General features: G+C 74.3%; 57 protein-coding genes, 1 tRNA gene and 1 pseudogene (1 of these 59 only partly in view). 33 read left to right on the forward strand and 26 right to left on the reverse strand.

Annotated features, from left to right (window positions below):
• The first annotated feature begins 552 nt into the window (after nt 1-552).
• The 4 genes from ACFYYN_RS38250 to ACFYYN_RS38265 all read left to right on the forward strand — a co-directional run bounded on the left by ACFYYN_RS38250 (nt 553) and on the right by ACFYYN_RS38265 (nt 4,200).
• Entirely contained in the window at nt 553-1,407 is an 855-nt protein-coding gene (locus ACFYYN_RS38250; RefSeq protein WP_500549432.1) for a serine hydrolase, read from the forward strand.
• A 68-nt stretch (nt 1,408-1,475) separates the two neighbouring features.
• A complete protein-coding gene (locus tag ACFYYN_RS38255; RefSeq protein WP_500549433.1) occupies nt 1,476-2,123 on the forward strand; it encodes a helix-turn-helix transcriptional regulator in 648 nt (215 codons plus the stop codon).
• Nucleotides 2,120-3,253, forward strand: coding sequence for an aminotransferase class I/II-fold pyridoxal phosphate-dependent enzyme (locus ACFYYN_RS38260; protein ID WP_500549434.1), 1,134 nt, complete (start codon nt 2,120-2,122; stop codon nt 3,251-3,253). The genes ACFYYN_RS38255 and ACFYYN_RS38260 overlap by 4 nt, the downstream gene beginning before the upstream one ends.
• A complete protein-coding gene (locus ACFYYN_RS38265) occupies nt 3,250-4,200 on the forward strand; it encodes an ornithine cyclodeaminase family protein (protein ID WP_500549435.1) in 951 nt (316 codons plus the stop codon). The genes ACFYYN_RS38260 and ACFYYN_RS38265 overlap by 4 nt, the downstream gene beginning before the upstream one ends.
• A 34-nt stretch (nt 4,201-4,234) precedes the next feature.
• Here the strand turns inward: ACFYYN_RS38265 and ACFYYN_RS38270 are convergent, their stop codons facing one another.
• Both ACFYYN_RS38270 and ACFYYN_RS38275 read right to left on the reverse strand, forming a co-directional pair.
• Nucleotides 4,235-5,089 carry a thioesterase family protein gene (locus tag ACFYYN_RS38270; RefSeq protein ID WP_500549510.1) on the reverse strand — a complete coding sequence of 285 codons (855 nt, stop codon included), beginning with the start codon at nt 5,087-5,089 and terminating at the stop codon, nt 4,235-4,237.
• A gap of 41 nt (nt 5,090-5,130) precedes the next feature.
• A complete protein-coding gene (locus ACFYYN_RS38275) occupies nt 5,131-5,697 on the reverse strand; it encodes an ATP-binding protein (protein WP_500549436.1) in 567 nt (188 codons plus the stop codon).
• Between the two features lie 124 nt (nt 5,698-5,821).
• Here ACFYYN_RS38275 and ACFYYN_RS38280 point away from each other — a divergent pair, with 124 nt between their 5' ends.
• On the forward strand, nt 5,822-6,469 hold the full coding sequence (locus tag ACFYYN_RS38280) for a TetR/AcrR family transcriptional regulator (protein ID WP_500549437.1): 648 nt from the start codon (nt 5,822-5,824) through the stop codon (nt 6,467-6,469).
• 13 nt (nt 6,470-6,482) lie between these two features.
• Here the strand turns inward: ACFYYN_RS38280 and ACFYYN_RS38285 are convergent, their stop codons facing one another.
• Both ACFYYN_RS38285 and ACFYYN_RS38290 read right to left on the reverse strand, forming a co-directional pair.
• Nucleotides 6,483-8,054 (reverse strand): glycerol-3-phosphate dehydrogenase/oxidase, encoded by a 1,572-nt coding sequence (locus ACFYYN_RS38285; protein WP_500549438.1) that lies wholly within the window; start codon nt 8,052-8,054, stop codon nt 6,483-6,485.
• A 14-nt stretch (nt 8,055-8,068) separates the two neighbouring features.
• Nucleotides 8,069-8,668: a TetR/AcrR family transcriptional regulator gene (locus ACFYYN_RS38290; protein WP_500332287.1), complete on the reverse strand. Its 600-nt coding sequence runs from the start codon at nt 8,666-8,668 to the stop codon at nt 8,069-8,071.
• Between the two features lie 73 nt (nt 8,669-8,741).
• Here ACFYYN_RS38290 and ACFYYN_RS38295 point away from each other — a divergent pair, with 73 nt between their 5' ends.
• From ACFYYN_RS38295 to ACFYYN_RS38320, 6 genes are all read left to right on the forward strand, one after another.
• On the forward strand, nt 8,742-10,334 hold the full coding sequence (locus ACFYYN_RS38295) for an FAD-binding oxidoreductase (protein ID WP_500549439.1): 1,593 nt from the start codon (nt 8,742-8,744) through the stop codon (nt 10,332-10,334).
• 46 nt (nt 10,335-10,380) lie between these two features.
• The gene (locus ACFYYN_RS38300; RefSeq protein ID WP_500549440.1) at nt 10,381-11,262 is read left to right on the forward strand and encodes a diacylglycerol kinase family protein; all 882 of its coding nucleotides are present in this window, start codon (nt 10,381-10,383) and stop codon (nt 11,260-11,262) included.
• 25 nt (nt 11,263-11,287) lie between these two features.
• Entirely contained in the window at nt 11,288-11,947 is a 660-nt protein-coding gene (locus tag ACFYYN_RS38305) for a class I SAM-dependent methyltransferase (protein ID WP_500549441.1), read from the forward strand.
• Between the two features lie 233 nt (nt 11,948-12,180).
• Nucleotides 12,181-12,972: a MerR family transcriptional regulator gene (locus ACFYYN_RS38310; protein WP_500549442.1), complete on the forward strand. Its 792-nt coding sequence runs from the start codon at nt 12,181-12,183 to the stop codon at nt 12,970-12,972.
• A gap of 234 nt (nt 12,973-13,206) precedes the next feature.
• On the forward strand, nt 13,207-13,965 hold the full coding sequence (locus ACFYYN_RS38315) for a hypothetical protein (RefSeq protein ID WP_500549443.1): 759 nt from the start codon (nt 13,207-13,209) through the stop codon (nt 13,963-13,965).
• 84 nt (nt 13,966-14,049) lie between these two features.
• The gene (locus tag ACFYYN_RS38320) at nt 14,050-15,015 is read left to right on the forward strand and encodes an RNA polymerase sigma factor (RefSeq protein WP_500549444.1); all 966 of its coding nucleotides are present in this window, start codon (nt 14,050-14,052) and stop codon (nt 15,013-15,015) included.
• A 40-nt stretch (nt 15,016-15,055) separates the two neighbouring features.
• Here the strand turns inward: ACFYYN_RS38320 and ACFYYN_RS38325 are convergent, their stop codons facing one another.
• The gene (locus ACFYYN_RS38325) at nt 15,056-15,556 is read right to left on the reverse strand and encodes a lamin tail domain-containing protein (RefSeq protein WP_500549445.1); all 501 of its coding nucleotides are present in this window, start codon (nt 15,554-15,556) and stop codon (nt 15,056-15,058) included.
• Nucleotides 15,557-15,822: 266 nt separating this feature from the next.
• Here ACFYYN_RS38325 and ACFYYN_RS38330 point away from each other — a divergent pair, with 266 nt between their 5' ends.
• Both ACFYYN_RS38330 and ACFYYN_RS38335 read left to right on the forward strand, forming a co-directional pair.
• Nucleotides 15,823-16,329, forward strand: coding sequence for a tetratricopeptide repeat protein (locus ACFYYN_RS38330; RefSeq protein ID WP_499509355.1), 507 nt, complete (start codon nt 15,823-15,825; stop codon nt 16,327-16,329).
• A 374-nt stretch (nt 16,330-16,703) separates the two neighbouring features.
• Nucleotides 16,704-17,456, forward strand: a complete 753-nt coding sequence (locus ACFYYN_RS38335) for an SDR family NAD(P)-dependent oxidoreductase (protein WP_500549446.1) — start codon at nt 16,704-16,706, stop codon at nt 17,454-17,456.
• A 53-nt stretch (nt 17,457-17,509) separates the two neighbouring features.
• Here the strand turns inward: ACFYYN_RS38335 and ACFYYN_RS38340 are convergent, their stop codons facing one another.
• Nucleotides 17,510-18,409 carry a LysR family transcriptional regulator gene (locus ACFYYN_RS38340; RefSeq protein ID WP_500549447.1) on the reverse strand — a complete coding sequence of 300 codons (900 nt, stop codon included), beginning with the start codon at nt 18,407-18,409 and terminating at the stop codon, nt 17,510-17,512.
• A 180-nt stretch (nt 18,410-18,589) separates the two neighbouring features.
• Here ACFYYN_RS38340 and ACFYYN_RS38345 point away from each other — a divergent pair, with 180 nt between their 5' ends.
• On the forward strand, nt 18,590-19,372 hold the full coding sequence (locus ACFYYN_RS38345; RefSeq protein WP_500549448.1) for a maleylpyruvate isomerase N-terminal domain-containing protein: 783 nt from the start codon (nt 18,590-18,592) through the stop codon (nt 19,370-19,372).
• 308 nt (nt 19,373-19,680) lie between these two features.
• Here the strand turns inward: ACFYYN_RS38345 and ACFYYN_RS38350 are convergent, their stop codons facing one another.
• Nucleotides 19,681-20,952, reverse strand: coding sequence for an MFS transporter (locus ACFYYN_RS38350; protein WP_500549449.1), 1,272 nt, complete (start codon nt 20,950-20,952; stop codon nt 19,681-19,683).
• A gap of 113 nt (nt 20,953-21,065) precedes the next feature.
• Between ACFYYN_RS38350 and ACFYYN_RS38355 the strand changes: the two genes are divergently transcribed.
• Nucleotides 21,066-21,971, forward strand: a complete 906-nt coding sequence (locus ACFYYN_RS38355; protein ID WP_500549450.1) for a LysR family transcriptional regulator — start codon at nt 21,066-21,068, stop codon at nt 21,969-21,971.
• On the opposite strand, the gene ACFYYN_RS38360 is transcribed toward ACFYYN_RS38355, so the two are convergent.
• From ACFYYN_RS38360 to ACFYYN_RS38370, 3 genes are all read right to left on the reverse strand, one after another.
• A complete protein-coding gene (locus tag ACFYYN_RS38360; protein ID WP_500332275.1) occupies nt 21,931-22,437 on the reverse strand; it encodes a hypothetical protein in 507 nt (168 codons plus the stop codon). The two genes, ACFYYN_RS38355 and ACFYYN_RS38360, sit on opposite strands and share 41 nt — an antisense overlap.
• A 409-nt stretch (nt 22,438-22,846) precedes the next feature.
• Nucleotides 22,847-23,362 carry a protein-tyrosine phosphatase family protein gene (locus tag ACFYYN_RS38365; RefSeq protein WP_500549451.1) on the reverse strand — a complete coding sequence of 172 codons (516 nt, stop codon included), beginning with the start codon at nt 23,360-23,362 and terminating at the stop codon, nt 22,847-22,849.
• A 161-nt stretch (nt 23,363-23,523) separates the two neighbouring features.
• Complete coding sequence (locus ACFYYN_RS38370; RefSeq protein ID WP_500549452.1) at nt 23,524-25,419, reverse strand: sigma-70 family RNA polymerase sigma factor; 1,896 nt, start codon at nt 25,417-25,419, stop codon at nt 23,524-23,526.
• A gap of 210 nt (nt 25,420-25,629) precedes the next feature.
• Between ACFYYN_RS38370 and ACFYYN_RS38375 the strand changes: the two genes are divergently transcribed.
• From ACFYYN_RS38375 to ACFYYN_RS38400, 6 genes are all read left to right on the forward strand, one after another.
• The gene (locus ACFYYN_RS38375) at nt 25,630-26,646 is read left to right on the forward strand and encodes a thaumatin family protein (RefSeq protein ID WP_500549453.1); all 1,017 of its coding nucleotides are present in this window, start codon (nt 25,630-25,632) and stop codon (nt 26,644-26,646) included.
• A 150-nt stretch (nt 26,647-26,796) separates the two neighbouring features.
• Nucleotides 26,797-27,582 carry an SDR family oxidoreductase gene (locus ACFYYN_RS38380; RefSeq protein WP_500549454.1) on the forward strand — a complete coding sequence of 262 codons (786 nt, stop codon included), beginning with the start codon at nt 26,797-26,799 and terminating at the stop codon, nt 27,580-27,582.
• A 27-nt stretch (nt 27,583-27,609) separates the two neighbouring features.
• A complete protein-coding gene (locus tag ACFYYN_RS38385) occupies nt 27,610-27,969 on the forward strand; it encodes a nuclear transport factor 2 family protein (protein WP_500549455.1) in 360 nt (119 codons plus the stop codon).
• Between the two features lie 99 nt (nt 27,970-28,068).
• Nucleotides 28,069-28,563 (forward strand): winged helix-turn-helix transcriptional regulator, encoded by a 495-nt coding sequence (locus tag ACFYYN_RS38390; protein WP_500549511.1) that lies wholly within the window; start codon nt 28,069-28,071, stop codon nt 28,561-28,563.
• 21 nt (nt 28,564-28,584) lie between these two features.
• A complete protein-coding gene (locus tag ACFYYN_RS38395) occupies nt 28,585-29,688 on the forward strand; it encodes a DNA alkylation repair protein (RefSeq protein ID WP_500549456.1) in 1,104 nt (367 codons plus the stop codon).
• A gap of 25 nt (nt 29,689-29,713) precedes the next feature.
• Entirely contained in the window at nt 29,714-30,373 is a 660-nt protein-coding gene (locus ACFYYN_RS38400; RefSeq protein WP_500549457.1) for a TetR/AcrR family transcriptional regulator, read from the forward strand.
• Here ACFYYN_RS38400 and ACFYYN_RS38405 read toward each other — a convergent pair.
• The 3 genes from ACFYYN_RS38405 to selD all read right to left on the reverse strand — a co-directional run bounded on the left by ACFYYN_RS38405 (nt 30,327) and on the right by selD (nt 33,076).
• Complete coding sequence (locus ACFYYN_RS38405) at nt 30,327-30,941, reverse strand: YcxB family protein (RefSeq protein WP_500549458.1); 615 nt, start codon at nt 30,939-30,941, stop codon at nt 30,327-30,329. The genes ACFYYN_RS38400 and ACFYYN_RS38405 overlap by 47 nt on opposite strands.
• 64 nt (nt 30,942-31,005) lie before the next feature.
• Nucleotides 31,006-31,959: a threonine/serine dehydratase gene (locus ACFYYN_RS38410; protein ID WP_500549459.1), complete on the reverse strand. Its 954-nt coding sequence runs from the start codon at nt 31,957-31,959 to the stop codon at nt 31,006-31,008.
• Between the two features lie 88 nt (nt 31,960-32,047).
• On the reverse strand, nt 32,048-33,076 hold the full coding sequence (gene selD, locus ACFYYN_RS38415) for a selenide, water dikinase SelD (RefSeq protein ID WP_500549460.1): 1,029 nt from the start codon (nt 33,074-33,076) through the stop codon (nt 32,048-32,050).
• A gap of 119 nt (nt 33,077-33,195) precedes the next feature.
• On the opposite strand from selD, the gene ACFYYN_RS38420 reads away from it, so the two are divergent.
• A tRNA-Sec gene (locus ACFYYN_RS38420) sits at nt 33,196-33,289 on the forward strand.
• Nucleotides 33,290-33,310: 21 nt separating this feature from the next.
• Here the strand turns inward: ACFYYN_RS38420 and selB are convergent.
• Nucleotides 33,311-35,113, reverse strand: a complete 1,803-nt coding sequence (selB, locus tag ACFYYN_RS38425; RefSeq protein ID WP_500549461.1) for a selenocysteine-specific translation elongation factor — start codon at nt 35,111-35,113, stop codon at nt 33,311-33,313.
• A gap of 1 nt (nt 35,114) precedes the next feature.
• Nucleotides 35,115-36,461, reverse strand: a complete 1,347-nt coding sequence (selA, locus tag ACFYYN_RS38430) for an L-seryl-tRNA(Sec) selenium transferase (RefSeq protein ID WP_500549462.1) — start codon at nt 36,459-36,461, stop codon at nt 35,115-35,117.
• Between the two features lie 198 nt (nt 36,462-36,659).
• Here selA and ACFYYN_RS38435 point away from each other — a divergent pair, with 198 nt between their 5' ends.
• Complete coding sequence (locus ACFYYN_RS38435) at nt 36,660-37,421, forward strand: MerR family transcriptional regulator (RefSeq protein ID WP_500549463.1); 762 nt, start codon at nt 36,660-36,662, stop codon at nt 37,419-37,421.
• A 321-nt stretch (nt 37,422-37,742) separates the two neighbouring features.
• On the opposite strand, the gene ACFYYN_RS38440 is transcribed toward ACFYYN_RS38435, so the two are convergent.
• The 9 genes and pseudogenes from ACFYYN_RS38440 to ACFYYN_RS38480 all read right to left on the reverse strand — a co-directional run bounded on the left by ACFYYN_RS38440 (nt 37,743) and on the right by ACFYYN_RS38480 (nt 46,546).
• A complete protein-coding gene (locus ACFYYN_RS38440) occupies nt 37,743-37,874 on the reverse strand; it encodes a hypothetical protein (protein ID WP_500549464.1) in 132 nt (43 codons plus the stop codon).
• Nucleotides 37,875-37,980: 106 nt separating this feature from the next.
• Nucleotides 37,981-39,000, reverse strand: coding sequence for an NrfD/PsrC family molybdoenzyme membrane anchor subunit (gene nrfD, locus ACFYYN_RS38445; protein ID WP_500549465.1), 1,020 nt, complete (start codon nt 38,998-39,000; stop codon nt 37,981-37,983).
• Nucleotides 38,997-40,016, reverse strand: coding sequence for a 4Fe-4S dicluster domain-containing protein (locus ACFYYN_RS38450; protein WP_500331816.1), 1,020 nt, complete (start codon nt 40,014-40,016; stop codon nt 38,997-38,999). The genes nrfD and ACFYYN_RS38450 overlap by 4 nt, the downstream gene beginning before the upstream one ends.
• Nucleotides 40,013-43,306: a formate dehydrogenase gene (gene fdh, locus ACFYYN_RS38455; protein ID WP_500549466.1), complete on the reverse strand. Its 3,294-nt coding sequence runs from the start codon at nt 43,304-43,306 to the stop codon at nt 40,013-40,015. The genes ACFYYN_RS38450 and fdh overlap by 4 nt, the downstream gene beginning before the upstream one ends.
• A gap of 94 nt (nt 43,307-43,400) precedes the next feature.
• Nucleotides 43,401-44,570 carry a cysteine desulfurase family protein gene (locus ACFYYN_RS38460; protein ID WP_500549467.1) on the reverse strand — a complete coding sequence of 390 codons (1,170 nt, stop codon included), beginning with the start codon at nt 44,568-44,570 and terminating at the stop codon, nt 43,401-43,403.
• Nucleotides 44,571-44,599: 29 nt separating this feature from the next.
• Nucleotides 44,600-45,130 carry an SDR family NAD(P)-dependent oxidoreductase gene (locus tag ACFYYN_RS38465; protein WP_500549468.1) on the reverse strand — a complete coding sequence of 177 codons (531 nt, stop codon included), beginning with the start codon at nt 45,128-45,130 and terminating at the stop codon, nt 44,600-44,602.
• Nucleotides 45,131-45,234: 104 nt separating this feature from the next.
• A pseudogene (locus ACFYYN_RS38470) lies at nt 45,235-45,378 on the reverse strand (hypothetical protein); the annotation flags it as partial.
• Between the two features lie 117 nt (nt 45,379-45,495).
• Complete coding sequence (locus ACFYYN_RS38475; protein WP_500549469.1) at nt 45,496-46,167, reverse strand: SDR family NAD(P)-dependent oxidoreductase; 672 nt, start codon at nt 46,165-46,167, stop codon at nt 45,496-45,498.
• Between the two features lies 1 nt (nt 46,168).
• Nucleotides 46,169-46,546 carry a DUF2255 family protein gene (locus ACFYYN_RS38480; RefSeq protein WP_500549470.1) on the reverse strand — a complete coding sequence of 126 codons (378 nt, stop codon included), beginning with the start codon at nt 46,544-46,546 and terminating at the stop codon, nt 46,169-46,171.
• A 203-nt stretch (nt 46,547-46,749) separates the two neighbouring features.
• Between ACFYYN_RS38480 and ACFYYN_RS38485 the strand changes: the two genes are divergently transcribed.
• The 7 genes from ACFYYN_RS38485 to ACFYYN_RS38515 all read left to right on the forward strand — a co-directional run bounded on the left by ACFYYN_RS38485 (nt 46,750) and on the right by ACFYYN_RS38515 (nt 50,495).
• A complete protein-coding gene (locus tag ACFYYN_RS38485; protein WP_500549471.1) occupies nt 46,750-47,844 on the forward strand; it encodes a PP2C family protein-serine/threonine phosphatase in 1,095 nt (364 codons plus the stop codon).
• 31 nt (nt 47,845-47,875) lie between these two features.
• A complete protein-coding gene (locus ACFYYN_RS38490; RefSeq protein ID WP_500549472.1) occupies nt 47,876-48,079 on the forward strand; it encodes a hypothetical protein in 204 nt (67 codons plus the stop codon).
• Nucleotides 48,080-48,258: 179 nt separating this feature from the next.
• Nucleotides 48,259-48,618, forward strand: coding sequence for a DUF6204 family protein (locus tag ACFYYN_RS38495; RefSeq protein WP_500549473.1), 360 nt, complete (start codon nt 48,259-48,261; stop codon nt 48,616-48,618).
• 72 nt (nt 48,619-48,690) lie between these two features.
• On the forward strand, nt 48,691-48,900 hold the full coding sequence (locus ACFYYN_RS38500; RefSeq protein ID WP_018557908.1) for an HTH domain-containing protein: 210 nt from the start codon (nt 48,691-48,693) through the stop codon (nt 48,898-48,900).
• 2 nt (nt 48,901-48,902) lie between these two features.
• On the forward strand, nt 48,903-49,475 hold the full coding sequence (locus ACFYYN_RS38505; RefSeq protein WP_500549474.1) for a Clp protease N-terminal domain-containing protein: 573 nt from the start codon (nt 48,903-48,905) through the stop codon (nt 49,473-49,475).
• Nucleotides 49,476-49,581: 106 nt separating this feature from the next.
• On the forward strand, nt 49,582-50,109 hold the full coding sequence (locus ACFYYN_RS38510; protein ID WP_500549475.1) for a GNAT family N-acetyltransferase: 528 nt from the start codon (nt 49,582-49,584) through the stop codon (nt 50,107-50,109).
• A 113-nt stretch (nt 50,110-50,222) separates the two neighbouring features.
• Nucleotides 50,223-50,495 (forward strand): UBP-type zinc finger domain-containing protein, encoded by a 273-nt coding sequence (locus ACFYYN_RS38515; RefSeq protein WP_500331797.1) that lies wholly within the window; start codon nt 50,223-50,225, stop codon nt 50,493-50,495.
• A gap of 15 nt (nt 50,496-50,510) precedes the next feature.
• Here the strand turns inward: ACFYYN_RS38515 and ACFYYN_RS38520 are convergent, their stop codons facing one another.
• The gene (locus ACFYYN_RS38520; RefSeq protein WP_500549476.1) at nt 50,511-52,088 is read right to left on the reverse strand and encodes a Na+/H+ antiporter; all 1,578 of its coding nucleotides are present in this window, start codon (nt 52,086-52,088) and stop codon (nt 50,511-50,513) included.
• A 119-nt stretch (nt 52,089-52,207) separates the two neighbouring features.
• Here ACFYYN_RS38520 and ACFYYN_RS38525 point away from each other — a divergent pair, with 119 nt between their 5' ends.
• From ACFYYN_RS38525 to ACFYYN_RS38535, 3 genes are read left to right on the forward strand one after another with little or no spacing between them, the layout of a single operon-like run.
• Nucleotides 52,208-52,531: a hypothetical protein gene (locus tag ACFYYN_RS38525; protein ID WP_500549477.1), complete on the forward strand. Its 324-nt coding sequence runs from the start codon at nt 52,208-52,210 to the stop codon at nt 52,529-52,531.
• A 45-nt stretch (nt 52,532-52,576) separates the two neighbouring features.
• Nucleotides 52,577-53,119, forward strand: a complete 543-nt coding sequence (locus ACFYYN_RS38530) for a hypothetical protein (RefSeq protein WP_500549478.1) — start codon at nt 52,577-52,579, stop codon at nt 53,117-53,119.
• 44 nt (nt 53,120-53,163) lie between these two features.
• Entirely contained in the window at nt 53,164-53,700 is a 537-nt protein-coding gene (locus ACFYYN_RS38535; protein ID WP_500549479.1) for a hypothetical protein, read from the forward strand.
• Between the two features lie 30 nt (nt 53,701-53,730).
• Here ACFYYN_RS38535 and ACFYYN_RS38540 read toward each other — a convergent pair whose 3' ends face one another.
• Nucleotides 53,731-54,246, reverse strand: partial view of a phosphotransferase family protein gene (locus ACFYYN_RS38540; protein ID WP_500549480.1) — the 3' portion only. It continues 312 nt past the right edge of the window; only the last 516 of its 828 coding nucleotides appear in the window; the start codon falls outside the window, past its right edge; it ends in the stop codon at nt 53,731-53,733.

Genomic DNA, 54,246 nt, shown 5'->3' on the forward strand with positions numbered 1-54,246 from the left:
GGATACCCGCCGGTGGCCACCCAGGTCACCGTCGGCAACGACGCCACGGCCGGCCACCAGGACGGCTTCGACGTCGAACTCAACCACCCCGAGGGATGACGTGGTCGTCCCTCTGTGCGGACGGGCTGCGACCTTCATCACATTCAGGTCATATCGGTATGGTTCGGGCGGTGCTGCGAGGCCCGATGCGGGAACGCCCCCAGGAGGCCGTCCGCGACCAGAGTGGCGGTCGCCCTCCCGGGTGGCGGCAACGGCCTGCAGCGGTCGCCTCCGCCTGGCCGGCCGGCTGACAACGGCGCGTCGCGTCACCGCACTTGGGGCATCGGGCACGCCAGGACCGCGGCGCGGAACGGCGTCACGTCACGGCCGCGCGACGGTCCCCGAGGGCTTCCCCGTGAACCGTCCGGCCACCCGGGGGCGTGGCCGCGAAGCGCCCGCCGAGGTCCTCGCCGCCCCGGCCGGACGTAGCCGACGTCACATCCCGTCCTGCCCAACCGTCCGCCCACACTGGGCAGTCAGCCCGGCCGGCAGCAACCCGATGGACGGAGTGACATGGGTCATACCCGAATATTCCGGCGCGCCCTGGCCGCCGCGGTCCTCGCAGGCGTGGCGGTCCCCGTGGCGGCAGGAGCCGCGACGGCGGAGGCCGCCGCCGCGACGCCCCAGGTGAGCTGCAGCTCGGCGGCGCCCGGACTGGCCGCGAAACTGCAGCGGGACATCACGTCGGCGCTGGACGGCGGCACCGCCCGTACGGCCGTGTCCGTGCACGACCGCGCGACCGGCACGTCGTGCACCCTCCGCGCGGACCAGCACTTCGACTCCGCCAGCACGGTCAAGGTCATCGTCCTGGCGACCCTGCTGCGGGACGTGCAGCAGCACCACCGCCACCTCACCTCCCGTGAGGCCGGGCTCGCCACCGCCATGATCACGAAGTCGGACAACGACGCCACGACCGCGCTGTGGAAGCAGCTCGGCGTCGCCAAGGTCAACGACTTCCTGTCCGCCGCCGGGATGAGCCACACGGTGCCGGGCGGCGCCGGGGCCTGGGGTCTCACCCAGATCACCGCCGGGGACGAGCAGAAGCTGATGGACCTGCTCACGGCACCGAACGCCGTGCTCGGCGACAACGCGCGCGCCTACGCCCTCAAGCTGATGAACGAGGTCGTCCCCTCCCAGCGCTGGGGCACCCCCGCGGGCGCCCCGGACTCCGCGGTCATCCACGTCAAGAACGGCTGGCTCTCCCGCGCCATCCACGGTTGGCGGGTGCACAGCCTGGGCGCCTTCACCGGCGGTGGGCACGACTACAGCATCACCGTCCTCACCGACGGCGACGCGACGATGGCCTCCGGCATCGCCACCGTCGAGGGCGTCTCCCGTGCGATCCACGGGGACCTCGGCGCGGCCTAGGAAGCCCCCGCCGCGTCCCTCCGCGCAGGGACTGGACTGAATGTCCAGCCTGGACGTAAAGTCCAGCCATGGAGAAGGCGCGACTCGACGAGAGTGACCCCCGGGTACGGCAGTGGGCCCCGGTCTGCCAGGCCGCGGCCCTGCTGCTGAGCCCGTACGCCGAGGTGGTCCTGCACGACGTGGCCGACGACCGCGTGCTGGGCATCTGGAACCCCATGTCGCGGCGTACCGCCGGCGACCCCTCGCTGCTGGGCGAGCTGGAGCGGCTGGACCCGTCGGCGCACGACGTGTACGGCCCGTACGAGAAGCTGCTCGCCGACGGGCGCCGGCTCTCGTCCGTCAGCGCGGTCCTGCGGGACGGCGACGGCCGGCCCTCCGCGGTGCTGTGCGTCAACCTCGACCGGACCCCGCTGGAGCAGGCGGCCTCGGTGCTCTCCGCCTTCGCCGCGCCCACCGTGCCGCACCCCGAGCCGCTCTTCGAGCAGGACTGGACCGAGCACGTGCAGCGGACCGTCGGCACCTACACCCGTGACCGGGGCTGCCCGGTGGACCGCCTCGGCCGCGAGGACCGCCTCGCGATCCTCGAGGAGCTCGACCGGGCCGGGGTGTTCACGATGCGCCGCGCCGTGCCCGTCGTGGCCGGCGCCCTGCAGGCGTCCCGCTCCACCGTCTACGCCCTGCTCGCCGACCTCAAAGCGCAGAGGAAGCGCCCGTGAGCCGACTTCCCGACTTCCGGCTGGAAACGTACTTCTCCCGCTGGGAGTTCACCGTCCGTCATCACTTGACCGCCTCGGACGCGCAGACCATGACCCTCCCCGAACTGCTGGAACTCGCCGACGCCGAGGACCGGCACGCCTGGGAGACGCTCTCGCTCGGCTACACCCGGACCTTCGGCGACCCCGGGTTGCGCGAGGCGATCGCCGCAACGTACGAACGGGCGGGCGCCGACGACGTGATCTGCTTCGCAGGCGCGGAGGAGGCGCTCTACCTCGCGATGCAGGTGCTCCTCGGCCCCGGCGACCACGCCGTCGTCGTCACCCCCAACTACCAGGCCGCGGAGACCGTGCCGCTCTCCCTGTGCGAGGTGACGGGCGTGCCGCTCGACCCCGAGCGGGACTGGGCCCTGGACGTGGACCGGGTGGCCGCGGCGCTCCGCCCCACCACCCGCGTCGTGTCCGTCAACTTCCCCAACAACCCGACCGGCAAGGTCATCGACGCCGCCGACTTCGCGCGCCTGGCCGAGCTCTGCGACGAACGCGGCATCCACCTGTTCAGCGACGAGGTCTACCGCGGCCTCGAACGCGACCCGGCCCGCACCCTGTCCCAGGCCGCCGACCTGTCGGAACGGGCGCTGTCGCTGAACGTCACGTCCAAGTCGCTCGGCCTGCCCGGGCTGCGGATCGGCTGGATCGCCTGCCGGGACCGGGAGTTGCGCTCGCGCCTGGAGCGGGCCAAGCACTACACCACGATCTGCAACGCCGCGCCCAGCGAGGTGCTCGCCCGGATCGCCCTCAAGGCCCGCGACCGGATCCTGGACCGCAACCGCGCCCTGATCGCCGCCAACCTCCCGCTCTTCGACGCCTTCTTCGCCGAGTTCGACGACCTGTTCAGCTGGCGCGCCCCGGACGGCGGCTGCGTCGCCTACCCCCGCTACCTCGGCGCCGACGGCGTGGAACGCTTCTGCACCGAACTCGTCGAGCAGGCCGGGGTCCTGCTGCTGCCCGCGAGCATCTACCGCTCCGAGCTCACCGATACGCCCGCCGACCGCTTCCGCGTCGGCGTCGGGCGCCGCGACCCGGCCCCCGGACTCGACGCCCTCGCCGGCTGGCTGCGAGCGCGCCGATGACCGTCCCCGTCCTGGGCCCCGAGGAGATCGAGGCCGCCGCGCGGCCCGCGCTGGTGCTGGACGCGGTCCGTGCCGCGCTGATCGCCCACGCGGCCGGCCGCACCACCGTGCCGCCGCCCACCCATCTGACGTTCCCCGCCGCGGACGGCGACTGCCACGTGAAGACGGGCTGGATCGACGGGTCCGACGACTTCACCGTGAAGATCGCCTCCGGCTTCTACCGCAACCCGGAGCGCGGCGAACCCGTCAACCACGGCCTGGTCTGCGTCATCAGCGCCCACACCGGCCGGGTCCGCGCCGTCCTCGACGACGGCGGACGCCTCACGGCCTGGCGCACGGCAGCCGCCGGAGCCCTCGCCGGCCACGCCCTGGCCCGCCCCGAAGCCCGCAGCGTGGGGGTGTTCGGCACCGGCGAGCAGGCCCGGCTGCAGGTGCGGTGGCTGGCGATGCTGCGCCCCGTCGGCCGGGTCCTCGTCCACGGCCGTGACGGGGGCCGGGCGGCCGCCCTCTGCGAGCACCTGGCCGCCCACGGGCTGAGCGCCGGCCCCGCCTCCGCCGCGGAGGCCGCGGGCGCCGACATCGTCGTCACCGCCACGCCCGCCACCTCCCCGGTGCTGGACGCCGGCGCGGTCCGCCCCGGCGCGCACGTCACCGCCGTCGGCGCGGACATGCCGCACAAGAACGAGCTGCCGCCCACGCTCTTCGCCCGTGCCGCCGTCATCGCCACGGACGACCACGAACAGTGCCTCCACCACGGCGACCTCGCGCACGCCGTCCGAGCGGGCGCGGTCCCGCACGACGCCGACGTCCCTCTCGGGGCCCTGCTCCGCACCCCACCTGACCGCAGGGACCGCACCGACGCCACCGTGACGATCGCCGACCTCACAGGCGTCGGGGCCCTCGACGCCGCCGTCGCCTCGGCGGTGGTCCGGGAGCTCCTCGGCTGACGTCCCGTCGGAGGACCGCTTCCCCGGGGCGGGGTCAGGCCGAGGCGCCGCGACGCGGGGCGACGAACAGGCTCTGCACGCTGCGGCCGATGGGGCCCTGTTCGTCGTGGAGGGAGGCCTCGGCCATGCCCACGCCGTACGGGTCGACGGTGGTGCGGGCATCGAGGCAGACCCACTCGCCGGCGGGGTGGCGGTGGAGGTGGACGGTGAGGTCGGGGTTGACGAAGAGGTGCTCGGAGAAGTCCAGCACGTTGCTCACGCCGTTGCCGGAGTCCGCCGCGACCAGGACACGGTCCAGGGGAGCGGTCTTCTCGCCCGCGACGAGCGGGACGCGCATCCGCAGCCAGCAGGTGGCGGGGCCGCGGTCGAGGAAGGAACCGGCGGCGAAGCGGGTCTCCATGGCCGTGTGGTAGCCGGTGTCCCACGGCACGGGGAAGAACGGCTCGGGGCGGGCCTGCGCGGGTCCGGGAACGGCGGGTCCGGGAACGGCGGGTTCCGCGGCGGCGCCGGGATCCGTGGTGGGGCCCGCGGCAGGGACGGTGCCGGGCGCGGTGCGGATGCGCAGGGCCCGCGCCCGCATGATCTCCGCGCCCCCGTCGGGCGACAGGGAGGCCTCGACCAGTTCCACGCTGCGCCCCTCGCGCAGCACGCGGGTGGTCACGGTGAGCGGGGCGAGCGGCACCGGGCTGTGGATCTCGAAGGTGATCCGGACAAGGCGCATGTCCTCGCGGGCGCCCGGACGCGTCTGCACCGCGCGGCCGAGCAGGGCCGCGGGCGGCCCGGCGTGCTGGCTCGCGGCGTCCCAGGGGCCGCGCGTGTACCCGGTCGGGACGAAGCGCTCGTCCGCCACCCGCTCGAAGAAGGCCTCGACATCACTGTGGTCCGGCATGCTCACCGCTGCTCTCCCGCCCGCTGACGACGCAGTAGAGGCTACTGGTGGGTAAGTCCGGTGTCACGGCGCTGGTGGGAGGGGGCTTCGCGGGCGTCCTTCCAGGCGGCGCCCAGCGACAGTTCGAACCACGTCGTCTTGCCGGTCGCCGTCAGCTCCGAGCCCCAGGCGTCGCTGAGCAGGTCCAGGATCTCCATGCCGCGCCCGCCCTCCGCGTCGGTGTCGGCGACGCGCCGGACCGCGGCCCGGGAGCTGATGTCCTCGACCTCGCACCGCAGGTGCGCCTGCGCGACGCGCAGGTTCATCCGCACCGGACCGCGCGCGTGCCGCAGGGCGTTGGTGACCAGTTCGCTGACCAGGAGCTCCACCGTGTCGGCCAGGTCGCCGAGGCCCCATGCGCCGGCCTGCGCCGTGGCCAGCCCGCGGGCACGGCCCACCGAGGTCAGCTCGTGCTCCAGCGGCCAGGAGGCGTCCCGGGTGGTGGCGCGTCCGGCCGGAGCGTGCAGGGGGCGCACCGGTTCCAGGGTGCGTGACCACAGCCTGAGCTGCCGGGCGAGCCAGGACGCCTGGGTGCGCGTCCCGTCCGTGCCGATGGCCTGGGCGGCCATGGTGATCATTCCCTTCCGCTGCCGGGGGTGCCAGGCGCGAGAGCCTTTCCTGTAGCACCCGCTACATCTACCAAATATACATGTAGCGGGTGCTACGGTAAAGAAGCATCCAAAAGCTATCAATATGGACTCCTGGGAGGATGTCATGCCGCGACGGGCCGATGCCGGCAAGCGGCGGGAACTCCTGGACCGCGTACGGGAGTACGTGGTCGCGCACGGCCTGGCGGACCTGTCCCTGCGGCCGATGGCCAAGGCGCTGGGCACCAGCGACCGGATGCTCCTCTACTACTTCGGCAGCAAGGAACGCCTGGTCGCCGAGGCCCTCGCCCTGGACGCGAGCCGTCCGGTCCTGCGCTTCCGCGAGGTCCTCGCGGTGGCCGGCACGCCACGGGACGCGGAGGGGATGCGCCGCCTGGCGGAGGCGTTGTGGCAGGAGATCCGCAGCCCCGAGCGCCGTGCGCTGCTGCCGCTGTACTTCGAACTGATGGCAGGCACCGTGCTGAGACCCGATCGCTACGGCCCCCACATGCGCGGACTGCTCACCGAGTGGACCGGGCTCCTCATCCCCGTCTTCGAAGGCGTGGGCATGGCGCGGGCGCGTGCGCGCATCGAGGCATCCGTCCTGGTGGACGCCGTCTTCGGGCTCCTGCTCGCCTCCCTGATGGAGGAGGACGAGGAGCGAGCGGACCCCGCGTTCCGTACGCTCCTGGACCGCCTCGAAGCCGGCTGGCGTGCCCCGGACCGCGCCCAGGGGGCCGCCGCCGTCCCGTGACCCCGGGCGGGGTTCACGCCCCGGCCAGTGCCTCCTCCGCCGCCTGCAGCGCCGTCTCGCGGTCGGCCGGGACGAGGCCCACGCGGGTGCGCCGGTCGAGGAGGTCGCCGGTGTCGAGCGCCCCCTCGTGGCGTACGGCCCACACCAACTCCGCGCGCGTGACGGGGTGACCGGGCACGACCGGCTCCCGCAGGGCGGGATCGGCGGCCCCGAGGGCGTGCACGGCGGGGGCCTCGGTTCCGTAGCGCTGCACCAGGCGGCGCGGGGCCTGCAGGCCGGTGAGCACGTGCGGCGCTGCGGCGCCCACGAGCGGCAGCGACGTGGTGCGGCAGGGGGCGGCGCCGAGCCCGCGGGCCGTGACGGCGGCGTCGACCGCGTCCTGGGCCATGCGGCGGTAGGTCGTCAGCTTGCCGCCGACGACGGTCACCACGCCCTCGGCGGAGGTGAGCACCGCGTGCTTGCGCGAGATGTCGGCGGTACGGCCCGAGCCGTCGGCGGAGGTGTCGAGCAGCGGGCGCAGTCCGGCGAACGCCCCCACCACGTCGTCGCGGTGGACGGGGACGTCGAGCGCCGTGCCGAGCACGTCGAGCAGGAAGCCGATGTCCGTCTCGGGCACCTCCGGCACGTCGGGGACGGCTCCGCCGACCGGCTCGTCGGTGAGCCCCACGTACACCCGGCCGTCGCTCTGCGGCAGGACGAGCACGAACCGGTTGGACTCCCCGGGGATCGGTATGTGCAGGCCCGCGGGCAGGCCGCCGAGGCCCTCCGAGCGCAGCACCAGGTGAGTGCCCCGGGACGGACGCAGCCGTACGCCGTCGACCAGGCCGCCCGCCCACACGCCGGAGGCGTTGACCACCGCACGGGCCCGGATCGTGTGCTCCTCGCCGGTCAGCTCGTCGCGTACGACGGCGCCCGAGCCGTTGAGCGAGACCGCGCGCACCCGCGTGAGGACACGCGCCCCGTGCGCCGCGGCGGTCCGGGCGATCGCGGTCACCAGGCGGGCGTCGTCGGCGAGTTGGCCGTCCCAGGACAGCAGGCCGCCGCGCAGCCCCGCGGTGCGCAGGGCGGGGGCGAGGTGCCGGGTCTCCACCGCGGACAGCCGGCGCGGCGCCGGGAGAGTGGCCCGCGCCGTCCGCGCCGACAGGCGCAGCGCGTCGCCGGCCCGGAAACCGGACCAGGCCAGTGCGGCCTGCCCGCGCGAGACCAGCGGGGTCAGCGGCAGCACGAAGGGCTGGGCGCGGACGAGGTGGGGGGCGGTGCGCTCCATCAGCACGCCGCGTTCCACCGCGCTCTCGTACGCGACGTCCAACTGGCCGGAAGCCAGGTAGCGCAGGCCGCCGTGGATCAGCTTGGAGCTCCACCGGGAGGTGCCGAAGGCCAGGTCGTGGGCGTCGATCGCGGCGACCGACAGCCCGCGGGACGCCGCGTCGAGGGCCGCGCCCGCGCCGGTGGCGCCGAGGCCGACGACCAGGACGTCCACCTGCTCGCCGGCGGCCAGTTCCGCCAGCTCGCGGGCGCGCCGCGCGGCGCTGAGCGAGGACGCGGGGGAGGGGGCCGGGCTGCTCATGGAACTCATGGGGCTCATGGAACTCATGGAACTCATGGGGCGAGGGTCCTCTCCAGGATGTCCCGCAACTCCCCGAGGAAGGCCGCGGAGGTCAGGTCGGGGTCGTCCTCGTCGGTCATGGTGCGCAACGAGAGCGTGAACGACTGGACGACCAGCAGCACGGAACGGGCCTGCCGGGTGACGTGACCGGCGCGGACCGAGCCGTCGGCGTGGCCCTCCTCCAGGGCGCCGGCGATCCGTTCCAGCAGTGCGTCCTGGCTGGCGCCGCGGCGGTCCAGCACATAGGGGAGGAGCAGTTCGGGGTCGACGTCGAGGATCTTGACGAACAGCGGGTGGCGGCGGAAAGCGCGCACCCCCGCCACCAGTCCCTCGACCATGTACGTCCGGATGCTCGTGCCCTCGTGCCGCTCGGGCATCGCGTCCACCGCGACCGAGACCCACTCACGGGTCATCAGGTCGCCGACGAGCGTGCGCACGTCGGGCCACCGCCGGTAGAGCGTCATGCGGGACACGCCGGCCCGGCGGGCCACGTCGGTCAGGGTCGTGCGGCGGACGCCGACGGCCAGGACGCAGTCGCGGACCGCGTCGAGCACCGGGTCGCTGTCCGAGCTGTTGTGACGAATAGGCGCCATGTGTCACAGTGTAACGCCCCTGTGGGGGACGCAGGAGACGGCACCCCCAGAAACGACCGGTGAGGACGAGCCCGTGGACATGTTGTGGAGCGGCTGGGGCGACCCGGCCAAAGCGGCCCCGCTGCCCGACACCGTGATCGGCCTGCTGCGCGATCTGCTGGGCGTGAAACCCCGCGGCGCGGAACCCGCCGCCCTGGAGGACGTCGCCGTACCCGGGTCCCCCCTCACCGACGAGGCCCGGCAGGACCTCGCCGACTGCGTGGGCGACCCGGCCCACGTGCGCACGGACGCCGAGACCCGGATCCGCCACACGCGCGGCAAGTCCACCCCCGACCTGCTGCGCATCCGCGGCGGCGACGTCGACGACACCCCGGCGGCCGTCGTGCTGCCCGCCGGCCACGACGAGGTCCTGGCCGTCCTCGCCGTCTGCGCCGAACACGGCCTCGCCGTCGTCCCCTTCGGCGGCGGCACCTCCGTCGTCGGGGGCCTCGCCCCGCAGGGGCGGCGCCCCTTCGTCGCCCTGGACCTGCGCCGCATGAACCGTCTGCTGTCGCTGGACCCCGTCTCGCGGACAGCGATCCTGCAGCCGGGGCTGCGCGCCCCCGACGCCGAGGCGCTCCTGGCCGAACAGGGCTTCACCCTGGGCCACTTCCCCCAGTCCTACGAGTGGGCCACCATCGGCGGATTCGCCGCCGCCCGCTCCAGCGGCCAGGCCTCCGCGGGCTACGGCCGCTTCGACGAGATGGTGCTGGGTCTGACCGTCGCCACCCCGCAGGGCACCCTCGACGCCGGCCGCGCCCCCCGCTCCGCGGCCGGCCCCGACCTGCGCCAGCTGATCCTCGGCTCCGAGGGCGCGCTGGGCGTCATCACCTCCGTGACGGTGCGGATACGCCCGCTTCCCCAGGTCAAGGTCTACGAGGGCTGGCGCTTCGCCTCCTTCGCCGAGGGCGCCGCGGCCCTGCGCCGGCTCGCCCAGGACGGCCCCCGCCCCACGGTGCTGCGCCTGTCCGACGAGACCGAGACGATGGTCGGCCTCGCCCAGCCCGACGCGATCGGCTCGGACGGGGCCGCGTCCGCGGGCTGCACGGCGATCGCCGGTTACGAGGGCACCGCGGAGGACACCGCCCTGCGCCGGGAGCAGGCCGCGGCCGTACTGCGCGAGTGCGGCGGCGCGTACCTGGGCGAGGAGCCCGGCGAGCGCTGGGCCCACGGCCGGTACTCCGCCCCCTACCTGCGGGACTCGCTGCTCGACGCGGGCGCCTTCGCCGAGACCCTGGAGACCGCCACCTTCTGGTCCCGGATCCCCGAGCTGTACGAGTCCGTGCGCGAGGCGCTCACCGCGACGCTGGCCGCGGCCGGCACCCCGCCGCTGGTCATGTGCCATATCTCGCACGTCTACGAGAACGGCGCCTCGCTCTACTTCACGGTCGTCTCGGCGCAGGGCGACGACCCCGTGGCGCACTGGACCCCCGCCAAGGAGGCCGCCAACGAGGCCGTCCTCGCCGCGGGCGGCACCATCACCCACCACCACGGCGTGGGGACCGACCACCGCGACTGGTACGTCCGGGAAGCGGGTCCGCTCGGCATCGAGGCCCTGCGCGCCGTCAAGGACGCGCTCGACCCCGACGGGCTCCTCAACCCCGGCATCCTGCTGCCCACCCGCTGACCCCGCCCCGCCGTCCCGCCGATCCGCCGCCCCCGGAGGCACACCCATGCGACAGTTCACGGCCGTCGTCAACCCCACCGCCGGGGGCTCCACCGGGGCGGCAGCCCTCCTCCCACTGGCGAAGCTGCTGCGGGAGGCGGGCGCGGAGCTGGAGACCGTGTACAGCGACAGCCTCCGGCACGCCCAGGACCTGGCGCGCCGGGCCGGCGAGCGCGGCCGCGTCGTCCTCGCCGTCGGCGGCGACGGCATCGTGGGCGGCATCGGCGGCGCCCTCAGCGGGACCGGCACCGTCCTCGGCCTCGTCCCCGCAGGCCGTGGCAACGACTTCGCGCGCGCCCTCGGCCTGCCCTCCGGGCCCGCCGAACTCGCCCGGATCCTGCTCCGCGACGAGCCGCGCGCCGTCGACACCATCGAGGTCGAGTCGGCGGTCCACGACCGGACCGTCGTCCTCGGCAGCGTCTACGCAGGCGTCGACGCGGTCGCCAACCACCACGCCAACACCGCCCGGCTGCTGCGCGGCCCGGCCTCCTACTACGCCGGCGGGCTGCGCGCGGTGGCCGGCTGGCGTGCCGCCGCCTACCGCGTCACCGTCGACGGAGTCGTCCACGAACGCCGCGGCTACACCGTCGTCGCCGCCAACTCCGGTTACTACGGCTCCGGCCGGGCCATCGCGCCCGGCGCCCGGGTCGACGACGGGCTGCTCGACGTCGTCATGATCCACGACGCGCCGCGCCGCCTCTTCTTCGCGCTGATGAACGAACTCAAGACCGGTGCGCACGTGGAGCGCCCCGAGGTCGAGATCGTGCGCGGCAAGGAGATCCACATCGAGGCCGACCGCGCGGTCCCGTACGGCGCGGACGGCGAGGTGGAGGCCGCCCTCCCGGTCACCGCGCGGATCCGCCCGGGAGCACTCCGCGTGCTGTGCTGATCCCCGCCATGGGTAGGCTCGCCCGGTGCCCGAAGACGCCTACCTCGCCGCGGTCCGGGAGTCGTACGACACCGTCGCCGCCGACTACGCCGCACAGGTCAGCACCCCGGACGGACTCGACCCGCTCTCCCGCGCCATGCTGGCAGCCTTCGCCGAGACCGTGCGCACGGCCGGCCGGGGCCCGCTGGCGGACCTGGGGTGCGGCCCCGGCTACGTGACGGCGCACCTCGCCGGGCTGGGGGTGCCCGCGTACGGGGTCGACCTGTCGCCGCGCATGGTCGAGCTGGCCCGGCGGGCCCACCCGCACCTGCGCTTCACCGTGGGGTCCATGACCGCGCTCGACATCGGCGACGGCGAACTGGGCGGCGTCCTTGCCTACTACTCCACCCACCACACGCCGCCCGAGCTGCTGCCCGTCGTCTTCGCCGAGTTCTGCCGCGTCCTGGCACCCGGCGGCCACCTGATGCTTGCCGGCTGGGTGGGCGAGGACGAGCACCTGCGCCCGGAGCACGCGTACGGCGGCCACCCGGTCTCGTACGGGCTCCACTTGCAGCCGGCCCCGCGGATCGCCGCGCTGCTCGAGGAGGCCGGTCTCACCGTCACGGCACGCCTGGTGCAGGAGCCCGGTGCGGGCGCGAAACGCGCCGTCGCCACGTTCCTCGCGGAGAAACCCGAACGCCCCTGACGGCCGGGCCCCTTCCTGCGTCACCCCGCGGGAGGACCGATGTCCAGTCCGTTCTCGTCCAGGGCGTCGGAAGGCGGCGCGGGTCGACGCTGTGCCACGTCAGCGAGAGCTCGTCCTGCTCGTTGTGGTCGACCTCGGCCTGCTCGCCGGCGAAGTCGACCACCGCGTCATCCTGCCGGAGCCCGCGCGGCGGGCTTGAACCGGCCGTAACGGGAGGTCATAGCGTTGTCGGCGTGATCGGGAACGACGACGACCGGCGTCTGTGGAGCATCGGCGAGGTGGCCCGCGCCACCGGCACGACCATCCGCACGCTGCGCCACTACGACGAGATCGGCCTGCTCGGGGCGAGTGCACGCACCGCCGCCGGACACCGCCGCTACACCGAGCGGGACGTGCGCCGGCTCTACCGGGTGCGAGCACTGCGCGCGCTCGGGCTGCCGCTGGACGAGATCCAGCGCGTCCTCGCGGACAGCGGGGAGGACCTGGGGTCGATGCGCGACCTGCTGAGCGCACAGCTGTCCGCGCTGGAGGCGCACGCCGGGCGGATCCGGCAGCTCACCGCGCAGCTCCGCGGGCTCCTCGGGCGGATCGAGGGGACGTCGATGCCCGATCCCGAAGAGTTCATGACGACCTTGGAGTTGATGTCCGTGTTCGAGACCCACTTCACCGCTGGGCAGCGGGAGCAACTGGCCGCGCGACGGGCCGAGATCGGCCCGGAGGGCGTCGAGGCCGCGAGGACCGAGTGGACCGGGCTCGTGGAGGCGCTGCTGTCGCACGTCGAGGCGGGCACGCCCGCCGACGACCGGGAGGTCAGGGCCCTGGTCGGTCGCTGGGACGCCGTGGGGAGGGGCTTCCACGCCGCGGGTGAGGACGGCGAGGCGACCAGGGCCGCCGCGCGGCGGCTGTGGGACGAGCGCGGGGAGGAACTCGCGCGGAACCTGCCGTGGCCCCCGGACCGGATGCGGGCCCTGCTGCGGTACGTGGAGGAGGTCCGCGAGGCCGACTGGGGCGTGTCTGACAAATAGCGCCGTCCGCCCGGAGGGCGGGGCTCGTGGCGGCTGGTGCGTGCTATCGCAAGGCGGAGGATCGGCCGCGTACTGGACGTACGTGGACGACTCCGACAACGCAGCGTGGGGGCACCCCCGGCCGAAGGCTGGGGGAGCGCCGCGGGGTGGGGGCACCCCCGGCCGAAGGTTGGGGGAGGGCATGTGACGGCACGACCTAGGCTGGAACGTCGGCCGGTTGGGGGAGGGAGACCGATGGACGGGATGTCGCGGGGGCCGGACGGCCCGCTCTCACGCGGTCCGGGCGGGGCGGCGGGAGCGCCGCGGGGACGGCTGCACCGGCCCGGTGATCTCAGCGTCTCCCCGGGACCCGACCGGCACCACTACTGGGCCCTGCTGCCCGCATACGTCCGCGCGCGCATGGCGCACGGGACGGGCACCGTCCTGGAGTGGTGGGCGCACGCGGCGGCCGGCGGCGGGGTCCAGGCCGTGGTGCTCGGCACCGAGGGCCTCGGCGTGGCGGAACCCGGCGACGGCCCGGGCCTCTCGGTGCGCACCCTGCGGCTCGACCCGGACTCCTTCGTCACCCGGCCCTTCCGGAGCGGCCCGGCGACCCCCACGGCACGCGCCGCCGGTCTCGGGGCCGCCGCCTCGCTGCTCTCAAGACGGTCGGCGCCCACGCCTTCCCCCGCGGCAGCCGAGGCCGAGGGCGCCGAACCCGAGCTGACCAGGGAGGCCCGGGACTTCCTCGGCAACCTGCCCCCGGGCGCCCAGCGCTTCCTGCAGCAGCCCTTCCTCGGCGACGACCGGCACGTCACCACCCGGTGGTACTTCTACGAGCAGCCCGTGGCCGGAGGCCTGTCGGAGATGTCCGTCTGGTGCCACCTGGAGGGCCGGCGCACGGTGACCTTCCTCTCCGGAACCCGCCGGCTGCCGCAGGGCGCCGATCCCGCACAGGCCACCTGGTCGGTCGTGTGCCGCCGTGCGGCGGTGCTTCCCCCGGCGGGCCCCTGAGGCCTCCCGTGCGGAGGCGTTTCCGGATGGCCGCGGTGACGCCGTAGCATCCGCTGGAGAGGGACGAACGCCGGAAGGGACGCGATGGGCCTGGACGAATCCGTGGGAGCCCGTGCCGAGGACGTGGCGCTCACCCGGGCCGCGCAGGCGGGTGACGTCACGGCGCTCGGTCTCCTCCTGGAGCGTCACCGGGCCGGCATGCGCGCCGTCGCCCTGAGCGTCCTGGGCCCGGGGCCCGACGTGGACGACGTGCTGCAGGACGCCGCGCTGACGGCGCTGCGCCGCGTGGGCGACGTCCGCGATCCCGCCGCGGTGGGGCCGTGGCTGCGGATGATCGTCCGCAACAACGCCCGCTCCCTGCTGCGCGGCACGGCCCCCACCAGCCCGGTCGACGACCTCGTCCTGCGCGCGGCGGACTCAGGACCCGAGCGGTGGCTGGAGTCCGCCGCGCTGCGGGACTGGATCTGGGAGGCCATCGAGCAGCTCTCCCCGACGCTGCGGCTGCCGCTGGTACTGCGCCACTTCACCACCGGCGTCAGCTCGTACGAACAGATCGCCTCGGCCTGCGGGCTTCCCGTCGGCACCGTCCGCAGCCGGCTCAGCCAGGCCCGGGCCAAGCTCGCCCAGGCACTCGCCGACACCGCGGACGGCGCCCACGACGACAGCGCCCGGCGCACCAGGGCCAGCAGGACCGAGGCCCACGAGACCCTGGCCGCGGCCGAACGCGGCCACTTCGCCGGCTTCCTGCGGGAACGCTGGTCACCCGAGGTCGGCCTGTTCAGCGGGAGGGAGCGGGTGGGGGGCAGGGGCCTGCTGATCCGCGGCATGGACTCCGACCTGACCGCCGGGGTCCGCCAGCGCCTCGTGCACGCCGTCGCCGGGCGCTCGCTGACCGTCTGGGAGATGGACATCGTCAACCCGCCGGACAACCCGGGGCACTGCCCGCCCGCCGTCGCCTGGCTGATGACCCACGACGCCGCGGGCCGGGTCGACGGCCTGCGCCTGCACCACCCCCGCCCCGTGCCCGTACCCGGCGCCGCGGCCGCGTGAGCCGGGGCGGGGCGGGCGTCCGGGGCGGGGTGGCCGCGCCTCAGCTGTGGAAGCGGATGTAGCCGTCGCCGTCCGCGTCGGAGCCGCGCTTGGTGTACGCGTGGACGTCGGAGCGGCTGCCGGAGGGCTTGTAGAGGTAGATCGTGTCGCGGTCGTTGTTCCACATGAAGTTGCAATTGGCGCGGTAGACCACGTTGTCCTTGTCGGAGTCCGTGCCGCGGCCGCCGCGCAGCTTCACGTAGTCGCCGGGCTGGAGGTAGTGGTTCGCCGTGAAGACGAAGCGGTTGCCCGTGGCGTCCTTGACGACGTAGCCCTTGAGGTTGACCGTCGCCGCGGCCGAGTAGTTCTTGATCGTCAGGTACTCCGCGCGGGTGTTGCCGGAGGAGCAGTTGTTGGAGTCCCGTCCGGGCGCGTCGTACTGCGCACCGCGGATCTTGAGGGCGGAGCTGTACTCCGCGGCGTGCGCCTGGACCGGTGTGAGGACGGCGGTCGCACAGGCCGCGGCGAACGCGGCCACGCCGATACGGACGTGCTTGGTCATGGGAATTCCCCCTGTTGGGACGGGGCCGCGCGCTCCGCCCCGCGGGGAGCGCGAACCGTGCGCGCCGCCCCGCCTGCCTGCGCCGGGTATCCGGCCCCCGTCGGCGTCTTGCGAGGTATCAAACCATTCCAGGTGAACCGGAGCGGGGCTTTCCGTGAGGTGGCGTCCGAAGCGAAGCAACCGGTCGACAACGGGCGTATTCCTTCAGGCAGTCGCTGGTGCCGGGGTCGTGCACCGCCGCGGCGCGGGGCTGCCAGGATGTGCGCATGAACGAGAACGATCACGGGCGGGACGAACTGCTGGCCGCCGCGGTGGGGCTGCGCGAGCGCGGGGAGGCGGAGGCGGCGAGGGAGCGGCTGGTCGCCCTCGCGGAGCGGTTCCCGGGGGACGCGGAGGTGGCCTACCAGGCGGCGTGGGCGCACGACGTACTGGGCCTGGAGGCGGAGGCGGTGCCCTTCTACGAGCAGGCCCTGCGCGGAACGGGGCTGTCGGAGGACGACCGGCGCGGCGCGCTGCTGGGCCTGGGCAGCACCTACCGGATCCTCGGGCGGTACGACGAGGCCGTCCGCCTGCTGCGCGTGGCCCTCATCGACTTCCCCCACGACGGCGCGCTGCGGACCTTCCTGGCGATGGCCCTGTACAACACCGGCGGACACCGCGAGGCAATGCGGCTCCTGCTGACGCTGCTGGCGGACAGCAGCTCCGATCCGGACATCGCACGCTACCGGCAGGCCGTCGCCTACTACGCCGAGGATCTCGACGCCACCTTGTGAACCCTGAGCGGGCGGGGCTCCCTCGCGCCGCATGCCGGCACGGACGTCCGCCACCGGCACGTCGTTGAAGGCCCCCGTCGACGTGGGGTGGTGATGCCGTGCCACAGGGCGAGGCCGACGGTTCTGATCGGCTCCTGTTCGTCGATGCTCACGGGAGCGGCGCCGATACACCGGCCAACCCGGCGCCGGGCGGCGGAAACAGTGCAGTAGGCGGCGATGATGCCGGTCATAGCATCCGCCGATGGGCGCCCCGGAATCGCCGGTGTTCTCCCCGTGCTCTTCCAGGCGATCGCAACGTGCCTCGATGCGCGACGTGATCATCCGGAATTCGGCACGGCGCGCGGAGCGCTCGGTGAAGAGAACAGGGTTGGAACATGACTTCAGCAGACCTGGGCGGCGACGTCGCCCTCGTGACCGGGGCGACCAGCGGGATCGGCGCGGCGACCGCGGTGACGCTCGCCGGGCGGGGCGCGCACGTACTGGTCGCCGGCCGTGACGGCGGACGGGGCGAGGCCGTGGTCGCCGCGATCAGGGGGCGCGGCGGGAAGGCCGACTTCGTCGCGGGCGACCTGGGGGACGCCCGGTCGGTCCGGGCGCTCGCCCGCGAGGCGGTGGCGCTCGGCGGGGGCAGGGTCGACATCCTGGTGAACAACGCGGGCGTCTACCCGTTCGGGCCGACGGAGCGGACACCGGAGAGCGACGTCGACACCGTCTACGCCCTCAACGTCAAGGCGCCGTTCTACCTGGTCGCCGAACTCGCGCCCGCGATGGCCGGCCGCGGCCGCGGCGCGATCGTCAACGTCAGCACCATGGTCGCCGACTACGGTGCCGCGGGCATGGCGCTGTACGGGTCGAGCAAGGCGGCCCTGAACCTGCTCACCAAGTCGTGGGCGGCCGAGTACGGACCGCGCGGGGTCCGGGTGAACGCGGTGGAGCCGGGGCCGACCCGGACCGAGGGCACCTCCGGGATGGCGGATGACCTCGCGGCGCTCGCCTCCCAGGCGCCGGCCGGGCGGCCGGCGGCACCGGAGGAGATCGCCGAGGCCATCGCCTATCTGGCCAGCGACGCGGCGAGCTTCGTGCACGGCGTGGTGCTGCCCGTGGACGGCGGGCGCACGGCGGTCTGACCTCCGTCCGCGGCATCGCCGCACCCTGAGGGCCGTGCCCCCGCGCGCGGCCCTCAGGCCCCCACGGGCTGTTCGAACGCGGCGATCAGCCGTCCCAGGTCGCGCCGCCGGGAGGTGGCCGGCCACACCGCCCAGGTCCGCCGGATCAGCGGGTGGCCCACCAGGGGCGACCAGGCGACGTTCTCCGGGATCGGCTGCGCCCAGTCCGGCGGCGCCAGCGCGAAGGCGTGGCCCGCGCTGACGGCGGCGAGCTTCACCTCGGCGATCAGCTTCTGCCCCTCGGGGGCGTCGGGGCCCAGGTCGAGACCGTGACTGCGCAGGATCGCCGTCAGCTCGTCGTACCAGGCGGGGCTGCCGGAACGCGGGAAGCCCACCCACGGCAGGCCCGCGAGGGCTTCCAGCGCGATGCCGTCCGGGCCGGTCAGCTCCGCGGCCTGTTCGGCAGCGAGCAGGACGCCCAGCCGCTCGCGGACGACGAGCTGGGCGTCGAACTCGGGCCCGGCGGGCCGCTCCCGCAGCAGCGCCACGTCCAGCTCCCCGGCCTGCAGCGCGGCGAGCTGCTCCGCCGTGGACAGGTGCCGGGCCTGCACCAGGGTCTCCGGGAAATCCTCGGCCAGTTCCGCGAGCGGGGCGACGAGCAGTCCCGTCGGCAGTTCGAGCGGGATGCCGATCCGGAGCACCCCGCCGCCCACGGCCGTGTGGCGCGCCATCGCCCGCACCGCCTGGTCGTGCCGGGCGATCACGGCCCGCGCCTCCCCGAGGAGGGTCGCCCCCGCGTCCGTCGGCCGTACCCCGGTGCTGCTGCGCACGAGCAGCTTCACCCCGAGGTGCCGTTCCAGTCCGCCGATGGTCTGGGACAGGGCCGGCTGGCTCAGGTGCAGCCGACGTGCCGCCGCCGACAGCGCCCCCTCCTCGACCACCGCCACGTACGCGCGCAGCTCCCGCATGTCCATGAGCCCATCGCACCATGCCGTCCGCGCCCCTGCCACGAACCGGCAGAAGCGCCGCTTATGGCGTCCTTCGGGGGCGCGCATGGCCACCCGCTTGGGATCGGGGGGCGCGCGAGGTTGCCTGGGGGGAAGGGGGCGCACGACCTCCCGGCCGTACGGAGCGACCTCGTGAGGAGGCAGTCCATGGACACCGGCGACGTCCGACTGGCGGCGATGCACACGGTCTCGCGGCGCCTGGGCGCCACGGTCGGCGGCCTCACCGGCGAGGAACTGCTCCGGCCCTCGTTCGCCGAAGGCTGGAGCATCGCCCAGGTGCTGGTCCACCTGGGCACGGGGGCCGAGTTGTGCACCGCGGCCGTGCGCCGCAGTCTCACCGGGGACCCCACCAGACCCTCACGGGAGGACATCACCGACGTGTACGAGCGGTGGATCCCCCTGAGGCCGGTCGCGCAGCGCGACGCATGGCACGAGGCGGAATCCGGCTTGCTGCGGCTGCTGGACTCCTTCGACGCCGGGGTGCGCGCGTCGGTGACGGTGCCGTACTTCACCGGTCCGGTCGGCTTCACGGACTTCACCGGCTACTGGCTGTCCGAGCAGTCCGTGCACACCTGGGACGTGGAGGTGGGTCTGGACGAGGCCGCCGCCATCCCGGCATCCGAGGTGGCGCTGCTGTGGGACCGGGTCGACATGGTCGCCTCGCGCAGCCGCGACGGGGACACCCTCACCCGGCTCGGCCCGCGCCAGATCGCGGTGGAACTCACCGACCCCGCGCGCACCCTGTGCCTGGCCCTCGGCTCCGAGCTGCACATCCTTCCCTGTGAGGGGGCCGAACCCTCGGGCACGGTGTCCGGACCGTCCGAGGCCGTGCTCCGCCTCGTCTACGGCCGCAACCGCCCCCGGGACGCCGTGACCGCCCGCGACGGCGTCACCCTGGACGACCTGCGCGCGCTCTTCCCGGGTTACTGACCGCCGCGCGGCGACCAAGGCGGGACGCGGGACAGCCGGTCGACATCGGGGCTCTGATCGCCGAAAACCCTCATGGGCGAGAAGGGGACGAGCTTCGTCGCGGTCTGACCTCGGAAACATACGGACGCGGCGAGTGCGGCCGGCAACAGTTCGATGTCCACCGGGTCCGCGACGGCTCCGTCGTCGACGACGCGAAGTGGGTCACTCCGGCGACAGCGAACGGTCCCGCACCTGGTGGCGGGTCGGCCCCGGCGACCGGGCGGGCTCCCGCATCTCCGCGGGGCCCACCCGGCCGCTCCCGGCGGTCCTCAGCGGCGCAGGAGGCGGCGGCTGACGACCGCGCAGATCGCGATCAGCACGGCGGCGAAGCCGAGGAGCGCCAGCCGCTGCGAGACGTACAGCGTGCCCACGCCGAGCCCGAGGACGGGCACCGCCAGGCCGATGTACGCGGCCAGGAACAGGCCCGCGAGGGCCTCGCCGCGGCGCTGCGGCTCCGCCAGGGAGACGACCGTGGACACGGTGCCCTTGAAGAGCACCCCGGCACCGGCACCGGCGGCCATGCCGCCGGCCAGGAACAGACCGAAGCTCGGCAGCCACACGGCCGCGGTCACCGCGGCCAGTCCGCCCACCATCGAGGTGAGGCCGGTCGCCAGTTGGCGCCGGGCGCTGACCCGCAGCAGCAGCGCCTGAGCGCCGGCCGCGCAACCGAAGTCCAGGAACGGCACCAGACCGGCCAGCGCGCGCGACGGGTGGTGCAGCGTACCGGCGACGAACGAGGGCCCCACCGACGTGAACAGACCCAGCACCGCGAAGGCCGCCAGGGTCGCCCCGCAGGCGGCGAAGAACGCCGGGCGGGCCGCCGGGGGGACCGTGACGCGCTGCGGCCGGTAGGCGGGTCGCTCCTCGGCCCGTTCCACGGTCTCCGGTACGAGCGCCACACCCGCGGCGGCGAGCAGCAGCAGCCCGAGGAAGACCAGGTACGGGGTGCGCAGCGGCGCGCCCGCGTACTGGGCGAGCAGTCCGGACACCAGCGGGCCCACCGCGAAGCCGCCCATGTTGGCGGTGGTGGAGATCAGGTCGGAGCGGCCCCGTCCCGCGTGCGGCCGCGCGGTGGTGTGCAGCTCCGACAGGTGCGCGGTGGCCGTGGCGGTGATCATCCCGACGCCCAGCCCGGAGACGACGCGGGCGGCGATCACGACGCCGAGCGACGTGGACGTCAGGAACATCACCGCCGAGAGGGCCTCGACGATCACGGCGGGCAGCAGGACGCGGCGCCGGCCGAGCCAGTCGGAGACGTGCCCGGCGAGGAAGAGGCTCACGACGACCCCGACCGCGTAGGCGGCGAAGGCGACCGTGACCATGAAGGTGGAGAAGCCCTCGCGGGCCTGGTAGAGCGCCCACAGCGGGGCCGGGACGGCGGTGAAGGCCATCGCCACGAGGAAGGCGAAGGCGATGACCCAGAAGCCGGAGCCGTGCCCGAGGGGACGCCGGCGGTCGGAACGGACGGGAGGGCGAGCGGTGACGCCGACGCGGGAGGCGGGCCTGCCGGCGTGCCGTGCGGTGGCCGTCTGGGGGGACACATCTTCTCCTGAGCTGACCGGAATGATTGAACGCTCAAAGAGTGCGCGGGGACGTACCATCGCGTCCAACGATGATTCGTGCTCACGTCGATCAATCTGATGGATGGTCAGTCATGGAGCTACGTCACCTCGAGTACTTCCTCGCCGTCGCCGAGGAGCTGAACTTCACGCGCGCGGCCCGCCGGCTGCACGTGGTGCAGTCCGGGGTGTCGGCGGCCGTCCGGGCGCTGGAGCGCGAGCTGGGGGCGCCGCTGTTCGAGCGCACGTCCAAGCAGGTCGCCCTCACCGCCGCCGGGGAGGCCTTGCTTCCCGAGGCGCGGGCGACCCTGGCCGCCGCGCAGGCGGCCCGGGACGCCGTCGGCCAGGTCGCCGGTGGGCTGCGCGGCACCGTACGGGTCGGCACGATGACCTCCATCGCCCTCATCGACCTGCCGGGGCTCTTCGGCCGCTTCCACGCCGACCATCCCCGGGTCGGCATCCGCCTCAGCGCGTCGATCGGCGGTACCGCGGGCCTCGTCCAGGGCCTCGCCGACGGTGAGCTGGACATCGCGTTCGTCTCGCTGCCCGGCAGGCCGCCGGCCTGGCTGACCGTCCGGTCGCTGGCCACGGTGCCGCTCACGGCGGTCCTGCCCGCCGGCCATCCGGCCGGAGCCGGATCCGCGGTGGACCTCGCCGACCTGGTGGGGGAGCCCTTCATCGACTCGCCCGTGGGCTTCGGGAACCGCCTGGTCGTCGACCGGGCGTTCGCCGCCGCTGGCCTGGAGCGCTTCGTGGTCATCGAGGTCACCGACATCACCATGACCGCCGACTACGTCCGGCAGGGCCTCGGCGTGGCCATCATGCCGTCCTTCGCGGTCGCCGCGGACGACCCGGGCGTGTGCGTGCGCCCCGTCGCGGGCGGACCCCTCGAGTGGTCGCTGGGGGTCGCCTACTCCTCGGTGCGCCGGCCCGGCGCCGCGCTCACGGCGCTGCTGGCGCTCATCGCCCGGTTCGTACGCGTCCCGCCCGGAGCCCCGTGAGGACGGCCGTGGTGACCAGGGCGTACGCCACGTGCGGCACGAGGTCGGAGATCCAGTCCGACCGCGACCAGGTGCGCGGATCGGTCACGCGCAGCACGGTCATCGGGCCGTTGGTGCCGATCAGCGCTCCCACGGTCGCCGTCGCCGTCAGCACGGCCGTCGCCGGGCGCCAGCCGCAGCCCACGGCCAGCCCGAGCGTCGCGCCCATGCCCGCCCCGGCCGCGATGCCGGTGAGGGCGCCCAGCGAGGAGATGCGGTTGCGGCGGGCGGCGTCGTCGCCGGGGATCGGTACGTGCGTGGTCTCGGACAGCCGCTCGACGGTGGTCGCCGGGGCGGAGCTGGCGGCACGGCCGCGCAGCAGCATGTCCAGGTAGCCCACGGTGTTGAGCGCCGTCGTGCCCGCCGCGCCCGCGGCCGCCCCGCACAGCACCCCGTGCACGGGTCCGAAACCGTTGCGGCCCGTCACCGGATCACCGCGCCACGGTCGGGCGCGCCGTCGCGCCGGGGGGAGGGAGTGCCGGTCGTCGCGTGCATACCTTCCAGTAACGCGCCGGACCCCGCACTGCGCCACCGGAGCCGGGGCACGCCCGCCGCCCGGCTCAGGCGCCCGGGGATCCCGGCACGTTGGGGGAGGGGCGGAGATGGGGTACCCCGAGGACTTGCGCGGCATGAGCGTCGGCACCCCGGGTTCCAGCTCACCGCCTGCGTGTGGATGCGCGGCATCCTCGCCGACCGGCACGGTACGGGGCGAGCGCGTCGCCGAGGGCCGCACCCTCTCCGGACCCCTCGCCTCCGGCGAGATCATGCCCAGGGCCTCTCCGGCCGCCGCTGGACCCCGGAGGAGCTCCGCGCCCTGGAGTCGCCGGCGGCGGCGGTCATCTGAGGGTGGGGTCCAGGTCCGTGAGCAGGCGCGCCACGTCCAGGCCCGTGGTGAGGTACTCCACGAAGGTCCCGTTGTTGAGTGCCCAGGGTGAGCGCCGCTCCCGGACCAGCGCGACGGCGGCGGTCACCTCGTGGCCCCTGTCCACGAGCGCCTGCGCCACGACCAGCCCGGAACGGTTGTCACCGGAGTGACAGCGCACCAGTGTGCGGCGTCCGTCCCGCACGGCCCCGGCGAGCGTGCGGGCGAGCCGCTGCACCGCCTCGATCTGCGCCGAGGTGAGCGGCCCGTCCGGGATCTCGGCGACGAGGTGCTCCACGCCGGGTGCCGGGCCGTGCCCGGAGCGCGTGAACAGGCTGACGACGAGGTCGAACTCGCCGCCCGCCACCGCCGGTTGCAGCTCGCCCCTGGCGTCGGTCCAGTAGTGGCCGCCCATCCACAGCCCCGGCACGACCTCGTTCCACGCCGCGCCCGGCGCCGGGACGTCGCGATCCTTCTGACGTGTCCTCATGTCGCCCCCTCCGGTTCCTCCAACGCCGCCCGCCCGGGCAGAGGTTCCCTCTTCCGGAACCCGCTGCATGAACCCGCCCCACCCGGGAACCCGAGCAGTACGGCCGCGCCGCGACCACCCACCCCCCCTGGTCGCCGGCGCGGCCCATCACGTCTGGGGGATCAGCCCGCCGCCTGGAAGGCGCGGCCCGCAGGGGTCGTGTGGGTGCCGTCGGTGAACAGGCCGCTGCTGGGTTCGGCCGGGTCGGCGCCGAGGCCGAACCAGGCGTAGCGCTGGACGTAGGGCAGCGCCTCCAGGGCCTTGGTGGAGGCGGTGACGAAGGCGGCCTGCTGGTCCGGGGTGGGGAAACGGGTGCCGTGGGAGAAGTCGATCAGGGCGTACTCGGTCAGCCAGATCGGCTTGTGGTAGCGCTGGTGGACCGCCTCCAGATAGGACGTCAGCTGCGACACGGCCTCCGCGGTGCGGAAGTCGCCGCCGTACCAGTGCAGGGTGATGAAGTCGACGCGGTAGCCCTTGGCCTGGGCGCCCGACATGAAGCGGTCGAGCCAGCCGCCGGGGGTGGCGCCGTTCGTGGCGACGGCCGGGCTGCCCAGGATCCGGCCGGCGTCCATCAGCCGCGGCCACAGGGTCAGGGCCTGCTCCACCGACATGTTCGACTGCTGGGCCATGTCGGGCTCGTTGAAGCCCAGCAGGTACGGGCCCTGCGCCTTCGCCTGGGCCAGGGAGTCCGCGGTGACGGAGGCGGGCCCCCAGATCATGGGGACGAATCGGCCCGACGGCGGCGAGGCGACGCCCTGGTGGCCCGTGGACCAGGTGTAGTACCAACTCGCACCGGACGAGGTGAGGGCTCTGCCCACGCCGGGGAAGGTCCACACACCGACGCCCTTCTTGCCGGACGAGGCGACCCGCACCACGGGTGCCTGCCGGGTCGGCTTCGGTGACGGGGCCTTCTTCGTGGGCTTCTTGGAGGGGCTCGGCGAGGGCGACGGGCTGGGGGAGCGGGGCGAGGCCGTGGCCGTCTCCGTGGCGGCCGGGGCGGAGGCCGCCGGGAGCGCGTCCGCCTGCGGCGCCGGCGACGGACCGGTCAGGAGCCGGGTGGCGACGAGCGCCGCGGCCACCACCGCCGCGACGGCCGCCCCGCCGAGGACGGGGGTCCTCAGCCCGCGCGACGCGGCCCGGCCGGTGGCCCGGTGGGCGCCGCGCGCGGCCGGACGGGGCGCGGGTGCGGGCCCGGTCCCGGCCTGCCCGGTCACCTCGGCGACCACCCGCCCCGGGTCCAGCGCCGGCGGCACCGCGAGCAGCGGCAGCCCGCTGAGCAGCCGGTCCATGGGGAGCAGCCCCTCCTCCATCCCGCCGCAGACACCGCACTCGCGGATGTGCCGGGCGAACCGCTTGCGCCACAGCGGGCTCGGCACGCCGTCCCAGGTGGCGGCCGTCGCCCGCAACTCGCCGCAGCCGGGCGCCGCGGCCAGCGCCCGGACGACCACGCGGGAGGCCTCCATCTGCTTCTTCATGCGCTGCACCCGTACCGCCGCGTGCCGGTCCGAAAGGCCCAGCGCGGCGGCGAGGTCGGCCCGGTCCAGCTCCCCGGTCTCCTCCAGCCACCACAGCGACAGCAGCTCCCGGTCGTCCTCGTCCAGCCACCGGGTGGCCTCGGCGACCTCACGGCGCTGCTCGGTGAGCCCGAGGCGCAGGATCGTCAACCCCGCGAAGTCCAGGGCCGGGTCCGGTATGCGCTCGGCGTCCTCCAGGCCGGCGCTGCGGTGCCGGGCCACGGCACGGTCCCGCTCACGGTCGCGGACCTGCCGGATCGTGATCGCCACCAGCCAGGACCGGAACGCCGCCGGGTCCCGCAGCTCCGACAGCCCCCGCACCATGCGCAACAGCGTCTCCTGTACGACGTCGTCGACGTCGGCATGGCCGTCCAGCGCCCGTCCGACGATGTTGTAGACCAGCGGCAGGCACTCCGCCACCAGCCGGTCGAGGGCCTGCCGGTCGCCCGAGCGTGCCGCCACCACCACCCCGGCGCCGGGTCCGCTCCGGTGCGTCTTGCGCATGTGGCCCCACTCTTCCCTACTTGGTCTCGCCGTCCACGACCGCGCGGCCGTCCGGCGACCGCGATGCCTCCACCTACAGGAGACGGGCCGCGCGTGCCCGGACAACACAAATCCCGCAGGGTCCGTCAGCGGATTTGTGTTGTCCGCCGGTGGCCCCGGCGGTCCCCGATACGTGCGTACGCACCAGGCGAGGACGAGGAAGGCACAAGAATGGCACGACACAGCCGGCACGGAACCGGATCCAGGACCGGGCGCGGACGGTGGGCGGCCGTCGCGGTGCTCGCGGTGGCCGGGATCGTGGTCACGGCGCTGATCGCCGGGGGCGCGCTGTCACCGTTCCGGCCCGGCGGGGCGACGGCCGAAGGCGGGCGCGGCGCCACCACGGCCCACGGCACGTCCACCGCCCCCTCCCGCGGGACGCCTCCGTCCGTGTCACCCTCGCCCTCGGCCACGCTCCCCTCACCGAGCGCCCGTCCTTCGGGAACGCCCGGCCCCACGGCCGCCACCGCCACGAAGACCCCCGGGACACGACGGACGTCCGCCGCCCCCACCCCGCCCGGCACGCGGCTGATCACCCTGGTCAACCGCACGCAGGAAACCGTCTGGGCGGTCGTCACCGACTCGCCGGCCTATCCGCGGGGACGCCGGCTCGCCCCCGGGCAGGGCACCTCGCTCACGGTGCCGGACGGCTGGGGCGGCCGCATCTGGGGCCGGACGGGCTGCGACTCCACGGCCGCGGGGCCCTGCCGTACCGGGGACTGCACATCGGTGTGCACCGGGCCCAACCCGCCCACCACGCTGGGGGAGTTCAGCTTCGACGCCTACGCGGGCATGGACTTCTACGACGTCAGCATGGTCGACGGCGCCAACCTGCCCATGTACATCAACATCTCCCGCACCACCACCCGCGACCCGGTCAGCCCCGACGGCTGCTACCGCGGGGCGTGCACCGAGCCGGTCGACTGCCCGGCCGCCATGCAGGCGAAGGCCGGCGGGCAGGTGATCGGCTGCAAGCCGCCCTGCGCGGCCTTCGGCGGCGACGCCTACTGCTGCCGCGGTGCCTGGGCGGGCCGCGAGCACTGCGTGCCGTCGAAATGGCCCGTCGACTACACCCGGGTCTTCAAGGACGCCGCGCCGTACGCCTACTCGTACGCCTTCGACGACGCGGCGACCATGGCGTGCAAGGGCCGGTGCGACTACCGGGTGACCTTCGGCACCACGGGGTAGCCCGCGGCACGCTACGTGGCGGAGGGCACGGCGCAGCTCGGCGAGGCCCGCCGGGCTGCCCGGGTCCTCCCAGCCCCGGGCGCGTTTGTCCCGAGTAGCTGCTAAAGTCGAAGTCATAACTTCTGTTCTAGCAGTCACCCGGAGTGCAGTGTGAGCGTCGCCCTGAACGAATCCCTCGCCGGCCGTCGTGCCCTGGTCACCGGCGGCACCAAAGGCGTCGGCGCGGCCGTCGCCCGCAGGCTGGCCGAGGCCGGTGCGACCGTCCTGGTGACGGCCCGCCACGAGCCCGCGGACGCCGACCCGAAGACCTTCGTCGCGGCGGACCTGACCACCCCCGAGGGGGCCGCCGCCGTCGTTCGCGAAGTGATCGACCGGGTGGGCGGGGTGGACGTCCTCGTCAACAACCTCGGCCACTCCGAGGCGCCCGCCGGAGGCTTCGCGGCGCTGGACGAGGACGACTGGGTGAAGGAGCTGAACACCAACCTCCTCGCCGCCGTCCGCCTCGACCGCGGCCTGCTCCCCGGCATGATCGAGTCCGGAGGGGGCGCCGTCGTCCACGTCACCTCGATCCAGCGCCGCATGCCGTTGTGGAACGGCACCCTCGCCTACGCCGCGGCCAAGGCCGCCCTGGCGACCTACAGCAAGGGCCTGGCGAACGAGGTCGCGCCCTACGGCGTCCGCGTCAACACCGTCTCGCCGGGCTTCGTCCGGACGGCGGCCGCCGACGCCCTCGTCGACCGCATCGCCCGCGAGGCGGGCATCTCGGCCGAGGCCGCCCTCGGGCGCCTGATGGACTCCCTCGGCGGCATCCCCCTCGGCCGGCCCAACGAACCCGCGGAGGTCGCGGAGCTGGTGGCCTTCCTCGTCTCCGACCGCGCGTCGGCCATCGTCGGCGCCGAACACGTCATCGACGGCGGCACCGTCCCCACCCTCTGACCGGCCCCCTCCCCTGGAAGGACCACGATGAACACCACCGGCCCGCAGTCCATCCCCACCACCGGCCTCCCCGAGGTGATCACCCGTTACCTGGCCGCCCACCGCGTCCGCGACACCGCCACCGCCCTCTCGGCCTTCACCGGCGACGCGGTCGTGACGGACGAGGGCGCGACACGGCACGGCACGGCGGCGATCCGGGAATGGCTGGAGACCGCGGCGAGCGAGTACACCTACACCACGGAACTGACCGGCGCCGAGCGCGCCGACGCCCACCACTACGTCGCCGTCCAGCACCTCGAGGGGAACTTCCCCGGCGGCACCGTCGACCTGCGCTACCAGTTCGCCCTGCGCGACGGCCTCATCGAACGCCTGGTGATCGGGGCCTGACCCCCGGATCCGTCCCCGACGGGGGGTGCCAGGGTTGCTGCTAACATGAAAGCCACAGCCTGCGCCGACCCTGGCACCAACCGCACGGAGGTGGTCGACATGGTGAGCCGCATCCGGCTGGAGGACCGTGAGTGCCCGCTGTCGACGACCGTCGGGCACGTCGGCGAGTGGTGGACGCTGCTCATCCTGCACGACGCCTTCGACGGGTACACCCGCTTCGACCAGTTCCAGGAGAACCTCGGCATCTCGTCGAGCATGCTCACCACCCGCCTGAAGACCCTCGTCGAGGACGGGCTGCTCGAACGGCGGCCGTACCAGACCCACCCGACCCGCTACGAGTACCTCCTCACCGACCTCGGCCGCTCGCTGCGCCCGGTCGTCGTCGCCCTTGCCGCATGGGGCAACTCCCGCCTGGCGCCGGAGCAGCGCAGCATGATCCTGGTCGACGCGGAGACCGGCGAGGAGGTCGACCCGGTCGTGGTCGACGCCGCCACGGGCCGGCGGCTCGACGACAGCGAGGCCTTCGTCTACGCCGCGGGGCCCGCCGCGAGCGAGATCATGCGTGCCCGCTACGCGGGCCGCGACCGTACCTGACCCACCGGAGGAAGAGGTCCCGTGCCCACCGCGGACGAACTGCTCGGCCCCGCCGCCGTCGCCGGGCTCGCCGACTGCCTGACGGCGGCCAGCCAGGCACCGATGGCCGCCGCGGTGCGCGACGCCCTTCCCGCGCTCGACGGCCTGGCACTGCGTGAACGCAGCGACCTCGTCCGGGACGCGATGCTCGCCTCCGGCCCGACGGATCCCGCGGCCCTGGAGGCCGTCGTCCGGGCCGCGCTGCCCGACCCGCGCTTCACCGGCTGGATGATCTGGCCGGTCACCGAGGCGGTCGCCGCCCTCGCCTCCGGGACCCCCGAGGGCACGGCCTTCGAGGACGGACTCCACCTGCTGGCGGACCTGACCCCGCGCCTGACCGCCGAGTTCGCCATCCGCCGCCTGCTCAACGCCGACCTCGACCGGGCGCTCGCCGTCGTCACCCGATGGACCGAACACCCCGACGAGCACGTACGCCGCCTGGCCAGCGAGGGAACCCGCCCCCGCCTGCCGTGGGCGGTGCGCGTACCGGCGATCCTCGCCCGGCCCGAGGCGACCCTGCCGATCCTGGGCGCTCTCTACAAGGACCCCTCGGAGTACGTCCGCAGGTCCGTCGCCAACCACGTCAACGACATCAGCCACGCCCGGGTGGAGCTGGCCGTGGAGACGGCCCGGCGGTGGTCGGTGGCCCCCGACACCCACACGCCCCGGCTCGTCCGCCACGCGCTGCGCACCGCCGTCAAGCGCGGCGACCAAGGAGCCCTGGCACTGCTGGGGTTCGAGCCCGCCAGGGGCCTGACCGTCGAAGGGCCCTCCGTGGCCCGGCCCGTCGTCGAGGTGGGCGGGGAACTGCGCTTCGCCTTCACCCTGGAGAACCACGGCGACACGCCGCTCCGCCTCGTCGTCGACTACGTCGTGCACTACCGCAAGGCCAACGGCACCACGGCGCCCAAGGTCTACAAGCTGACGACCCGCACCCTCCAGCCGGGGGAGCGGAGCGAGCACACCGGCACCCGCTCCTTCAAGCCGATCAGCACCCGGGTCTTCCACCCCGGGGAGCACTCCCTCGAACTGCAGGTCAACGGCGAGCCGCGCGGCAAGGTGCCCTTCGACGTCGTCACCGTCTGACACACCGCTCGATACGCTGTCGCGTGTGAAGAGGAAGCAGGCGGCCGCCGAGCAGCCGACGCTGGACGCCGTCGCGCAGACGGCGCTCGCCGTCATCGACGAGGACGGGCCCGCCGGGCTCAGTTTCCGCGCCGTGGCCACGCGCCTGGGCGTCTCGCACGCCACGGTCTTCCGGCGCTGCGGCGACTTCGACGGGCTGCTGAGCGCCTGCGCCGACCACGTCGCCGCGTCGCTGGCCCTGGTGCCCCTGGAGGGCGACTGGGCCGCCGCGACGGAGACCCGCTTCACCGGCCTGTACCGCCTGCTCACCCGGCATCCGGGACTGGTGGCGCTGCGCGCCGGCCGTTCCTGGCTGGGCCCGCAGATGCTGGGCCGGCTCGTCGAGCCGCAGATGGCCCACAGCGTCGCCGCCGGCATGGACGCCGGGACGGCCATCCGCGTCTACCGCCGGCTCTACCTGCTCACCCTCGGCGCCGTCGCCTTCGGCGACCAGCGCGACGAGAAGAAGGTCGTCGCCTCCGCCCGCACGGCCCTGGCCGCGCTCGACCCCGAGGACTTCCCCACGCTGACCGGTGCGGTGAACGTCGTCCTCCCCGCCCTGGTCGACCACGAGGTCTACTACGAGGCGCTGCGCGCCCTCATCCACGCCGCCAGCGCCGAGCACCTCCCGGCCGGGCACCGCTGACGACGCGCGCCCGTGGGCCGAGGTGCCGGGTCACGATCGTGCGCAGCCCTTCCACCTCCGGTCCGCCGCCCAGGCCCCACTTCGGCAGCAGGCTCATGCTGCCGAATCCGTCGCCGTGGACCAGCAGGAAGAGCCGCGGCGTCTCGACGTAGTGGGTGAGCGACGTCCAGGGCACCTTGAACTCGGTGAAGGCGGAGGCGGTGCGGATGCCGTCGTCGTCCACGCTGATGGTGCATTCGCCCTGGGACCGGGCGTACGCGGTCGCCTTCCGCAGTTGGCGGCGCCGGTCGAACACTCCGGCCACGAGCCAGGTCAGCGTTCCCAGGCCGCCGCCGACGGTCAGACCGGTGATGTCGGCCGCATCGGGAGCGAACACTCGCAGTCCGACGATCACAGCGACCATGACGGCGGCGAAGAACAGCGGGCCACGCCAGAGCTCGAGGCGGCGCCTCTGCGCGCCGAGCACCTCGGCGATGTCGTCCGTGCCCGGCAGCCAGGTGAACTCGACGGCTCGTACTCCGTCGCTGGCCGTTCCCGTGGAGGACTGTTCCCGCATGTCGTTCGTCACCGCGGCATTCAACCTCCCCAGGGGCTGCGGGCGCCAGGCCCGTGGCGTTCCGTCGGATGGACCCTCAGGAGACGCGCACCAGGTCGGACGGATCCGTGTTCGCCCCGCAGACGATGACGGCGACGCGCTCGCCGGGGGCGGGGCGGTGGGCGCCGGAGGTGAGGGCGGCGAGGGCGGTCGCGGCGCCGTGCTCGACGGCGAGGCGGCGGTGGTCCCACAGCGTGCGGCGGGCCGCGACGATCGCCTCGTCGGGGACGAGGACGGAGCGCACGCCGTCCTTCAGCGCCCACTCCAGGGCCGTGCGGGAGGCCCGGCGCGCGCCCAGGGAGTCCGCCGCGACGGACCGGACGGGTACGTCCACCACCTCGCCGGCCGCGACGGCCGCGTGCAGCGCGCACGACCCCTCGGGCTCCACCGCCACCACCCGCACCCCGTGCTCCAGCGCGGACGCCGCGACCCCGGCGAACAGTCCGCCGCCCCCGACCGCGACGACCACCGTGTCCAGGCCGGGGAGCGCCGCGACGATCTCCTCCATCAAGGTCCCCGCCCCGGCCGCGATGAGCGGATGGTCGTAGGCGTGGGACTCCAGCGCGCCGCTCTCGGCGGCGTACTTCTGCGAGGCCTCCAGGGCCTCGGCGTACTCGCTGCCGACTTGGCGCACGTCCGCGCCAAGGTCGCGCAGCTTCCCGACCTTGACCGCGGGCGCCGTCTCGGGGACGAAGACCGTGGCGGGCACGCCGTGCCGGGCTGCGGCCCAGGCACATGCCAGGCCCGCGTTGCCCCCGGAGGCGATGACCACACCGGCCTCGGGCATGGCGTCCCGCTCGACGTGGCGGCGGACGAAGTTGAACGCACCGCGCGCCTTGAACGACCCCGTGTGCTGCATGGACTCCAGCGCCAGCCAGCCCTGTACGGCGGCGCCGAACGCCCCCTGGTCCACCGGGGCGAGCGTGACGGGGCGGATGTGCCCGGAGATGCGGGCGGCCGCGGCCCGTACGTCGGCGTGGGTGATGGTCACGGTTCTCTCCGGGCGGGTGATGGAGTCGTCGTCCGGAGAAACAGTGTAACAACCACTGTTCCGGCAGGTCGGGCCGCGGGTGGGACGATCAGCGGAGGACGAGCCGGTGCTCACCGGCCGGCACCAGCTCCCCGATGACCGGGGCACCGGGCAGTTCCCCGGCCACCAGAAGGCCGCCGGAGGTCTGGGCGTCGGCCAGCAGCAACCGGGTCACCTCGTCGGCGCCGCCGAAGTCGGTGTGCGGGGCGACCCAGTCCAGGTTGCGGCGCGTGCCGCCGCTGACGTAGCCGTCCGTGGCGGCTTCCCGCGCGCCCTCGAGGTACGGGACCGCCGAGGCGTGGACGACGGCGCTCACCCCGGAGGCGCGGGCGAGCTTGTACAGGTGGCCCAGGAGCCCGAAGCCGGTCACGTCGGTCGCGCACACCGCGCCCGCCGCCAGTGCCTGCGCGGCGGCGTCCCGGTTGAGCGTGGTCATGGTCTGCACGGCCTGCGGGAAGACCTCGCCGGTCGTCTTGTGTCGGTTGTTGAGGACGCCCAGTCCCAGGGGCTTGGTCAGCGACAGCGGCACACCGGGCCGGCCGGCGTCGTTGCGCAGCAGGCGGTCCGGGTCGGCGGTGCCGGTGACGGCCATGCCGTACTTCGGCTCCGGGTCGTCGACGCTGTGGCCGCCGCCCACGGCGCAGCCCGCCTCGGCCGCGACGTCCAGCCCCCCGCGCAGCACCTCCCGGGCCAGTTCCAGCGGCAGGACGTCCCGCGGCCAGCACAGGAGGTTGACGGCCACCAGCGGGGTGCCGCCCATGGCGTAGACGTCGGAAAGGGCGTTGGCGGCGGCGATCCGCCCCCAGTCGTACGGATCGTCGACCACCGGGGTGAAGAAGTCGGCGGTGCTCACCACCGCCCGTGCGCCGGATCCGCCGGGCAGCCGGACGACGGCGGCGTCGTCGCCGGTGTCCAGGCCGACGAGCAGGTCGGCCCCGAGTGCGCCCGCCATGCCTTCGGGGGTCAGCCCCGCCACCATCTGCTCCAGTTCCCCTGGGGGGATCTTGCAGGCGCAGCCGCCGCCGTGGGCGTACTGCGTCAGTCGCACGCTGTCCTGCCGGACGCCGGTTCCCGTCATGGCTGCTGTGGTCCTTCCGCTGTGGGGCCGGGCGTGGTCGCGCGGGCCCGGGTGACATCGCCGTGTGGCGGGTTGACTTGGGTGGTGGCCGGCTGTTCCATGGGCCTCCGGTCCGGCGGGGAGACGTAAGGGTGCCTGGTGGCCCTCCCGGTCTTCAAAACCGAGGTGTCCGAGCAACTCGGGCAGGCGGGTTCGATTCCCGTCCGTCTCCGCGGGCCGCTCCGCCCCGGTGCCTCAGCCCTCATCGGACTCGCCCGGCGCCTGCGCGGCGCCCGCCCCGAGGCAGCGGCGGACGGCACCGTCCAGCCGGACGGTGCGGCCCTGCCGGTCCAGGTGTTCCAGTAGAGGGATGACGACGCGCCGGGTGGTGTCCAGGGCCCTGCGCGCCTCGCTCGCGGTGAACGGCTGCTCCAGCCCGGCCAGTACGGCCGCCGCCCGCGCGTCCGCGCCCGGCAGCAGCACGAGGCCCTCGCCGATCCTCAGCAGCGCGCCCGCCGATTCGGCCGCCGCCAGGAGCTTGGGGGTCAGCCCGAGCTGCTCCAGCCGTTCGGCCTCCGGCGCGCGGAACGGCGTACGTGCCAGATCGGCGCGCACCGCCTCGACGGCGGCCTGGGCCGCGGGCGGCAGCGTCGGGCGGGCGTGGCTCCCGTACAGCCTGCCGTCGCCGTGCCGCAGGCCCGGTACGGCCGAGGCGAGTGCCTCCACCAGGGTGCGGTCCGGCAGGCCGAGTGCCTGGCGGGCCGACTCCAAGGGCATGCCCGGCTCCAACGGGTGACCTACGGCGTGCTCCTCGACCGCCTCCCGCAGCCGCTCACGCAGCGCCGCCCAGTGCTCCGGGTCCGCCAGCCAGTCGCCCGCCACCGGGTCGCCGGGCGCCGGGACCCCCATCGCGAGCAGTTCGGGGCGCCGGACCAGCCCACGGCGGCGCAGTTCCGCCGCCCCGTCCGCGGCCCCTGTGAAGGACCGGAGTTCGGCGGCCCGCGCCGCCGCAGCGCCACGGCGGGTCAGCCGGGGCGGACGGACGTCGAGGACGGTGAGCCCCGCGGGGATACGGTGCCGCCCCGGGTCGCGCAACAGGGCCGTGTCGGCGACCCGCAGGGGCAGCGCCGTCGCCAGCCGCAGGCGCGCACTGTCGTCGCCGAGCGGACGGACCGTCACCGGCACGGCGGCCGAGCCGGCGTGCAGCATGAGTTCGCGGGGGAGGTCGCCGGAGGGGTCGCCGCGCAGCCGCACGTCGACGAGGTCGGTGGTCAGCCAGCGGTCCGGGGTGAGGAGCGCGTCCCCGCGCCGCAGGTCGCCCGCTGCGGGCCCGGTGACGTTGACCGCCAACCGGGCGACCGCGCCCACCTCCTGCCTCGGCTCCTTCAGGGACTCCAGGCCCCGCACGCGCAACGGCCGTCCGTCACGGGCGAGATGGAGGTGGTCGCCGACCCGGAGGGTGCCCGCCGCGAGCGTGCCGGTGACGACCGTGCCCCGGCCCCGCACGGTGAACGCGCGGTCGACCCACAGCCGTACGTCCGCCGCCGGATCGGGGGCGGGCAGCCCGCCCGCCAGCCGGACGAGGGCCGCCCGCAGTGCGTCGAGGCCCGCGCCGGTGACGGGGCTGACGGCCACGCATTCCACGTCGCCGAGCGAGGACTCCGCGATGCGGGCCCCGGCCTCCTTGCGTGCCGCGTCGGGGTCGGCGAGGTCGCAGCGGGAGACGGCCAGGACGCCGTGCCGCACGCCGAGGGCGTCCAGGACGGCGAGGTGCTCCTCGGACTGCGGCTGCCAGCCCTGGTCTGCGGCGACCACGAAGAGCACCGCGGGAACCGGGCCGACACCGGCCAGCATGTTGCCCACCAGGCGCTCGTGGCCGGGCACGTCCACGAAGGCCACGTCCCCCGCGCCGGGGAGCCGCGTCCACACGAACCCGAGGTCCAGCGTCATGCCGCGCCGGCGCTCCTCCGCCCAGCGGTCGGGCTCCATCCCGGTCAGGGCCCGCAGCAGCGCGGACTTGCCGTGGTCGACGTGGCCCGCGGTGGCGACGACGTGCACGTCAGCCCTCCGTCCCCGGCAGGATGCCGACCCGGCGCACGGCCACCGCCAGCTCCTCGTCCGCCTCCTCCGGCACCGCCCGCAGATCGAGCAGGCACCGGCCCTCCTCCACGCGGGCCAGTACGGCGGGATCGGCCCGCCGCAGCAGGACCGCGTACGCGGCGGGCAACGACACGGCGGCGCTGGGCAGGGTGACGCCGGGGGCACCGCCCCCGCCGACGACCGCCAGCGAGTCGCACGCGTGGCTGTCGAACCCGTCGGCACGCAGCCCGGCGGCCAGGCGTCCGGCGCGGTCCCGCAGCCGTGCGGGGTCGGCGTGCAGCGCCGTCCGGGTCGGGGTGGCGGGACCGCGGACGGTCGCCTCCAGGGCCGCCAGGGTCAGCTTGTCCACGCGCAGCGCACGGGCCAGCGGGTGGCGGGCGAGCCTGCGCACCAGGTCGGCGCGGCCCAGCACGAGGCCGCACTGCGGTCCGCCCAGCAGCTTGTCGCCGCTGGCGGTGACCAGGGAGGCCCCCGCGCGCAGCCAGCTCGTCGCGTCGGGTTCGTCCGGCAGCACCGGGTCGGGGACCAGCAGCCCGGAACCGATGTCGGCCACCACGGGCACGCCGAGCCGCGCCAGTTCCGCGACGGGCACGTCCCGGGTGAAGCCGGTGATGCGGAAGTTGGACGGGTGCACCTTGAGGACGAACCCGGTGTCCGGCCCCACGGCCGCCGCGTAGTCCTCCGGCGCGGACCGATTGGTCGTCCCCACCTCGCGCAGCCGGGCGCCCGTGGAGACCAGCAGGTCGGGCAGCCGGAAGCCGTCCCCGATCTCCACCAGCTCACCGCGGCTGACGACGATCTCCCGGCCCTGTGCGAGCGCCGTGGCCGCCAGCACCAGCGCCGCGGCGCCGTTGTTGACCACATGGGCCGCCTCGGCGGCGGGCACCTGCCGCAGCAGCGCCTCCAGCGCCGAACGCCCCCTGCGGGAGCGCGCGCCGGTGGCGAGGTCCAGCTCCACGTCCGTCGTCCCGGAGGCGGCCAGCACCGCGTCGCGGGCCGCCCCCGACAGCGGGGCACGACCGAGGTTCGTGTGCAGCAGCACGCCGGTGGCGTTGAGCACCGGACGCAGCCCGGCGGCGGTCGCCGGGAGCGCCGCGACGGCCCGCTCGGCGAGTTCGTCGACGGGGACCTCTCCGGACCGCGCCCGCTCCTGTACCCCGGCCACCACCTCCTTGACCACGGTGCGCCCGAGCCGATCCGCGGCCGCGGCGAGCCGGGGGTCGGCGAGCAGCGTGTCCGTGCGGGGCACCCGGCGGCGCGCGTCGGCGGGCGGGGAGGGAGCGGTGGAGGTCCGGTCGCGGTCCATCAGCAGCACCTTCGCTCTGGCCTGGCTGCGGCCAAGGGTACGGCGGCGGTGGCCGCGGGGCGCTCCCGCCACACCGTGCGCAGCCCGGTGCCGCGGGATGCTGTGGTCCGGGGCTTGCGGTTGCCGCAGCGGCAACTTCTACCGTCCTGACCAGGGCCGGAGGGACCGGCCCGAGGAAGCGGTCGTGAGGGAGCGGCGATGGAGTGGCCGATCGCGGAGGTCGCCCGGATGTCCGGCGTCACCGCCCGGACCCTGCGGCACTACGACGAGACGGGTCTGCTGCCGCCTGCCAGGACCGGCGCCGGCGGTCACCGCTACTACGGGCCGGCGCAGCTCCTGCGGCTGCAGCAGATCCTCGTCCTGCGGACGCTGGGGCTCGGCCTGCCCGAGATCGGCCGGGTCCTCGCCCGGCAGGTCGACGAGGTGGACGCGTTGCGCGGGCACCACCGGCGGCTGCTCGCCGAACGGGACCGGCTCGACGCACTCGCCCGCACCGTCTCCCGCACGATCGCCGGACTGGAGAAGTCAAGGAAGGACGGCACACCCATGGACGCCATCAACCGCCCCGACAACCTCTTCGAAGGCGTGCGGCCGGACCAGTACGGCGAGAGCCTGCGCGACTTCCCCGAGCACGCCGAAGCGGTCGCCCGCAGGACCGCCGGCATGAGCGAGGCCGAGATCGACGCCGGGCAACGCGAGCGCACCGCACAGATGATCCGGCTGGCCGAGCTGATGGCCGCCGGCGTCCCGGCCGACGGGGCACCCGCCCAGGCCGAGGCCGATGTCCAGTACCGCGCGCTCACCGCCATGCGCCCCGTCACCGCCGACGAGTACCGGGCGATCGGGCGCGCCTGCGTCGACGACGAGCGGTGGCGCACCGCGTACGAGGCGATCGCGCCGGGCCTCGCGGCCTACCAGCGCGACGTCAACCTGGCCTACGCCGACTCCCGGCTGGGCTGAGCACCCGGGCCAACGGTGGGGTCGTGACCGGCCGCCGGTATGTGCCGGAAGCCGTTCACGCCCGGGCGCCGGCGGGCCGGACCGGCCCGTGGCGGCCTCGTTCGACCATGGCGCCGCACCACCGGGCGCAGCACCCTCCGCGCACCCGCTGGCGCCAAGGGCCGCCGGGGCGTGGCTGCGTCGTGGCAGGGGTCAGTGCGGTGAGCGCGTCACCCGGCGCGACGCACTCGGACGCCTCGCGCGGGCCGCCTCCGTCATGGGCCCGCCCACGGCGGCTCCCACACGGCTGCGCCGGGCGAGGTCGGCCCGGTCATCGCAGCGTCACGCCCCGGCGCAGCGGTCGTCGTCCTCGGCGCGTGCCTTGCGCTGGGGTTTCACCACGTAGGCGGGGTCCTTCGTGGAGGTGACGCCCGCTTCGAAGGTGCCGAAGCGTTGCAGGACGCTGCCCGCCATCGGGGCCGGTCCGCCCACGGCGGCGCGGACGCGGCTGCGCCGGGCGGGGTCGGCGCGGTCGTCGCACCGCCGGTGTGAGGGCCCGTGACGGGCGGGTGCCCGGGGGTCACGTCCCGGCGGGACCGTCGTGGTCCTCGGCGCGTGCCTGGAGGCGTTCGCGCTGGGGTTTCACCACGTAGGCGGGGTCCTTCGTGGAGGTGACGCCCGCTTCGAAGGTGCCGAAGCGTTGCAGGACGCTGCCCGCCATCAGGGCCAGTCCGCCCACGGCGGCGCAGACGCGGCTGCGCCGGGCGAGGGTCAGCGCGGTGAGCGCACCGCCCAGGGTGAGGTACTCGGACGCCTTGCGCAGGCGGTGCGGCCGGCCGGTGGTGTAGGCCTCCGTCACCAGGCCCGGGCGCCGGTCGATCAGGCGGGAGGCGACGACCTCGGCCGCCGCGCCGACCGCGCCGAGCCGCCGCGCGGGGCCCGCCTCGGCCACGGGGGCCAGGAGCATGCCCAGGCCCGCGCCGCTCGCCGCCGCCGAGCCGGTGAAGACGAACGGCAGCTCGCCACGGGCGTCGTGCCATGCCGGTACGGCCGTCTGCGACAGGAGCACGGCCGTGTACGAGGCGACGCCCGGCGCGAGCAGGGCCGCCGACAGTCCGGCCGGGCGGGCGGCCGCGCGGAGCAGCTTCCCGGGCAGCGTGGCGCGCACTCCCGCGGGCAGCACCTCGGCCGCGGCCGCCAGGGCGCTGCCCGGCCCGTACGCGACGAGGATCCAGGTGCCCACCGACATGGGCGAACTCGGCTTGGCGACCCGCAGCATGTGGTGGAAGCGCTCCGGCCGCCCGAGGTCCGCGACGAGCAGGTACATGCTCGCGAGCAGGGCGCCGAAGCCGCCGACCCGGCCCGCCCGGGCCAGCCCGGGACGCCGCGTCAGGTCCGCGCCCGCCGCGAGCAGCGCGGCGCCGGCCGACAGCCCGCCGGTGAACAGGTACGCGGGGATCTTCCACTCCCACACCGGCGGCTTGAGCACCGGACGCCCGTAGTACGAGCGGAACGTGGCCCGCGGCACCATGGGGCGCTCGCGGCTCCCGTCGTCGTCGCGGCCGCCCCGGCCGTGCCGCACGGCCCGGTCGCCGCTCACCGCCGCCTCCCGCCGAGGAACACCGCGGCCGAGGCGGCGAGCAGCGCCGACGCCGCCACGCCCGCGTGCTTCCACATCGACGCCAGGTCGCGGGTCGGCACGACCGGGTCCGGCGGGAGCCCGTACACCTCCGGGTCGTCGAGCAGCAGGAAGAACGCGCCGTCCCCGCCGACGCCGTCGTCGGGGTCGCGTCCGTACAGCTGGGCCTCGGGCACCCCCGCTTCGTGCAGCGTCTCCAGACGCCGGTCGGCGCGTTCGCGCAGCTCGTCAAGGGGGCCGTACTGGATGGAGTCGGTGGGGCAGGCCTTGGCGCACGCCGGTTCCATGCCGTCGCGGAGCCGGTCGTAGCACATGGTGCACTTCCAGGCCCGGCCGTCGTCGGGCCGCCGGTCGATGACGCCGTACGGGCAGCCGGACACGCAGTAGCCGCAGCCGTTGCAGATGTCGGGCTGGACGACGACCGTGCCGAACTCGGTGCGGAACAGCGCGCCGGTGGGGCACACGTCCAGGCAGCCGGCGTGCGTGCAGTGCTTGCACACGTCCGAGGACATCAGCCAGCGGAACTCGCTGCGGGCCTCCGCGCCCGTCCCGGCGCCCGGCAGGTCGAAGGAGGGGAAGCCCAGGTCAACCGGGGCGGTTCCCAGGTCGCCGCCACCGCGCTTCGCGACCTCCAGGGCGTCGGCCACCACCTCCTCCGTCGCCTCCGTCGCGGACGGGCCCACGGGCAGCCCCGCCAGCCCCGCGTCCTGGCGGCCGAGCGGCCGCTGCTGCTCGATGAAGGCGACGTGCCGCCACGAACTCGCGCCGAGCATGCCGGTGTTGTCGAACGACATGCCCAGCAGGTCGATGCCGTCCTCGGGGATGGCGTTCCACTCCTTGCAGGCCACCTCGCACGCCTTGCAGCCGATGCACACGGAGGTGTCGGTGAAGAAGCCCATGCGCGGCGGGTGGTCGCGGTGGCCGGCGTCCTCGGCGGGGTCCGCGAGCGGCCCGTAGAAGCTGTTGTCCTGCGTCATGACGGCTCCTCCGGCGGGTCCGGTTCGAGGTGCGCCCGCTCGGCGCGGCCGCCTGCCGTCGCTATGCGGGTGCCGGTCTCCGGCGTGATCCCGGCGCGGCGGCGGTAGTCCTCGACGTACGTGAGCAGTTCGGGCCCCCGCGGGCGCCGCCCGGGCCGGACGTCGCAGGTCAGCACCTTGCTCTCCTGGATGAACACGTTCGGGTCGGCCACCACGCCGATCAGGTCGTTGACCACGTCGCCCTTGGTGAGCCCGGTCTGGCCCCAGTGGTAGGGCATCCAGACCTGGTGGACGACCCGTCCGTCGACGCGCAGCGGCGCCATCCGGTCGGTCACCATCACGCGCGCGTCGACCGCGGTCCTGCTGGTGACCACATGGGCCCAGTCCAGGTGGCGCAGCCCGCGCTCGGCCGCCAGCTCCGGCGAGACCTCCACGAACAACTCCGGCTGGAGCTCCGCCAGGTAGGGCAGCTGCCGGCTCATCGCGCCCGCCGTGTGGTGCTCGGTCAGCCGTGCCGCGGTGAACACGTACGGGAACACCTCGGAATGCGCCTCGGGCGGCGCCGGGTTGGACGGGTTGTCGGGGCGACCGTAGACCTTGCGCACCGGGTTGCCCTGCTGGCCGTAGAGCAGGTTGCGCATCGGCGACTCGTGCGGCTCGTAGTGCGTGGGCAGCGGGCCGTCCGCGAGCCCGGCCGGGGCGAACAGCCAGCCCTTCCCGTCGCGCATCATGATGAACGGGTCGTCGCCGTCGAGCGCCTCGACGCCCGACGCGCCCTCCGGTGCCCGGTAGTCCGGCGGCTTGTGCTTCTCGAAGTCCGGGGTGTCGTGGCCGGTCCACTCACCCGCCTCCGCGTCCCACCAGACCAGCTTCTTCCGCTCGCTCCAGGGCCGCCCCTGCGGGTCGGCGGAGGCGCGGTTGTACAGCACCCTGCGGTTGAGGGGCCATGTCCAGCCCCATTCGGCGTCGTACGGGCCCGTCTCGAAGCGCGAGGTCCGGCGCCGGGACTGGTTGGTCTCGTTCGCGTAGACGCCGCTGTAGATCCAGCAGCCGCAGGCGGTGGTGCCGTCGGCCTTCAGGTCGGGGTAGCCGTCGACCGTCCGGCCGGTCCGCAGGTCGATGCCGTTGATGTGGCGCAGCACGTCCGCCGGGGACGGCTCGTCGCCCTCCGTCTCGTAGTCCCAGGCCAGGTCCAGCAGGGGGCGGTCGCGTTCGTCGGCCGAGCCGGCCAGCTTCTCCTTCAGCAGCACGCCCAGTTGGTGGAAGAACCACAGCTCCGACCGCTGGTCCCCGGACGGTTCGACGGCCTGGTCGCGCCACTGGAGCATCCGCTGCGTCTGGGTGAAGGTGCCGGCCTTCTCCACGTGCGAGGCGGCGGGGAAGAAGAACACCTCGGTGCGGCACCGCTCGGTGGCGATCTCCCCGGTCTCGATCTCGGGCGCGTCCTTCCAGAACGTGGCGCTCTCGATCATCGTGAGGTCGCGCACGACCAGCCAGTCGAGGTTCGCCATGCCCAGGCGCTGCAGCCGCCCGTGGGCCGAGCCGACCGCGGGGTTCTGCCCCAGCAGGAAGTAGCCGAAGACCTTCCCGCCGTCGACCATGTCCATCACGGTGCGGTAGGTGCCGTGGTCACCGTTGATCCGGGGCAGGTAGTCGAAGCAGTAGTCGTTCTCGGCGGTCGCGGCGTCGCCCCAGTACTCCTTGAGCAGCGAGACCGTGTAGGCGTCGGCGGCGCCCCAGAACCCCTTCTGCCCCCGGCCGCGGACCCCTTCCAGGTACGTGGCCAGGTCGTCGTGGGTGGTGTCCGGCATCGGCAGGTAGCCCGGCAGCAGGTTGAAGAGCGTGGGCACGTCCGTGGAACCCTGGATGCTGGCGTGGCCGCGCAACGCGAAGATCCCGCCGCCCGGGCGGCCGATGTTGCCCAGCAGCAGCTGGATGATCGACCCGGCCCGGATGTACTGGGCGCCCACCGAGTGCTGGGTCCAGCCGACGCTGTACACCAGCGCGGTGGTGCGCTCCCGGCCGGAGTTCTCCGTCCAGGCCCGGCACACTTGCAGGAACAGCTCCTGCGGCACGCCGCAGATGCGCTCCACCATCTCGGGGGTGTAGCGGGAGAAGTGCCGCTTGAGCACCTGGAACACGCAGCGCGGGTGCTCCAGCGTGGGGTCGGACTCGATCCCTCCCGCGGCCCCCTCGATGAACGGGCCGCCCGCGCCGTGCTGGAACGGGGCGGACGACTCCTTGAGGTGGTGGCCCGGCCGCTCCTCCATGGGGGCGCTCGCGTACGTCCAGCTCGACGCGTCGTACGCGGCGGTGTGCGGGTCGTACCCGCTGAACAGCCCGTCCAGGTCCTCGGTGTCCTGGTAGCGCTCGCTCAGCAGGAAGGGCGCGTTGGTGTACGCCTCCACGTACTCCCGGAAGTCGAGGTCGTGCGTGAGGATGTGGTTGATCACGCCGCCGAGGAACGCGATGTCGGTGCCGGCCCGGATGGTGACGTGCTGGTCCGCGTGCGCGCTCGTCCGCGTGAACCGCGGGTCGATGTGGATGACCCTGGCACCGCGCGCCTTGGCCTCGATGACCCACTGGAACCCGACCGGATGGGCCTCGGCCATGTTGGATCCCATGATGACGATGCAGTCGGAGTTGACCAGGTCCTGCTGGTAGTCGGTGGCGCCGCCACGTCCGAACGAGGCTCCCAGACCGGGAACCGTGGCGGAGTGTCAAATGCGGGCCTGGTTCTCGATCTGCAGGGCGCCCAGGGCGGTGAACAACTTCTTGATGAGGTAGTTCTCCTCGTTGTCCAGCGTCGCCCCGCCGAGACTGGCCAGGCCCATGGTGCGGCGCAGCGTCCTGCCGTCCGCGTCCGTGTCCTGCCAGCCCTTGCGCCGTGCGTCGAGCACCCGGTCGGCCACCATGTCCATGGCCGTGTCCAGGTCCAGCTCCTGCCAGGCGGTGCCGTACGGCGGGCGGTAGAGCACCCGCTGCTCCCGCTGGGGCCCGGTGACCAGCTGCTTGCTGGCCGAGCCCTTCGGGCACAGCCGGCCGCGGGAGATCGGGCTGTGGGGGTCGCCCTCGATCTGCACGACCTTCTCGTCCTTGACGTACACCCGCTGCGCGCAGCCCACGGCGCAGTAGGGGCACACCGAGCCGGCCACCCGGTCGGCGCTCTCCGTGCGGGCCCCGAGCGTGGCCGACCGGGCCGACTGCGCGGCCTTCCCCCGGCCCAGCGGGTCCGTCCCGGTGAGCTGCCGGTACACCGGCCATGCCTCGATCCACCGTTTCACGCCCATCCGCGTGCTCCTTCGTGCGGGGGCCTTGCCCTTCGTCCGCCTTTTCGACGCTACCGCTCGGGGGGCCGCCCGCAAGTCCGTGGCGGCTCCCGGATCAGGCGAGGGCGCCGACGGCCGCGGCGAGCAGCGCGGAGGCACGGTCGACGTCGTCCGCGGTGGTCCAGCGCCCCACCGACAGGCGTACGGCGGCCTGGGCGCGGGCCTCGTCCAGGCCCATCGCACGCAGCACCGGGGACGCCGTACGACTGCCGCTGTGGCAGGCCGAACCGGTGGAGGCCGCGAGCCGGGGCACCGAGGCGAGCAGTTCGTGGGCCGGGACGCCGTCGATGCTGACGTTCAGCGTGGTGGGCAGGCGGTGGCGGACGGACCCGTTGAGGTGGACCCGGCCGGGCAGCGCCCGCGTCAGGCCCTGGTGCAGGCGGTCGCGCAACGCCTCGGCACGCTCGGCCCCGCCGCCGGCGAGTTCGGCGGCCGCCAACTCGGCGGCGGCCCCCAGCGCCACCGCGAGGGCGACGTTCTCGGTGCCGGCCCGCAGCCCGCCCTCCTGCCCGCCCCCGTACACCAGGGGCTCCAGGCGGAGCCCCGGGCGCACGTAGAGGGCGGCCACCCCCTTCGGCGCGTACATCTTGTGCCCCACCACCGTCAGCAGGTCCACCCCCAGCCCGCGCACTTCCAGCGGGACCTTCCCGGCGGCCTGGGCGGCGTCGCAGTGGAACAGCGCGCCACGGGCGCGGGCGAGCCGGGCGAGTTCCGCGACGGGCTGCAGTGTGCCGGTCTCGTTGTTGGCGGCCATGACGGAGACCAGCACGGTGCGCCCGGTGAGGGCCGCGGCCAGCGCGGCCGGGTCGACCCGGCCCTCCCGGTCCACCGGCAGGTACGTCACCCGCACCCCGTGCAGCCGCTGCAGCGCGCGGCAGGTCTCCAGCACCGCCGGGTGCTCGGTGACCTGGGTGATCACGTGCGGACGGTCGGTACCCGCGGCGAGCACCGCGCCGCGCAGGGCGAGGTTGTCCGCCTCGGACCCCGACCCGGTGAACACGATCCCCTCCGCGGTCGCCCCGATCAGCGCCGCGACCTGGCGGCGCGCCCGCGCCAGCGCCGCGGCCGGCTCCGCGGCCCAGGCGTGCCCGCTGGAGGGGTTGCCGAACCCGGTGGTGAGGCAGGGCCCCATCGCCTCCACCACCCTCGGGTCGACGGGGGTGGTGGCGTTGTGGTCCAGGTAGACGCGGTCCCCGCCGAGGCCGGGATGCGGCGGCACCTTCATGCGCGAGGGTCCTTCCGGAGGAGGTGCGGTCAGCCGATCGCCGGCTGACCGCCGTACGCGTCCAGGACGGCGCCGGTGACGTACCCTGCGCGGTCCGAGGCCAGGAAGACGATCGCCTCGACGATCTCGTCGACCTCGGCGACCCGGCCCAGGACGGTGTTCCGTGCGACGGCCGCCAGCGCGTCCTCGCCCATCCCGACGGTTCCGGGGGTGCGGACCGGCCCGGAGGCCACGGCGTTCACCCGTACCCCGTGGGCGCCGAACTCGTCGGCCCACACGCGGGTCATGAGCTCCAGCGCCGCCTTGGAGGCCCCGTAGGCGGCGGCCCCACGGGCGGGGACGCTCGCCGCCAGGGTGCTCAGGTTGACGACCGCCCCCCGGCCGCGGGCGGCCATGCCGGGTGCGAGGGCCCCGACCAGCAGCAGGGGCGCGCGGGCGTTGACGGCCATGTGGAGGTCGAACATCCCGGCCGTGGTGCCGGCGGCGCCCGCGAACCGGTAGATGCCCGCGTTGTTGACCAGCACGTCCACCGCGCCCGCCGCCTCGGCGAGGCGCAACACGTCGCCGGGGTCGGACAGGTCGGCGGCGACGAACCGGGCGCGCCCGCCCGCGTCCGCTCCGCGACGAGCTCCGCACCGCGCTCCGCGTCCCGCCCGTGGACGACGACCTCGGCGCCCAGTGCCGCCAGCCGCAACGCGACCCCTCGCCCGATCCCTGCTGTGGCGCCCGTGACGAGGGCGGTGGATCCGGAGAACTCCTGGGTCACGGCTGGCTCCTCGGGGCGGCGACGTGGGCGGCGGACACACACGCTCCGTGTCCGCGCTGGTTGTCTACCTCACGTACCGTCACCCCCGAAGTCGGCTCGCCGCCGGGACGGCCGTTCGGGACGGCCGCCGCTGCGGCCCGGTGGTCACCGCGCCGTCGTTCAGCCCTCGCCCTCCAGGACGCCCGCGAAGTGCCGGAACCCGGTCCGTTCCCGGTGGATCGCCCACAGGGCGCGCGCCAGCGCGGCTGGATCGTTCCTCGGGTGCCCGGGCGCGATGACCCCGGGGATGATCATCTGCGCGACGTGGATGGCCTCGGCGGCCAGCGTGTCGTGCAGCATCCGCGCGTAGGCGGTCTCGGCCGCGTACGCCACGGAGGTCCCCGCGCGGGACGGCAGCGGCCGCACCGCACTGCCGCCGTTGACGAAGAGGATCGTGCCCCGGCCCAGGAAGCGCATGTCGGGCAGCACCGCGTGGACGGCCGTGACCACGCCGTACAGGGAGAACTCCAGCGGTCCCGCGAAGTCGGCGGGCGTGCTGTCCAGGAGGGGCTTCATGAAGTCCTGGTGCGGCGCGGGACTGTACTGCAGCACCTCGATCGGCCCGAGCGCTGCCGCGGCGGCGTCCAGAGCGGCCCCGAGGGCGATCGGGTCGCGGACGTCGGCGGCGAACCCCCGCGCGGTCACGCCGTCCCTGTCCAGGTCGGCCGCAAGGCAGTCCACGCGTTCCTGGTCGCGGGAGACGAGCGCGACGTCGAAGCCGTCGCAGCCGAACTGGCGCGCCGCGGCGGCGCCCAGACCCTGCCCCGCCCCGACGATGACCATGGTCGTCATGTCAGCGCGGCACGAGCTTGAGCGTCGCGGCGCGCGCGGTCCCGGCCACCATGGGCTCCACGTACTCCGCGCTGTAGTGGCCGTACTTGCCGCGGTAGGCGGTGTCGAGGCGTTCGTTGACGTCCGGGTCGTCGACCTCGACGAAGGTGACGTCCCGCTCGACGCCGCCGGCGCTGATCCGGCCCTCGTGCCGCGCCTGCGCGGCGCGGAACCATGTGCCGCCGCGCCCGCGGTAGGCCCGTACGTACAGGTCGGCGCCGTCGCGGACCACCCAGATGGTGGTCGGCGGGTCCAGCGTGCCGGGGTCGCGCCGCGGCGCGATGGCGAGCTCGTCGGCGTGCTCGATGCGGTCCAGTTCGTCCTTCGTCCACGTCGTCATCGGCGCGACTCCTCGGCGGTGGCGGGAACCAGGTCCGTGCGTCCTGCTGCAATGATCGACAATTTCGGCCCCCGGCTGTAGCCGCGTGGGGCCAGACGGGTACCTGACCGGGCGGTTCACTCCACGGGAGGGTCTGCGGTGGCTGCAGTGGCGATTGCCGGGGAGCGTGTAGGGATCGCCAGCGGGAGATACCGGGAGGGTGCGTGGGGAGGGCCGACGAGGAGATCTTCGGTGGCCCGGCCGAGGTGGGCTGGTACGTGCGGCTGCTCCCGGTCGTGGTGCTCGTCGGCGGTCTCGTCGTGGACTTCCTCACCCCGACGCAGTACACGAGCGCGTCGTTCTACTCCGTCGCCCCGGTGCTCGCGGCCCCGCTGCTGTCGATGCAGGGCACGATGGTGGTCGGTCTGGCGGCGATCGTCGCGGACGCGGCGATCCTCGCCCACTTCGGCCGGCTGCGGGGACTGAGCGGGATGAGCGAGCTGCTGACCGTCTCGCTGGTCGCCGTGGTCGCGGTGTTCATCAACCGGCTGCTGGAGGCGCGCGAGGACCGGCTGCGCTCCGCCCGCTCGATCACCGCGGCCGTCCAGCGGGCGGTGCTCCCCGAACCGCCCGCGCGGGTCCGGGACCTGCGGATCGCGGCCCGCTACGAGGCGGCGGAGGCCGAGGCGGAGATCGGCGGGGACCTGTACGCCGTCCAGGACACGTCGTACGGGCTGCGCTGCATCGTCGGGGACGTACGGGGCAAGGGTCTGGACGCCGTGGAGGCGGCGACGCTGGTGCTCGGCAGCTTCCGGATGGCGGCGGACGAGCAGGCGACCCTGGCGGACGTGGCGGGGCACATGCTGCGGGCCCTGTGGCGGGAGTTGAGCCGGCGCGAGGAGGGCGAGCAACTGGAGTGGTTCGCCACCGCGGTCCTGGTGGAGTTCCCGCACGGCGGCGACCACGTCCGGCTGGTGAACCTCGGTCACCCGGCACCGCTGCTCCTGCGGCGCGGAAAGGTGCGCGCCGCCGAGCCCTCGCGGTACGGGCTGCTGCTGGTGGAGGGCCTGGGGAAAGGAGAGGCCGTGGTGGACACGGTGCCGTTCCCGCCGGGTTCGACCTTGCTGCTGTGCACGGACGGCGTCACCGACGCCCGCGATGCCAAGGGGCGTTTCTACGACCCGCAGGCGCGGCTGGCCGGGGTGGAGCGCGGCGGGCCGGCCGAGATGCTGGAGGCGCTGCTCGACGACGTGCACCGGCACGCGGGCGGTCCGACCGACGACGACATGGCGCTCCTCGCGGTGACGCGCGACAGCTGAGGCGGCGCCCGCCCGGCTCTCGCGCGGTCCCTTGCCCACCGGGCGAGTCGCCGACCGCCTCGGCCCCGCCCGTGCGGCGGCCGTGTGGTTCGCCCTGACCGCCGTCGGCACCTGCCTGCCGGGCGTCCGCATGCCGTCGGCGGTCACCTTCGTCGTGGCCGGCGGCTCCACGACGGAGAACCGCGCCGAAGCCCTCGGCCGGCCCGCCGGACAGGCCGCTTCGCCACCGTCATGATCGGCCTCACCGGCCTGCGTCCCACCTCCCGGAACACCACCACCCGGCCGCTGTCCACCACCTGCTGACCGCGCGGGCACGACGCCGCGGGACGCCTCCCCGCGCGGTCCCGCGGCGCCGCGGCCCGGCCCCGTGAAATGCGGTGGAGCCGGACGGAGCCCGCTGCTTAAGGTCGGCGGATGAGCACACGCACCTTCCGCGTCACCGTCCGCGGCGTCTTCGACGGACTCACCACCGAGCAGCGCGCCGGACTCCTCGCCCGCGCACCGGAACACGACGTCCTGCGCGCCGCCTTCACCCCCGAGGGCCACCTCAGCTACGACATCGCGGCACGCCCCGCCTTCACCTTCCGCTTCGTCGACTCCGGCGAGGCGGAGGAGGACGTCCTCGACGCGACCGAACGCGCGGAGGAGGCGGCCAGGGCCTGGCTGGACGAGCGCGGCTACGGCTACAAGAACCTCAGGTCCCAGGCCGAGGACCTCTCCCAGGCGCCGCTGGGCAAGCGGCAGCGCCGCGCCGCCGCACAAGGGCACGCCTGACGTTCCGCCCCCGCCCACGGCACTGTCAACCAGAGTTGACAGTGCCGTGTCTGTCAACGTAAATTGACAGACATGACCGAGGCAACCGATCTCGCCGAGCGGGCGGGCGACCGCGACCCGAGGGTCGGGCTGCGGGCCGTCGCCGCGCTGCGGCGGCTGCTGGAGCAGCTGGAGACCGTACAAGTCAGGAGCGCGCGGGCGCAGGGGTGGTCGTGGCAGGAGATCGCCCACGAACTCGGCGTCAGCAGGCAGGCCGTGCACAAGAAGTACGGGAGGCATTGAGGATGTTCGAGAAGTTCACCAAGAGCGCGCGCGAGGTCGTCGAGGGCGCGGTCGGGCACGCCGAACGGGCGGGCGACCCGACGATCGGCGAGGAGCACCTGCTGCTGTCGCTGCTCGACCTGGAGGGCACCCGGGCCTCCGCCGCCCTGGCCGCGCTCGGCGTCGACCGGCGCCGCGAGGCCCTGGAGGAGGCGCTGGGGGAGACCCGGCGGCGCGGCGGGGTCTCACGGGCCGACGCCGAGGCGCTCGCCGGGCTCGGCATCGACGTCGCCGCGATCGTCGCCCGCGTGGAGGACGCCCACGGCGCCGGCGCGCTCGCCGCCCGCCGCGGGCCCCGGCGGTGGCGGCCCGCGGGACGACGACCGTTCACCCGCGGGGCCAAGGGCGTCCTGGAGCGCTCCCTGCGCGCCGCCGTCGCCCGGGGCGACCGTCACATCGGCGACGAGCACGTCCTGCTCGCCCTCACCATCGGCCCCGGCGTGGTCGCGGACGTCCTCGCCGAGCACGGGGCGTCGTGGGCCGACGTCGAGCGTGTGCTGGCGGGGGACGGCCAGGGCCGGGCCGAGGCGAGCTGAACGCCCGCTCCCGGCGGGCAAATCGATTGAGCGGCCGACGGCGACCGTGCTAACCCTTTCGGGTTCCACGACGTCGATCATGCCGACCCGAAGGAGGGCCGCCCCCATGGTGCCCGGACGACTGGTGAAGTTGCGCCCGATGGAGCCCACGGACGCCGAGGCGCTGTGGCGCTGGAACCACGACCCCGAGGTCATGCGCTGGACGGACGACGACTACGCCCAGCCCCTCGCACAGGTGAGGAAGCGCATGGAGGAGCGGCCCCGCAACGCCTACGGCGACGTGCTCTACGGGATCGAGGTGCCGCAGGACGGCCGGCTGATCGGCCTGGTGCGGCTGCGCGACGCCGAACCCGAGACCGGATGCGCCGAACTCGACATCTACCTCGGCGAGAAGGAGTACTGGGGTCGCGGCTACGCCACCGACGCCATGCGCACGATGTGCCGCTACGGCTTCGAGAAGATGCGCCTGCACAAGATCTCGCTCACCGTCGTGACCGAGAACGAGGCGGCGCACCACGTCTACCGGAAGGTCGGCTTCGTCGAGGAGGGCCGGCTGCGCCAGGTCTTCCGGCGCGACGGCCGGTGGTACGACATGTTCACCATGGGCCTCCTGGAGGGCGAACTCCTCGACTGAGCCGCGGGCCCGCCACGGTGGGACGCCCCGGCACGCTGATCGCGCACGGCGTGCGCTTGACGTAGCCTGGGGCGTCCATCAGCAGTGATCCGCAGACGGCACAGGGGGCCGGCGTGACGACAGCAGCATGTCCCGATCTCGAGCAGGCCCCGGCCGACGTCGCGGCCGCGCCGCCCGTCGACGGCTGCGCGGAGTGCCTGGCCGCAGGACACCACGACTGGGTCCACCTGCGGCTGTGCCTCACCTGCGGCCACATCGGATGCTGCGACAGCTCGCCGGGCCGGCACGCCACCGGGCACCACGAGGCCACCGGCCACCCCGTGATCCGCTCGTACCAGCCGGGCGAGAGCTGGCGCTGGTGCTTCGTCCACGAGTCCATGGGCTGAGGACCGGGCCCACGGCTACTCGCGCTGCAGTGCCGCCTCCTCCAGGTCCAGTTCGCGCATGACGTGACGCAGCACCTCGTCGTCGATGAGGCGTTCGTCGCGGAAGCGCACGAACTCCTGCCGTTCGGCGTCCAGCATCGCGCGGCGCAGCCGCCGGTAGGCCACGCTCGGAGGCTCGGCGCCCCCGCCGGTCGGGCCGCCCAGCCGTTCCCAGGCGGCGTTGCGGCGGGCCTCCGCGGTCTGCCGCAGGGTCTCCAGCACGGCCTGGTGGGAGGGCTTGTCCCCGGCCAGTTCCTCCAGGCGCGCCAGGGCCGCACGGGCGGCACTGTGCTGCGCGCTCGCCTCGGCCAGGGCGTCCTCGTACGCCTCCTTGTTGCAGATGCCGAGCCGCCGGATGAGCGGGGGCAGCGTCATCCCGTGCAGCAGCAGCGTGGCGACCGTGACGAAGAAGGTCAGGAACAGGATCTCGTCGCGCCCGGGGAACGGCGCGCCGCTGTCGGTGGTCTCCGGCACCGCGAAGGCCGCGGCCAGCGAGACCACGCCGCGCATGCCCGCCCAGGAGAGCACCACCGGGTACTGCCACACCGGATACGGATCGCGCGCCCGGATCCGCGGGAACACCAGCCGTGGCAGGTAGGTCGCGGGATAGACCCACACGACGCGCGCCAGGACGGTCACCGCCGTCAGCGCGGCACCGGCCGCGACCAGCCGCCCCACGCCCGTGTCGACCGTGTCGACGATGCCCCGCACCTGGAGGCCGATCAGGGCGAAGACGAGGGCCTCCAGCACCGTGTCCAGGGCGCTCCACACCGCGTACACCTGCAGCCGGGAGGTCGCCTCCGTGTCGGGGGACCGGTGTCCCAGGTACAGGCCGGCCACGACCACGGCCAGCACCCCCGAGGTGTGCGCCTCCTCGCCGACGAGGTAGGCGAGGAACGGCACGAGCAGCCCGAGCGCACTGGCCAGGTCCCCGGGCAGGAACCGGTGCCCGATGCGGGCCAGCCAGCCGATCGCCAGACCGATCAGCGAGCCCCCGACGGCCGCCATCAGGAAGACCCCGACGCCCTGCAGCAGGGTGTAGCCGGCGCCGGCCACGGACGCGATGGCCACGCGGTAGGCCGTCAGCGCGGTGGCGTCGTTCACCAGGCTCTCGCCGCCGAGCACGGTCAGCAGCCGGCGCGGCAGCCCCAGCCGGCGTCCGATGGAGGTCGCCGCGACCGCGTCGGGCGGCGACAGCACCGCGCCGAGCACCAGCGCCGAGCCCAGCGGCAGCCCCGGCACCAGCCAGAACGCGGCGTAGCCGATCGCGACCGTGGTGAACAGCACCAGCCCCACGGCCAGCAGCCCGATGGGGCGCAGGTTCTCCCGGAAGCGCAGGTAGGAACTCTCCCGTGCCGAGGAGTACAGCAGCGGGGGCAGGACCAGTACCATCACCAACTCGGGCTCGATGGCGTACGCGGGGATGCCCGGCACGAAGGACGCGCACAGGCCGACGGCGACCAGCAGCAGCGGCGGAGACACCCCCAGACGCCGGGCGACGGCGGTGACCAGCACCGCACCGACCATGAGCGCGACGAGCGCCAGCCCCTCCACGGACGTCTCCTCCACCCCTGTGGCGGCGCACGCCGCACGTGTGGCTCGACTGTACTGGTGTCGCGACCGGGTCCCAGTCCTCGGCGGTCGCGGCTCCCGGCACGGCCTCGGGGAGGCCGATGAACATCGTCCGGTGCAGTGCCTGGACGTGGTCCTGGGCGACCGCGGCGGCCCCCTTCGTCAACCTCAGCGTGATCGCGACGTACCTGCGCAAGCGCCGCGCGGGCGAGCACGCGAGCGTGTTCGGCTACGCCGTCGTCCCCGCCATCGACGCCCTGATCGACCTCTGGCTCCTGTTCCACCTCGACGGCAAGGCCCTCACCCTCGGCGTCATCTGGCTCGCCCTAGGCGTCGGCTACCTCGCCTACCTGACCCGCGGCTTTCGCAGGCCGCCGCCCGAGCTCACCTTCGACGAGCGCGGCGGCGCACCGGAGGCCGGCTGACGTCCCGGCGGTCCCGTTGTCGGTGCCCACTCCTACAGTCGCGGCATGACGACTTGGATGCGCGGATCGTTCGCCGGGCACGAGGTGAATCTCGTCTTCGCCCGCGGCATGACCCTCGACGCGCTGACGCGGCGCCTGCGGGGCGCGCAGCGGGAACCGCTCATGGTCGGTGAGGCGGGCGAATGGGCGTGGGCGGTTCACGACATGCACGACTACGACGCCGATGACTACGACGGAGTGGACTACAACCGCCTGTGCCGTGACGGCGCGGAGGTCGTCGTGTTCGAGACGGAGCCCTGCAGCGCGAAGGCCCATCCGCCGTCCTTCACCTACTTCCGCGACGGCCGTACGGTCCTCTACCTCTCCTTCGGCAGCCCGCAGCTCCGCAGCGGTGAGAACCCCGACCACCTCTCGCCCGAACTGCTGGCCGCGAACCTCATCGGTCCGGACTCGGAGTGCGCGCGGGAGGCCGACCCCGGTCACGACTGTTTCGACCACCGCGACGAGGACCACGCGCGCCTCGTGCGGGCGATCGCCGGTTTCTTCATCCTCCCCTCGCCGCCCCTGTCCTCGGAGGTCTGCGCCTGATGGCCTGGCTCACCCCGAACACGTTCGTCACCTTTGTGAGGGGCATGACGCTGCCGACGGTCGCCGCCGTCTACGCCGAGGCCGGCCGGCCTGCCCTCGCGAGCGGATCAGGGGCGGGCTGGGTCTGGCTGACCCACGACGCCTACAGTGCCCCGCGCCGGTCGCAAGCCTGGGAACTGGCGCGCGATCTCACCGGCTTCCGGCACGCACATCGTGCGAGCGACCCGGGAGGTGCGCCGGTGGAAAGTGTCTTCCTGGCCTCCACGCCCCCCTGCCCCTGCCCGCACGGGCAGGGCTACGTGGTCCCCCATTGCGACGAGCACCCGATCCAGTTCACCCACGCTTCGGGCGGTTTCGAGGGGACCTACTTCAACTTCGGCATGCGACGCGAGTCCCGTCGCGCGGGCGGCTCGGCCGACCTGCTCGTCCGTGAACTCCTGGACGCGGGCATCGTGGGCCGCGACACCCCGCGGTACGACGCGGACCCCGCCTTCAACGCCGACGGTACCCACACCGTGCGCATCATCGCCGACCATTTCGGGCTGCCCTCTCCGCCCCTCGCGCTCGCGCCGGCGGGGTGAGACCTGAGCGTGGCGACCCGGATCACCGGGTCAGTGGCCGGTCGTGCGGAGCCGGGCGAGGGTGCGCAGGCCGCGTGCGAGGACCTCCGGATCGTCGTGGGCGGCGCCGTAACGGATGCCCGAGACGGCGTCCAGGGCGGAGTCGACAGCCAGGCGTTCGTGCTCGAGCGGGGTGAGCTCCCGCCCGTAGCCGGTCAGGAAGGCCTCGTGGAGGTCCGGTCGGCCGGACCAGGCGTCGGAGAGCCGTACGAAGTCACGGAGCGCCGGTTGCGGCTCGCTGCGCTCGAAGTCGATCACGGCGAGCCGGCCCGACCACAGCAGGTTGCGCAGTTGGAAGTCGCCGTGCGTGGGCACCAGGTCGAGAGCGGGAAGCGCGGCCGCCCGGGCCGCCAGCGCGCGGACGAACTCCTCGTCACCCGGGGCCAGGTGGGGACGGGCGCCGTCCAGGTGCAGGTCGAGCTTCCCCGTGGCAGGTCCCTTGTCCCCGGAGGCGGGCAGTGGCGGTGCGCTGCCGTGGACGGCGGCGGCGAGCGCGCCGACGCGGAC

This window comes from Streptomyces sp. NPDC001902 (assembly GCF_042891295.1).
Lineage (GTDB): Bacteria > Actinomycetota > Actinomycetes > Streptomycetales > Streptomycetaceae > Actinacidiphila.

What these genes read in the sequence shown, in the direction of transcription:
- ACFYYN_RS38340 (WP_500549447.1), bottom strand. Translation starts at nt 18,409, where the DNA reads ATGGACATGCGGGAGCTGCGCGCGTACGTGGCGGTGGTCGAGGAGGGG.
- ACFYYN_RS38505 (WP_500549474.1), top strand. Translation starts at nt 48,903, where the DNA reads ATGTTCGAGAAGTTCACCAAGAGCGCGCGCGAGGTCGTCGAGGGCGCG.
- ACFYYN_RS38255 (WP_500549433.1), top strand. Translation starts at nt 1,476, where the DNA reads ATGGAGAAGGCGCGACTCGACGAGAGTGACCCCCGGGTACGGCAGTGG.
- ACFYYN_RS38285 (WP_500549438.1), bottom strand. Translation starts at nt 8,054, where the DNA reads ATGAGCCCCATGAGTTCCATGAGCAGCCCGGCCCCCTCCCCCGCGTCC.
- ACFYYN_RS38375 (WP_500549453.1), top strand. Translation starts at nt 25,630, where the DNA reads ATGGCACGACACAGCCGGCACGGAACCGGATCCAGGACCGGGCGCGGA.
- ACFYYN_RS38315 (WP_500549443.1), top strand. Translation starts at nt 13,207, where the DNA reads ATGGACGGGATGTCGCGGGGGCCGGACGGCCCGCTCTCACGCGGTCCG.
- ACFYYN_RS38325 (WP_500549445.1), bottom strand. Translation starts at nt 15,556, where the DNA reads ATGACCAAGCACGTCCGTATCGGCGTGGCCGCGTTCGCCGCGGCCTGT.
- selD (WP_500549460.1), bottom strand. Translation starts at nt 33,076, where the DNA reads ATGACGGGAACCGGCGTCCGGCAGGACAGCGTGCGACTGACGCAGTAC.
- ACFYYN_RS38265 (WP_500549435.1), top strand. Translation starts at nt 3,250, where the DNA reads ATGACCGTCCCCGTCCTGGGCCCCGAGGAGATCGAGGCCGCCGCGCGG.
- ACFYYN_RS38335 (WP_500549446.1), top strand. Translation starts at nt 16,704, where the DNA reads ATGACTTCAGCAGACCTGGGCGGCGACGTCGCCCTCGTGACCGGGGCG.
- ACFYYN_RS38530 (WP_500549478.1), top strand. Translation starts at nt 52,577, where the DNA reads ATGACGACTTGGATGCGCGGATCGTTCGCCGGGCACGAGGTGAATCTC.
- ACFYYN_RS38450 (WP_500331816.1), bottom strand. Translation starts at nt 40,016, where the DNA reads ATGACGCAGGACAACAGCTTCTACGGGCCGCTCGCGGACCCCGCCGAG.
- ACFYYN_RS38330 (WP_499509355.1), top strand. Translation starts at nt 15,823, where the DNA reads ATGAACGAGAACGATCACGGGCGGGACGAACTGCTGGCCGCCGCGGTG.
- selA (WP_500549462.1), bottom strand. Translation starts at nt 36,461, where the DNA reads ATGGACCGCGACCGGACCTCCACCGCTCCCTCCCCGCCCGCCGACGCG.
- ACFYYN_RS38270 (WP_500549510.1), bottom strand. Translation starts at nt 5,089, where the DNA reads ATGCCGGACCACAGTGATGTCGAGGCCTTCTTCGAGCGGGTGGCGGAC.
- ACFYYN_RS38365 (WP_500549451.1), bottom strand. Translation starts at nt 23,362, where the DNA reads ATGAGGACACGTCAGAAGGATCGCGACGTCCCGGCGCCGGGCGCGGCG.
- ACFYYN_RS38290 (WP_500332287.1), bottom strand. Translation starts at nt 8,668, where the DNA reads ATGGCGCCTATTCGTCACAACAGCTCGGACAGCGACCCGGTGCTCGAC.
- ACFYYN_RS38280 (WP_500549437.1), top strand. Translation starts at nt 5,822, where the DNA reads ATGGACTCCTGGGAGGATGTCATGCCGCGACGGGCCGATGCCGGCAAG.
- ACFYYN_RS38390 (WP_500549511.1), top strand. Translation starts at nt 28,069, where the DNA reads ATGGTGAGCCGCATCCGGCTGGAGGACCGTGAGTGCCCGCTGTCGACG.
- ACFYYN_RS38475 (WP_500549469.1), bottom strand. Translation starts at nt 46,167, where the DNA reads ATGACGACCATGGTCATCGTCGGGGCGGGGCAGGGTCTGGGCGCCGCC.
- ACFYYN_RS38370 (WP_500549452.1), bottom strand. Translation starts at nt 25,419, where the DNA reads ATGCGCAAGACGCACCGGAGCGGACCCGGCGCCGGGGTGGTGGTGGCG.
- ACFYYN_RS38500 (WP_018557908.1), top strand. Translation starts at nt 48,691, where the DNA reads ATGACCGAGGCAACCGATCTCGCCGAGCGGGCGGGCGACCGCGACCCG.
- ACFYYN_RS38250 (WP_500549432.1), top strand. Translation starts at nt 553, where the DNA reads ATGGGTCATACCCGAATATTCCGGCGCGCCCTGGCCGCCGCGGTCCTC.
- ACFYYN_RS38535 (WP_500549479.1), top strand. Translation starts at nt 53,164, where the DNA reads ATGACGCTGCCGACGGTCGCCGCCGTCTACGCCGAGGCCGGCCGGCCT.
- ACFYYN_RS38355 (WP_500549450.1), top strand. Translation starts at nt 21,066, where the DNA reads ATGGAGCTACGTCACCTCGAGTACTTCCTCGCCGTCGCCGAGGAGCTG.
- ACFYYN_RS38480 (WP_500549470.1), bottom strand. Translation starts at nt 46,546, where the DNA reads ATGACGACGTGGACGAAGGACGAACTGGACCGCATCGAGCACGCCGAC.
- ACFYYN_RS38495 (WP_500549473.1), top strand. Translation starts at nt 48,259, where the DNA reads ATGAGCACACGCACCTTCCGCGTCACCGTCCGCGGCGTCTTCGACGGA.
- ACFYYN_RS38300 (WP_500549440.1), top strand. Translation starts at nt 10,381, where the DNA reads ATGCGACAGTTCACGGCCGTCGTCAACCCCACCGCCGGGGGCTCCACC.
- ACFYYN_RS38345 (WP_500549448.1), top strand. Translation starts at nt 18,590, where the DNA reads ATGGACACCGGCGACGTCCGACTGGCGGCGATGCACACGGTCTCGCGG.
- ACFYYN_RS38385 (WP_500549455.1), top strand. Translation starts at nt 27,610, where the DNA reads ATGAACACCACCGGCCCGCAGTCCATCCCCACCACCGGCCTCCCCGAG.
- ACFYYN_RS38510 (WP_500549475.1), top strand. Translation starts at nt 49,582, where the DNA reads ATGGTGCCCGGACGACTGGTGAAGTTGCGCCCGATGGAGCCCACGGAC.
- ACFYYN_RS38275 (WP_500549436.1), bottom strand. Translation starts at nt 5,697, where the DNA reads ATGGCCGCCCAGGCCATCGGCACGGACGGGACGCGCACCCAGGCGTCC.
- ACFYYN_RS38525 (WP_500549477.1), top strand. Translation starts at nt 52,208, where the DNA reads ATGAACATCGTCCGGTGCAGTGCCTGGACGTGGTCCTGGGCGACCGCG.
- ACFYYN_RS38435 (WP_500549463.1), top strand. Translation starts at nt 36,660, where the DNA reads ATGGAGTGGCCGATCGCGGAGGTCGCCCGGATGTCCGGCGTCACCGCC.
- ACFYYN_RS38320 (WP_500549444.1), top strand. Translation starts at nt 14,050, where the DNA reads ATGGGCCTGGACGAATCCGTGGGAGCCCGTGCCGAGGACGTGGCGCTC.
- ACFYYN_RS38440 (WP_500549464.1), bottom strand. Translation starts at nt 37,874, where the DNA reads ATGGCGGGCAGCGTCCTGCAACGCTTCGGCACCTTCGAAGCGGGCGTC.
- ACFYYN_RS38460 (WP_500549467.1), bottom strand. Translation starts at nt 44,570, where the DNA reads ATGAAGGTGCCGCCGCATCCCGGCCTCGGCGGGGACCGCGTCTACCTG.